This window comes from Streptomyces sp. NPDC012510 (assembly GCF_042955065.1).
Lineage (GTDB): Bacteria > Actinomycetota > Actinomycetes > Streptomycetales > Streptomycetaceae > Streptomyces.
The window spans coordinates 443,711-501,381 of sequence record NZ_JBIBEN010000005.1 but is presented as its reverse complement, the minus strand read 5'-3'; the positions used below and the strand labels follow the sequence as shown (position 1 = coordinate 501,381).

Below are 57,671 nucleotides of genomic sequence, written 5' to 3'. Positions count from 1 at the left end.
ACGGAAGCGTCCACTCCACTACGGGCGTGCTCCGGCCCACCACGCTCAGTCACATCACGAGCAGCCCCGATGCTCCACGGAAGCACCTCGCGCAGCAGTTGCCCTCGCGGCCGGCGAGGCCGACGGCGGCGCAGGCGATGGTCCGGTGCAGCAGGAACATCATCTTGCCGAGGACGCCTCCGCGGTTGTGACGGCGGTGCGCAGTTCGAGCGACGGGCCAGGACTCGCGGGGCCGCGCTGGGCAAGGGCCAGGACGGAGGTCACGGTGAGGAGTGCGAACGGCAGTTCGTGGACCGTGGCCTGCCGCTCCCTGACGGCCACGCGCGCGTGGGCCCCCAGCACGACGGACGTGTAAGCCCCATGAACAGCACCAGGGTGCCTCCGGTGGGCACGAGCGGCCAGGCGAAGACGTTGCCGCTGACGGGCCCCGTCCGGGACGGCGACATGCGGGAAGGCCAGTCGTACAGGGCCAGTCGTACAGGGCCAGTCGTACAGGGCCAGTCGTACGTGCTCGTTTGCTCGTCGAGGTCCTCGCCGCTGATACCGGTGAGGACGGCGGTGCGTACGGGTTCGGCGGCGGGCTGACGGGCGTGGGGGCTGGGCGCCGCCGGTGGGTGTGGGGCATCGGCCGCCGAGTTGCGCGGAGACGTGGTCGGAGGCGGTGAACCGGCCCATGGTGCAGGCGGGTCCGCAGACCAGGGCGGGTGCTTTGGTCTCGCGCAAGCCTTGTCGTCCGTCGACGAGGACGACGAGGGCGAGCGGCACGACCGGGGCGAGCAGCGGTGTCTGTCGGCCGACCACGGACGCGACGGTGTCCAGGGGCAGTTCGGTCCGGTTCGACGCCGAGCGACAAGGCGCTGACGACGATCCGCACGATCGGGAAGAGACCGAACGCGGCCTCCAGGGCGGCGCTGGAAGCCTCTGACCGAGTGGCATCGGGTAGGCGTGCCAAGTGGACTGAACGGCCGCCAGAAGGCCGAGCAGCCCTGCGAGATGAGCTTTCAGGCACAGGCCGCCGAGCGAACCGGAGCAGATGGAACGACCCGAACGACCCGAACGAGCCGGAGCGGCCGCGGGAACGCGAGAAGGAAGCCGGTGGGAAAGGGGGTGGTCCGGCACCTTGGGCGCATGACAACGCCCGTGCGCGGGGTGTCAGTTGTCGGGTGAGCGCAGTACGCGGAGGTGGCCCCGGCGGGCGACCTCCATCGGGTCCACCGAGCGGGCACCGCCACCGGCCTCGGCGGCGCGCTGCTGCGGGCGGGCCGCCTCTCGCACGGCGTTGGCAAGCGCTTCCAGGTCGTCACCGCTGGGGCGTGCGGGGGCCGAGCCGTCCAACAGGCGTACGACCTCCCAGCCGCGCGGGGCGGTGAGGCGCTCCGAGTGCTCGGCGCACAGGTCGTAGCAGTGGGGTTCGGCGTAAGTGGCGAGGGGGCCGAGGACCGCGGTCGAGTCGGCGTAGACGTACGTCAGCGTCGCGACGGCGGGGCGGCCGCAAGCGGTGCGCGAACAGCGACGTACAGGGCTCACGACGTTGGACGGTACCGCACTCTTGAGCGGGCCGCGACGACTCTCCATCAGGTCACTCCACCGTGTCGTGCTGTGAAACGCCCCACACTCCCCTCCGAACCCACCGTGTTGACCTGCGAGTAACCCGCCGTCCGGGATGCCGAACACTCCTGAATTCGATCAATTATCGGCATAAACCATGGCAATTGGCATGAGTTCGCCGCTCCCGGAGAGACACAGAAACGAGCCCAACCTTGGCCGGAATGCTCATCCCGCGCCACACCGTAAATCGCGCCGGAGCGACGCCCTACGGCGCGCCGGTTGGACGTACCAGGTCAGCGGCGTCAGCCCGGTGGGTGCGGCCGGGGGTGTGGAGCCGGGCGCGCGGACCTGGCGAGGACTACGCTTCACAGGTGATGGACAACCTCGTACCGCCCCGTGCCGCCTCCGCACCCGGGCCCCGCCGTCGAGATCGGCACGGCAGGGGGATGCGCGGGCCGATCGCGCCGCCGCAGGTGCCGCTCGCGGCGAGTCGTGCCGATGTGTTCGCGGATCTTGTGCAGGACGCCGTGGAGCGGTTGGAGCGGCGGTGGCCGCAGCTGGCGGACGTCGACTTCCTCGTGCTGGAGGTGCCGCGGCTCGACGGCCCGAGGGACGGCGCCTGGAACGACGAGGCCGTGCCGCTCGGGGGGAGCGTGCCCGCGCGGGAGGGGCGGCCGGCTCGGGTGGTCGTCTACCGGCGGCCGGTGGAGATCCGGACCAAGGGGCGGGACGAGCGGGCCGCGCTGGTGCACGAGGTCGTGGTGGAGCAGGTGGCCGAGTTGTTGGGGCTGAATCCGGAGACCGTCGATCCTCGGTACGGGGAGGACTGACGGTCGGGGCGCGGGTGACGGCCGGGGCGGACTGATCAGAAAGTTTCGCCTCCGCCGCCCCTAGCCGTCCCATCCGCGTTTCCATCCCCAGGGGCTGCGCCCCTTCGACCCCGGGTCCGGCCGATCCGGGTGTGTTGGTCGGATGCGTTGTCCGGGTGCGTTCGTCGGGCGCGGGTGAGTGGGGGTTTGTCACGCAGTTCCCCGCGCCCCTGAAGAGCGGGGCTGCGCCCCATGCTCTTCCCCTCAGCGTTGACGCTGGAGTACCGACAGGTCCTGTTCCGCTTCCGGAACGGCGACCGTGCCACGGTCGTCCGGGAGGGTCTGGATGGTGAAGGCGGGGACGGTGTCGATCTTGGACTCAAGGGTGCGGGAGGCATAGACGGGGCCGCCTGAGGCCGGTTCCACGGTGAGGGCGTAGGTGCCCTTGAGACCGGCCGGGGCGGGCATGTCGACGTTCTGGGTGGTGCCGGCCTTGATGGTGAAGGTCTTGGTCGTGGCTTCACCACCCCCCGTGCCGGCGGAGGCGGTGATCTTCACCTCGGCGGTGCGGGTGGGGGCGGTCAGGGCGAGGGTCGTGCCCTTGGCGCGGTTGTCGGTGACGGTGGCGCGCGCGCCGACCGGGCGGGCGGCCGGGATGAAGGCCGTCTCCTGGTTGGCGCCCTTGCCCCGGACCACGCGGAGGGCGGCGACCACCGGGACCGACTCTCCGGTGGGGGTCAGCAGCAGGGAACCGGCCTCGCCCCGGGTGATGTCGCCCAGGTCGGCGGATGCGGTCATGCCCGCCTTGACGTGCAGCGTCTCGTTGCCGGCTGGGGTGATCGGGCCGCCCGGCGAGGCGAGCCGGAGCTTGAGGTCGGCGTCGGTCTCGCCGGGGGCGAAGGCGACGAGGCGCACCGAGGTGGCGTCCTTCGGGATGCCGGGGAGGACCAGGCTGCCCGCCGGGTCGGTCGCGGCGGGCAGCCAGTCGCCGCCGAGCTTGTCGTCGAGGGCCTGGACCGTGGCGGCGACCCGGCCGCTGCGGACGCTGACGTGGACCGTCAGGTCGGCCTCCTTGGCCGTGGCGAGCGTCGACAGCAGGACCGGTTCGTCGGCGCGGGGCTGGACCGTGATGCCCTCCCCCACCGTCGACTTCAGGGCACCGTCCTTGCCGTAGAGCTCGATGTCGACCACGGCCGCCGAGTCGTCCGGATTGGTGAGGTGGACGTAGTCGGTGCGGCCCGCGGCCGTGCTGACGCCCGGGAACCAGAACTCCGTGTCCGGCGCGGTGCAGTTGACGCCGAGCAGCCCCCGGCCGGTGCCGGCGGCGACCTCGGTGGTCTCCTGGACGGTCCAGCCGGGCGCGAACTTCCCCTCGGCCGCGCCGATCAGCGCGGGCGCATCACCACCGTCGGTGCTCCCGGCGACGGGTTTGCCGGGAGCCTTGGGCTCCACGACGGGCTTGCCGGCCGGGTCCTTGTCGCCCTTGTCCTTGTCGCCCTTGTCCGTCGACTCATCGGCCGCTGCCACGAGTTCGGCGCTGCCTTCGCCTCCGGTGCCCTCCGTGACGGGCGTGAACGACGTGTACGCCGTCTCCGCGACGTCCGAGCTGCTCGGCCGCGGGCAGAGCAAGCTGGTGCGCTGCACAGGCAGTTGGGCGGCCGCCTTCGCGGTTGTCTCGCCACCGGCGTCGCCTGGCGCGGTGAGCACGGCGAAGCCGGTGACGGCGGCGAGGGCGGTCGTGCCGGCGATCAGGGACAGGGTCGTGCGGTTCACTGCTGGCTCCCGTCGGGGCGCTCACTGTCGGCGCCGGTGCCGTGCGACGGGTCGTACGTCGCGTCGTAGCCCTGGGTGTACGTCTGGTCGTACGAGACCGTGTCGCCGCCGTAGGAGGCGTACGGGTCGTACTGGGCGCCCTGGTAGGGGTCGGCCTGGTAGTGCTGCTGGTCGTAGGCGACCGGCGGGTACTGCTGGGCGCCCTGGTACTGCTGCTCGTAGTGGCCGTACTCGGTGTTCGTGGCGTCCCTCCCCCAGGCTCGGACGTCCTCGCCCGGGGGGACCCCCACGCCATACGCCTGCTGCTGCGGGGCGGGGACCGCGACCTCTTCCGGGGGTACGGGCAGGTGGGGGTCCGCGGACTGCTCGGCCTCGGCCTCCGCCTGGGCGCGCAGGCGGCGGGCGCGGCGGCCGTCGCCGGTGATGTCCTGGGCGGGCACGGAGACGGGCTCGTCGGGGAGGTCGTCGTCGACGTCCCGGCGGCGGCCGGGCAGGGCGAGGACGACGAGGACCACGGCCAGCGAGCCTTGCGCCCACAGCCAGGCGGTGTGGGTCACGGGGGCGTCGAAGGTGACGTCCAGCCTGCCGCCGCCCACGGGCAGTTGGAAGCCCTGGGCCCAGCCGTCGACCGTGGTCGGGGTGAGCGGCCTGCCGTCGAGGGTGGCCGTCCAGGACTCGTCGGCGGTGTCGGCGAGGCGCAGGACACGGCCCGAGCCGCCGGCCGGGATGGTGGTGTGCACGTCGACGGGGCCGGCGGCGACGGCCTTCGGGTCGCCGGAGGATGCCTCGATGGTGACGCGGGCGACCTGGCGGTCCACCCGCCACAGGGCGCTGCCGTCCTGCTGGCTGAGCCGGCTCAGACCGGGTGTGGCGTCCAGGACGCGGCTGACCTCGCGGGGCGCGCCGGGGCGGACGAGGACGTAGCGCACGGCGAAGCCGCCGAGTTCGTCGCTCTGGTCGGCGCCGGAGCCCGCCACCAGGTTGGCCACGACCTCGTCGAGCTGCTTGTTCTCCCCGGCGGCGGCGGTGAGTTCGGCGTCGCCGAGGCGGACGCCGGAGCCGCGGACCAGGGTGTAGGAGACCTTGGCGGTGGAGTCGCTGTCGAGGACCAGGGTGCGGGCCTGGTCGCGGGTGCCGCTCTCCTCGGCGACGAACGCGGGAACCTGGACGGGGTCGCGGCGCTCCAGGGGCCCGTCGGCACCGCCGAGGATCCATCCGGCGGCGGCGAGCAGCGGGCCGACGGCGGCGGCGAGCGCGATGAGCACGGCCACCGGCTGGCGCCAGCCGAAGCTCTGCTCGGCCACCCGGAAGCGTGCTCCGTCGGCGCCCAGGGTGGCGGCGGCGAGGAGGGCGATGCCGTAGACGAGGGTCGCGGGGCCGGCCCAGGTCGAGCCGTTGGAGAGGACCGCGAGGACGAGGGCCACCAGGGCGGCCGTCCAGGCGGTCCGGATGCCCAACTGGCGTTCTGAGCGCAGCAGGGCGGCGAGCGCTGCCAGGACGATGCCGATGAGCGTCAGGCCGCCGACCGTTCCGGGCCCTCCTGGGCTGATGCCGAGCAGGTCCGTCGCCGAGGCCGTGCCGCCGCCGTACTCCAGACCGGCCTCCTGGAAGAAGCCGAACGGCAGCAGGGTGAGCGACCAGGGGGCGAGGATCAGCAGGGGGGTGCCCAGCTGGGCGAGGAAGCGCGGGCCGTAGGCGGTGATCTCGCGGCGGCGCACGGCGAGGAGCCCGAGGCCGAGGAGCAGCGCGATGGGCCACACGATGGGGGTGAACGCGGTGGTGATGCTCAGCAGCAGCGCGTACGCCCAGGTGGCGCGCCAGCTTCCGCGCGCCCCCGTGCTGTTCGTGAGCCCGGCGGCCGCGGCGCCCGCGCGGGCGATGAGGGGCAGCAGGATCGCGAGGACGGCGGTGCCGATGCGACCGGTCGCGAGCGCGCCGGTGACGGCCGGCAGGAAGGCGTAGACGACGGCCGCCCAGGCGCGCAGCAGCCGGGAGGCGACGAGGGGCCGTGAGGCGAAGTAGGCGGTGAAGCCGGCGAGTGGCACGGAGGCCACGAGGAGGACGGTGACCGCGAGTCCGGCGGAGCCGAACAGCAGGGAGGCGAGCATGGCCACGACGGCCAGATACGGCGGTGCGGCCTGGGCGCCGCCCGCGCCGACCGGGTGCCAGGCGTCCAGGTAGCGCGCCCACAGCTCGGCTGAGTCGGCAGGGGCGGGCAGCAGGGCGCCGCCCGCGAGCGCGCCGCCGCCGAGCAGTTCACGGCAGGCGACGAGCGAGGCGAGCAGCAGGAGGGCGAAGAGCACGGGTCCGGGCTTGCGCGCGATGCGCTTGAGCCGGGCGAACTGCTCGACCTGCAGGAAGTCGGCGTCGTCGTCACCAGGTCCCGACTCGACCGCGCCGCCGTGCCGTCCGGCGGGGACGGACTCGGCGTCGGAGCGGCCGAACAGATCGCCCGCGGCCTGTTCGACGGTGGCCCGGACGGTCGCGCCGGGCGGCGGGAACAGCGGGCGCAGCTCGCCCTTGTCCAGCTGTGAGCGGCCTCTTCTGCGTCGCCCGGCGATGATCCGCTCGGGCCGCAGCAGCACGCTCAGCAGACCGCGGATCTCGTCAACGGCCTGTCCGGGGACCTTGCCGACCAGGTACGCGACGGTCCGGAGCAGGGTGCCGAGGACGATGCGCACCAGTACCCACGGCAGCTGGGCCGTACGGGAGTTGACGAGGAGGGTGTAGACCGCGCCCGCCTTGTCGACCATGTGCGGGGAGGCGGCGCTGCGGCCCACGCAGTCGACGGTGCGGCGCTCGCGGGAGGACGCCTCGGCGTGTCGTACGACGGCCTCGGGGGCGACCAGGACGCGGTGCCCGGCGGCGGTGGCGCGCCAGCACAGGTCGACGTCGTCCCGCATCAGGGGCAGTCGGCGGTCGAAGCCGCCCAGTTCCTCGAAGACGTCGCGGCGGATCAGCATGCCGGCGGTGGACACGGCGAGGCTGGGCTTGACGTGGTCGTGCTGGCCCTGGTCCTGCTCGCGGCGGTCGAGGCCGGTCCAACGACGGCCGGAGTTGGCGATGGTGACGCCGACTTCCAGGAGCTGGCGGCGGTCGTACCAGCCACGCAGCTTGGGGCCGACGACGGCGACGTCGTCCCGGCCCAGCTCGTGTTCGTTCTCCACGACGCGCAGCAGTTGGGCGAGGGCGTCGGGCTCGGGGGCGCAGTCGTCGTGCAGCAGCCACAGCCACTGGACCGGCTCGCCGTGGGGGAGCTCCGGCATGTCGTACGCGTCGTCGCGCCAGGTACGGCTGACGGGGTCCCAGCCGCTGGGGCGCCGGAGGTACGCCAGGTCGTCCTGGGTGAGGACGCCCGCGCTGCGGTTGGCCTCCTCGACGGCCTGGCCGAAACCGGTCCGCCGGGCGAGGTGCAGGACGCGGTCGGCGCCGAGGGCGTCGGAGAGGAGCCGGGCGGAGTCGTCCGCGCTGCCGGTGTCGGCCGCCATGGCGCTCTGCACGGGGCGCTCCTGGCCGAGCAGCCCGGCGAGCGCGTCGGGCAGCCAGCGGGCGCCGTCGTGCGCGACGAGGACCGCGGTCACCACATGACGTGGGAACTCGGGAGTGGCAGCGTCTTGGTGGGCTGCGGTGTGGCTGTGCACGGACATCGAGGTACGGGCCCCGGTTCGATGGACTGCGGTGGACGTCTGTGTCCGGCGGGGACAGCGGGACGTCTCGGACGAGGGCCCACACTAACGGCTGGGCAACATAGCGGCCCGCCGCCTGTGGACAACCACGGGCGGCGGGCCGTACGTGTTCGGAAGTTCCTGTTCGAGTGTGGCGGGACGGGGGTCAGACCGCTGCCTTCTTGAGGCGGCGACGCTCGCGCTCCGACAGGCCGCCCCAGATACCGAACCGCTCGTCGTTGGCGAGGGCGTACTCGAGGCATTCGGAGCGGACCTCGCAGGCGAGGCAGACCTTCTTGGCCTCGCGGGTCGAGCCGCCCTTCTCGGGGAAGAAGGACTCGGGATCGGTCTGGGCGCACAGCGCGCGCTCCTGCCAGCCGAGTTCCTCGTCCGCGTCGTCGACCAGCAGTTGCTGCACGAGCTCGGTCATGTGCGCCCCTCGTCCGTCTTTCGCGTCCCCGTCGTGCGGCCGTTACCGATGCCGGCTGAACGACACGAGTGAAATTACAAGTGTGCTGCTACGGGCGAGTCAAGCCGAGATCTGCTATTGAGCCCCTTATTCACTCTGCGGAACCAAGGCTATGCGGAAAGTGTTCAAATCGGCATAAACCTGACAGCGGCCTGACAACAGGCGGCAGTTCCGGATGGGGTCTCCCTCCCTTACGGGAAAAGACGCCCAGGAGTTCGATCTCGTTCCGACTCGTTCGAGCCGACCCGTTCGAGCCGACCCGTTCGTTCCGACTCGTTCGTTCCGACTCGTTCGAGCCGACCCGCTCCGGGGGTGTCGGCGACGCTCCTCGCGCGCGTGCCGACGCCTGCCCGGATGGACCCCATGTCTCCCCGACACCGCCAGCACAAACCTTTCATCGCGCGGATGCACCGAAAGAGGTGAAGCGACATCCACATAGCGGACGTGAAGTTGACAGCTGAGGTGTGAACCGCTGTCCTTGTGGGCATGCTCGCGCACTTGGCACTCACCTCGACCCGCACCGCCGGGTCCCTCGGTGCTGCCCGCTGTCGCTGTAGCTGTTGCTGTCCCAGCCGTTGAGCAGTACACGCTCCGGCTGCCACTGAGCCCGTCCAGGCTCGGCTGCCGTTCCCTTCGCCCGCGAGCGGGCACCCGCCCCGCCCTCGACCCGGGCGGACGGCATGCGACACCCGCCATCCCCACGCACTCTCCGTCGAGGACCACTCACTTCATGAACAGCGACAGCGACCTCCAGATCGCCGGCGACCTCCTCGAAGTACCCCACCTCCTCCAGGCGCAGCGCCAACACCCGGTCACCGTGGCCGAGTTCGCCGGACTGGCCCGCTCCATCGCCGAGGACCGCTCCCGGTGGGAGCACCTCGTCGAGTACGACGCGACGACCCGCTGGTACCACCGGCTGCAGACCGGCCCGGGGTACGAGGTGTGGCTGCTGTCGTGGGTGCCGGGGCAGGGCACCGGGCTGCACGACCACGGGGGCTCCTCCGGCGTGCTCACGGTGCTCGACGGCACCCTGACCGAGCGCACCGACCGGGGCACGCGGACGCTCAGCGCGGGCGCGCAGCGGGTTTTCGCGCCGGGTTACGCGCACGAGGTCGTCAACGACACACTGGAACCGGCCACAAGCCTGCACGTCTACTACCCCGGGCTGACGGACATGCCGATGCACACGGAGGCCTGCGCGGCGGCGACGGCGACGGCCTCCGCCTGAACACCGGGCGGCACGGCCGCGAGACATGGAACCGGCCGTGGTCACCTGCCGGGCGGCCCGCTGTCGTACCCGCCTGCGAGACTGTTTCCATGCGCATTGTGGTTCTGGCAGGCGGCATCGGTGGTGCCCGGTTCCTGCGCGGTCTGAAGCTGGCCGTGCCGGACGCGGACATCACGGTCATCGGCAACACCGGGGACGACATCCACCTCTTCGGGCTGAAGGTCTGCCCCGACCTCGACACGGTGATGTACACCCTCGGCGACGGCATCAACGAGCAGCAGGGCTGGGGCCGGGCCGACGAGACCTTCCACCTCAAGGAGGAGCTCGCGGCGTACGGCGTCGGGCCGGAGTGGTTCGGGCTCGGCGACCGGGACTTCGCCACCCACATCGTGCGGACACAGATGATCAGTGCCGGATATCCGCTGAGCGCGGTGACGGAGGCGCTGTGCGACCGGTGGAAGCCGGGCGTCCGGCTGATCCCCATGACGGACGACCGCGTCGAGACCCATGTGGCCGTCGAGGTGGACGGCGAGCGCAAGGCGATCCACTTCCAGGAGTACTGGGTGCGGCTGCGGGCCTCCGTGCAGGCCGAGGCCATCGTGCCGGTCGGCGCCGAGCAGGCGAAGCCGGCGCCCGGGGTGCTGGAGGCCATCGCGGAGGCGGACGTGATCCTCTTCCCGCCCTCCAACCCCGTCGTCTCCGTCGGCACCATCCTCGCCGTGCCCGGCATACGGGAGGCGATCGCCGAGGCCGGGGTGCCGGTCGTGGGCCTCTCCCCCATCGTCGGCGACGCGCCCGTGCGGGGCATGGCCGACAAGGTCCTCGCCGCCGTCGGCGTCGAGTCCACGGCCGCGGCCGTCGCCGAGCACTACGGCTCCGGGCTCCTCGACGGCTGGCTCGTCGACACCGTCGACGCGGGCACAGTCGAGCGCGTCGAGACCGCCGGGATCCGGTGCCGGGCCGTGCCGCTGATGATGACCGACCTGGACGCGACGGCGGCGATGGCGCGTGAGGCTCTGACGCTGGCGGAGGAGGTGCGGGGAGCTTGAACGGTCATCGCGGGACAAGCGTGACAGGGGAGAGCGCGGCGAGCGGGGAGAGCGTGGGAGAAGTGCCCCCCGGTGCCGGATACCGGATCTGGGCTCCGGGTGGGATTCCCGAGGTACGCAAGGGCGACGACCTCGCCGGGCTGATCACGGCCGCCGAGCCGGGGCTGGTCGACGGGGACGTGGTGCTCGTCACCTCGAAGATCGTGTCCAAGGCGGAGGGGCGGGTCGTCGAGGGAGCCGATCGCGAGGCCGCCATCGACGCCGAGACCGTGCGGGTGGTGGCCCGGCGGGGTGCGCTGCGGATCGTGGAGAACCGGCAGGGGCTCGTCATGGCCGCCGCCGGGGTCGACGCCTCCAACACGGCGCCCGGGACCGTGCTGTTGCTCCCCGAGGATCCGGACGCCTCCGCACGGACGATCCGGGACGGCATCAGGGACGCGCTCGGGGTCGAGGTCGGGGTCGTCATCACCGACACCTTCGGGAGGCCCTGGCGCAGTGGGCTGACGGACGTCGCCATCGGGGCGGCCGGCGTCCGGGTCCTCGACGACCTGCGGGGCGGCACCGACGCGCACGGCAATCCGCTCAGCGCGACCGTCGTCGCCACCGCCGACGAGCTGGCGTCCGCCGGTGACCTGGTGAAGGGCAAGTCCGCCGGGCTGCCGGTCGCCGTCGTACGAGGACTGGGGCACGTCGTGGCCGAGGACCACGGCGAGGGGACCAAGGCCCTGGTCCGAGGGGCACAGGACGACATGTTCCGGCTCGGCACCTCCGAGGCGGTACGACTGGCGGTGACCCAGCGGCGTACGGTCCGGGCGTTCACCGACGAGCCGGTCGATCCCGGGGCGGTACGGCGGGCCGTGGCCGCGGCCGTCACCGCACCGGCACCGCATCACACGACGCCGTGGCGGTTCGTGCTGCTGGAGTCCGAGGAGTCGCGGGTGCGGCTGCTCGACGCCATGCGGGACGCGTGGATCGCGGATCTGCGGCGGGACGGCAAGAGCGAGGAGTCCATCGCGAAGCGTGTGCGGCGCGGGGATGTGCTGCGCAACGCGCCGTACCTGGTCGTGCCGTGTCTGGTGATGGACGGGTCCCACACGTACGGGGACGCGCGGCGGGACGGCGCCGAGCGGGAGATGTTCGTCGTCGCGGCCGGGGCGGGGGTGCAGAACTTCCTCGTGGCGCTGGCCGGAGAGCGGTTGGGGTCGGCGTGGGTGTCGTCGACGATGTTCTGCCGGGATGTCGTGCGGGGGGTGCTGGGGCTGCCCAAGGGGTGGGATCCGATGGGGGCCGTGGCTGTGGGGCATGCGGCCGCGTCGCCTCCGGCTCGGGGTGAGCGTGACGCGGGGGCGTTCATCGAGGTTCGGTGACGTCGGGCGCGCCCTTGGAAGCCCGCAGGGCCCTACTAGGCTCATAAGGCACCGCTTCTCTCCTTAGGACCTCCTCGTGGCCGGACGTTTCCCTCAGCGGCCCACTCGTACGACTGTGCGAGGTGGGGATGTCGTCGTGCCTGGTGGAGTGCCTCGACAGGGGGCGGTGGCAGGGAAGCAGCGGATGTGGGTGCCGGAGGGTGCGCTCGATCTGGGGCTGGTGTTGGGGCCGCTGCGGCGGGGGCCCGGGGATCCGACCTTTCGGGCCATGCCGGACGGGTCCGTGTGGCGGGCCAGTCGTACGCCCGCGGGGGCGGGGACGCTGCGGGTCGCGCTACGGGGCGGGGTCGTCGACGCGGAGGCCTGGGGACCGGGGGCCGAGTGGCTGCTCGATCAACTGCCGACGATGCTCGGTGCCTCGGACGAGCCCGAGGTGTTCGTGCCTCGGCATCGGGTCGTGGCGATGACCTGGCGGCGGCGGCCCGGACTGCGGCTGACGCGGACCGGGCTGGTGCTGGAGTCGTTGATCCCGTCGGTGCTGGAGCAGAAGGTCACGGCGGACGAGGCGTATCGGGCGTGGCGGTTGCTCGTACGGAAGTTCGGGGAGCCGGCGCCGGGGCCCGCACCCGGGCGGATGTGTGTGATGCCGGGGGCGCGGGAGTGGGCGTTGATTCCGTCCTGGGAGTGGCATCGGGCCGGGGTGGACAACAAGCGGGCCTCGACGATTCTGCGGGCGGTTCGGGTGGCGGGGCGGCTGGAGGAGGCGGTGGGGATGTCACCGGTCGATGCGCGGGCTCGGCTGGAGCTGGTGCCGGGGATCGGGCCGTGGACGTCGGCGGAGACGGTGCAGCGGAGTCATGGGGCGGCGGACGCGGTGACCGTGGGGGACCTGCATCTGCCGGGGATCGTGGGGTTCGCGTTGGCCGGGGACCGGGATGCGGACGACTCCGTGATGTTGTCGTTGTTGGAGCCGTATGAGGGGCAGCGGCATCGGGCGGCTCGGTTGATCTTGTTGTCGGGGCGGGTACCGGCCCGGAGGGTGCCGCGGATGCCTCGCGGGGACATCGGAAAGTTGTAGCGCCCCCGCCGCCCCTACCCGTCCCATCGTTCGCCCTATCGTCAAGGGGCTGTGCCCCTTTGCCCCCATCCGCGGGTCCGGTGGGGGTTCTCGCGCGGTTCCCCGCGTCCCTTGAGGGCCTACGGCCACTCAGGGGCGAAAAGCACGGGGCGCAGCCCCTGCTCTTCGAGGGGCGCGGGGAACTGCGCGACCAGCCCCACTCAGCCGCAGACGACGAACTCGCCCGGCAGCTATTGGTCCGACGAGAAGCGGAGCGCACCCGTGGGGATCTGGGCGTCGCACCAGACTCGGACGCCGGTGCGGAGTTCGTTGTCGGCGCCGATGATCGCGCCGTCGCCGACGACGGTGCCGGTGAGGACGGAGCGTTCGCCGATGCGGGCGCGGACGCCGATGAGGGAGTCGGTGATGACGGCGCCGGGCTCGACGACCGCGCCGGCGAGGACCGTGCTGCCGGAGACCCTCGCGCCCTCGCCCACGAAAGCACCCTCGCCGACCACCGTGCCGTCGGTGAGCTTGGCGTCGCCCGCGACTCGGGCGGTGGGGAGGACGAGACGGTCGCCGCAGCGGCCGGGGACGGCGGGGGACGGGGCCCGGCCGAGGACGAGGTCGGCGGAGCCCCGGACGAAGGCCGCCGGGGTGCCGAGGTCAAGCCAGTACGTCGAGTCGACCATGCCCTGGAGGTGCGCGCCCGCGGCGAGCAGGTCCGGGAACGTCTCGCGTTCCACCGAGACGGGGCGGCCGACGGGGATCGTGTCGATGACCGAGCGGCGGAAGACGTACGCACCGGCGTTGATCTGGTCGGTGACGATCTCCTCGGGGGTCTGGGGCTTTTCGAGGAAGGCGAGGACCTTGCCGGTCTCGTCGGTGGGGACGAGACCGTAGGCGCGCGGGTCGGTCACCTGCGTCAGGTGGAGGGAGACGTCGGCGCCGGTCGTCTCGTGGGTGGCCACCAGACGGCGGATGTCCAGCCCGGTGAGGATGTCGCCGTTGAAGACGAGGACGGGGTCCTCGGGGCCGGAGTGGAGGTGCGAGGCGGCGTTGCGGATCGCGCCGCCGGTACCGAGGGGCTCCTCCTCCGTGACGTACTCGAGGTGGAGACCGAGGGCCGCGCCGTCGCCGAAGTGAGGTTCGAAGACCTCCGCGAGATAGGAGGTGGCGAGGACGATGTGGTCGACTCCCGCCGCCTTCGCCCGCGCCAACTGGTGTGTGAGGAAAGGGACTCCGGCCGCCGGGACCATGGGCTTGGGAGTGTGCACCGTGAGCGGGCGCAGCCGGGTGCCTCTGCCGCCGACCAGGAGGATCGCTTCTGTCACCTGTCGTCTCTGCTTCCTGCCGGGACCGGCCGAACTGTCATTCGACCGGCCAGTGTATGCAGACCGTTCCATGGCGCCTTCGTGGCCGTGCGTACGGCCGTCGACGTGCGGCGAGGCACATCGACGGTGTCATTCGTCGAGTCCACGGCGGGCGTTGTCCCGACGGGTGTCGCGTTCTGGCGGTGACTCAGGCCGGTCACCGGTTTGCCGGCCGGGCGCTCGGACCCGGTTCCCCCCATCGACTCGTCGCCCCGCTACCGGCCTTGGTAGCCGGCGGCCGCCGTGCGTGTCGCGCCGAGCTTTCCGTACAGGCGCCCCCCCGGGCAGTCGGTCGCGAACCCGTCCCGGTGGCCGGAGATCACGTGCAGTCGCACCTTCTTACCTTTTGGGTAGAGATTGCCGCCACCCGAAGTGAGGTATGTCTTGCCCTTCGGGTTCACCCCGTAAAGACCGAGTTTCCAGGCGGTCAGTTGCGCGATCGACTTGACCGACGAGGCCGGCGGCTTGGTGGAGCCGAAACTGCCGATGACCGCGATGCCCATGCTGTTGGTGTTGAACCCGAGGGTGTGGGCACCCATGACCGCCTTCGCGACACCACCCGCGCGGCCTTCGTAGATGTTTCCGCACTTGTCGACGAGGAAGTTGTAGCCGATGTCGCGCCAGCCACTGCTCACCACGTGGTAGCGGTAGATACTGCGGATGACGGAAGGCGCCTGTGCGCAGGTGTAGTTGTTGCCCGACGCCGTGTGGTGCACGAAGGCCGCGTCGACCCGGTTGGTGTAGCGGAAGTCTCGTTCGCGCAGCTTCTCGTCGGCACCCCAGCCGACCCGTGTGACGATCCGCGGACGCGGGCCGATGTACGGCTTCGCCCCCGGCACCACGTTCGCCAGCCGCTCCACCGTCTCCTTGCGCGACAACGCGGGGATCGTGGTGGAGCCGAGCGGCGCGAGGTCGGCGTTGACGGCGGAGGCGGCGGCAGACTCGGCAGTCAGCGCGCCCAGGAGTGGGGCGTCCACGGGGGTCCCGACGGGTGGCGGTTCGGTACCCTGCGCGGCTCCCGTCCCGGCCGACGGTCCGGCCGTGCCCTCCAGGACGCCGGAGCCGGGGTCGACCAGCTCCAGACGTAGGCCGTCCGGGAGCATCTGGACACCCGGCGCGGCCGTACGGCCCTGGGCCTCCGCGCGCACGCGCACCTCGACACCGTCCGAGTCGCCGACCCACAGCGGGGCGGTGGAGCCGCGCACCCGGCTCGAGGACCGCTCGGCTGTGTCAGGGTCGGCGGCGTGCTCGTGGTTGTGCGTCTCGACGTCCTGCCAGCCCGTCCAGCGGGCGCTGCCCTTCACGCGCGTACGGACCTGGACGCGACCCTCGAGTTCGGCGTCCGGGTCGTCCCAGACGACACCGACCAGCGAGAACGACCGTACGTCCCGTCTCTCCAGGCCCTGTTCGGTGGTGGCCGAGCCGAAGCCGCGGCCCGTTCCGAGGGGGACGAGGGGCAGCGACTGGGTGCTGCCTGACGCGGACGCGGACGCGGGCGCGGACACGGAGGCGGGGGCAGGCGCCGGTAGGGGCGCGAGCGCGGATACCGACCCGGGCACGGGCACGGGCACGGGCGCGGGCGCGGGCGCGCCGGTGGGCGCGGGGGTCGACGTGGGAACCGCCACCGCCGGGAGGGACGGGCCCGCCGGGGTCGCCGCGGTGGCCGTCGTCATGAGCGCCGCCGGGAGGGCGATCACCGCCGCGCAGGTGACGCCGATCGAGGCGGCTGGGAATCGAGATCTACGCATGTGGCTGATCCTGGGCATAGTCATACATATCTGTCTATCCCGGAATTGACGGGTCGTCGGGCCCCACTCCGCCGAACCGGTGGCATCCGGCGGTCCGCCCCGGGGCCACGGGGGCCCGGTCCCGCGTACGCTTACGCGGGTGAACGCCACCGACCACACCCCTGCCGACCTGCTGCGATCCGCGCTCGCCGCGGATCCCGCGCGCCCCCTGGTGACCTTCTACGACGACGCCACGGGCGAGCGGGTCGAACTGTCCGTGGCCACCTTCGCCAATTGGGTGGCCAAGACCTCGAATCTGCTGCAGGGCGAGCTGTCCGCCGAGCCGGGCGACCGGGTCGCGCTGCTGCTGCCGGCGCACTGGCAGACGGCGGTGTGGCTGCTGGCGTGTTCGTCGGTGGGGGTGGTCGCCGATGTCGGCGGGGACCCGGGAGCGGCCGACATCGTGGTGAGCGGGCCGGATGCGCTGGAAGAGGCCCGTGCGTGCTCCGGGGAACGGGTCGCTCTCGCGCTGCGGCCGCTCGGGGGGCGGTTTCCGCAGCCACCGGACGGCTTCGCCGACTACGCCGTGGAGGTGCCGTCGCAGGGGGACCGTTTCGTGGCGTTCGCGCCGGTCGACCCCGAGGAGGCGGCGTTGATCGTGGCCGGGCGGGAGTTCAGCGGGGCCGAGGTCGTGGAGCGGGCCCGGGCGGAGGCGGGCGACCTCGGGCTGACGGGGCCCGGGTCCCGGCTGCTGTCGGGGTTGCCGTACGACACGTGGGAGGGGCTGGCCGCCGGGTTGTACGGGCCGCTCGCCACCGGGGGGTCCGTGGTGCTGTGCCGGCATCTGGAGCGGCTGGGTGAGGATGCGCTCGCCCAGCGGATCGAGAGCGAGCGGGTGACCGCGACGGCGCGGTGACGCTGCGCGGTGCGGGTGCGCCGTCACGCCGTTGAGGGTGCGCTTGTGGGGCGGCTGCGGGTTTGTCGTGGGTGCTCGCGCAGTTCCCCGCGCCCCTTCCGGGCGCGGCTGCACCTCGGCCAGTGCGACAGGTAGGCCTGCCTCAGCCTTGCGGTACCGCCTGGCCCCGTCCCCCGTTCGGACCAGCCCCGGCCGCCCCCGGCCGCCTCACGGGCCATCGTCGTAAGAGCAGCGACTCGCTCGTACGCCGTGAGGGGTGGCCGGAAGTGGACGACGTCGGAGGCAGGACGGATGGGCTGGGGCCCGGCGTGGGCGGCTCGCCCACCGGGCTGGGGCCCATACGCCGGCGCCGGCGGAGGTGGGGGCGGTGGGTGGCGGGCGGGGCGGTGCTGGTGGTCACCGGGGCCCTGGGCGTGGGGTGGGCGGCGTACCAGAAACTGGACGGGAACATCACGTCGGACCGGACGGCGGCGGACGAGCTGGCGCGGTTCGAGAAGGAGCGGCCGACGGCGCTGGTGCGGGGCGCGCAGAACATCCTCGTGATCGGGTCGGACTCGCGGTCGGGTGGCGGGAACGCCGAGTACGGGCGGGATTCGGGGACCGAGCGGTCGGACACGACGATCCTGTTGCATCTGGCGGCGAATAGGCGGAGCGCGACGGCGGTGTCCCTGCCGAGGGATCTGATGGTGGATGTGCCGAGTTGCCGACGGGCGGACGGCCGTCGCACGGAACCGGTGTTCACCATGCTCAACTACGCGTTCCAGAGCGGCGGTTCGGCATGCACCGTTCGGACGGTCGAGCGAATGACGGATATTCGGATCGACCATCACGTCGTCGTGGACTTCAGCGGGTTCAAGGCGATGGTCGACGCCGTGGACGGGGTCGAGGTGTGTCTGGCCGCACCCGTTCGCGACAAGCAGGCCGACCTGCGACTGCCCGCGGGAAAAGTGAAGCTCGACGGCGAGCAGGCGCTGGGGTACGTGCGGGCCCGTAAGTCGCTGGGAGACGGCAGTGACACCGAACGAATGGACCGGCAGCAGCGGTTCCTCGCGGCGCTGGCGAAGAAGGTGCGCAGCAATGGCGTCCTGCTGAATCCGGTGAAGCTGTATCCGGTGCTGGACGCGGCCACGTCGTCGCTCACCACGGACCCCGGACTGGCCAGCCTTCACGGGCTCTACGACCTTGTGCGCGGTTTGCGCACGGTCCCCATGGAAAAGGTGCAATTCCTGACCGTTCCCCGGAAATCGTATGCACGCGACGCCAATCGCGATGAGCTCGTGGAGCCTGCGGCGCGGAGGCTTTTCGCGCGGTTGCGTTCCGACGCACCGGTGGCGGTGGCACGGGAACTGCCGGAGGGGATGCGGGAAGGGCACGCGGAGGAGCTTCTCGGAGGCCTCTCCGGCACCCCCGATCCGATGCCGACTTTTCGCGGCAGTACGGCCGCGGAGGAGGCTTGCGAGTGACCCCGGAGGGGGTCCGCGGGTAAAGCGCACGTCAACACAAGGAACAAATGCTCTAGGAAATGGGCAGATTGCCCGGTTGTAGGGACGTGCAATTTGTCACCGCCGTCGCTGAACGCCTGATCGGGCGGCTAGTGTGAGCGATCCGGTGCGTCAGGCCTTTTCGGTCACGCACCACTTGCATCGAGACCCGAGCGTCTTTTGAGGGGGAAGACGCCGCGTGGCCCCGACGGAGGAATCAGACAACCGTGGACGCGCAAGGCCGTGGGCGGGCGGACGACATCGACCCCGCAGACCAGTGGGTACTCAACCCGAGCACCGGTGAATACGAACTGCGACTGACTCCTTCCGCACCGCAGTCGGGAGTGCCGAGGCCGCGCAGGGCGGCGCCCGCGGCGGCGGGGGCCAGGGCCTCCACACGTACCGCGACGGCCCCTCCGGACACCCGCGGGATCCCCGACACCGTGCCGGGCCCCAGACGTCGGCGGGGTGCGCCCAAGGAGGACCCTCTGCCGGGCCGGCGCGGCGGCCGGGGCAAGGGGAAGCCCAGGAAGTCCGCCGGCAAGCGGATACTCGTGTGGACGGGCGGCTCACTGGCCTTCCTGCTGGTCGGGGTGAGCGCTGCGGGCTACCTCTACTACCAGCACCTCAACAGCAACATCAAGAAGATCGCGGACGACGGCGCGAGCACCGGCGGCTTCAGCAAGGACCGGGCCATCAACCTGCTGGTGATCGGCACGGACAAGCGGACCGGCGCGGGCAACGAGAGCTACGGCGACAAGGAAAGCGTCGGCCACGCCGACACCACGATCCTGCTGCACGTCTCCAAGGACCGTACGAACGCGACCGCGATGAGTATCCCGCGCGACATGATCGTGGACGTCCCGGACTGTCCGACCACGCAGGAGGACGGCACCAAGAGGACCATCGCGGGCACGCCGGAGGTGCGGTTCAACACGAGCCTCGGCCAGGACGGCCGCACCCCCAGCTGCACGATGCGCACGGTCACCGAGCTCACCGGGATCAAGCCCGACCACTTCATGGTGGCGGACTTCAACGCGGTGAAGACGCTCTCCACGGCCATCGGCGGTGTCGAGGTCTGTCTGGAGAAGGACATCAAGGACTCCAAGTCCAAGCTGGACCTGACCGCCGGCAAGCACACCATCGAGGGCGAGCAGGCGCTGGCCTTCCTGCGCACCCGCTACAGCGTGGGCCTCGGCAGCGACCTGAGCCGCATCCAGTTGCAGCAGCAGTTCCTCAGCTCGATGATCCGCCAGATGAAGTCCGAGGACACGCTGACCGACCCGACGAAGGTGCTGAACCTCGCGGAGGCCGCCACCAGCGCGCTCTCCGTCGACTCCAAGATCACCGACATCAAGAAGCTGGCGTCGCTCGGCCAGGAGGTCGGCAAGGTGAAGACGAAGAACATCACCTTCACCACCGTGCCGGTCGTCGACAACACCGACGGCGCGACCGTGCTGCCCATGCCGCAGAAGGCGGAGCAGCTGTTCTCGACGATCAGGAACGACATCTCGCTCACCGAGGTGAAGAAGCAGGCCAAGCAGAAGGCGGCGGCGAAGCTCAAGGGCGCGCGCGCCGACGCCTCCGAGGTCCGGGTCAACATCTACAACGGCGGCGCCGAGGCCGGCAGCGCACAGGCCACTCTCAGCTGGATGCAGAACGATGTCGGTGTGACCAAGTCGAGCCAGCTCGGCAACGCCGACAAGACGCTGTCGAAGACGACCCTCGCGTACGACCCCGACCAGGCCGACCAGGCGCGCAAGCTGGCCGACCTCATGGGGCTGTCCGCGTCCGCGCTGAAGCCCGGCGAGGGCAACAGCGAGACCAACTCCCAGGGCCTGCCCGCGATGGTGCTGACCCTGGGCAAGGACTTCAGGGGTGCCGGGGTGTCGCTGAGCGCGACGTCGGCGGCGGACCTGGACGTCGAGAAGAACACCGCGGACAAGGAAAAGTGCGCCAGTTGATGACCTGACGGGGTCGAGGCGCGTCTTACCGGACGCGAGTGTCGCTGAGATCTGGTGAACACCGGGCGGGCGCGAGAACGCGCCCGCCCGGCGGTTCCGAATGTCGTCGGGCGGCCGAGTGCCGCCGCACCGATCCCCGTCCGCATGTCATCCGGTCGGAACGCATGACGCGTTCGACAGAACACGAGTACATCCGAGTCGGGGTCTCGAAGGTCCAACAGACGGCGGGGACGACCCCGCCACGGCAGGGTGGGGAGGGGCAGGGAGATGGTACGGAGCGACGTGCGCGGGGACGGGGGGCGACCGCGCGTCGAGGAACCCGGCGAGCGGGACGGGGGCCCGGAGCGGCCGGGCGACTCGTCCGAGACGGACACGGACGTCAAGGTCCCCGAGCAGCGGGGGCGCAAGAGCGGCGACGGCGGTGGCCGGGGGCGAGCGAAGGCCCCCTCCAGGCCCCGGCGCAGACGGGTGCTGCGCTGGTCGGCGACGGTCCTGGCGGTCGTGATACTCGGCACCGCGGGTGCCGGTTATCTCTACTACCAGCACCTCAACGGCAACATCAAGAGGGAGAAGCTGAACCTCGGCGAGACGAAGATCGCCGAGCCGACCCCGAACGCGGCCGGTCAGACCCCGCTGAACATCCTGCTCATCGGCTCGGACGCGCGGGACACCGAGGAGAACCAGAAGCTCGGCGGCGCCAGGGACACCTTCGACGGCCCCCCGCTCGCCGATGTCCAGATGCTGCTGCACCTGTCGGCCGACCGCACCAACATGTCGGTCGTGAGCATGCCCCGGGACACCCTGCTCGACATCCCCAAGTGCACCGACCCGGACAGCGGCGAGGTGTACGGGAAGCTCACCCACACGATGACCAACGAGTCGCTGCGGCGCGGCGGCCCGGGCTGCACGGTCGCCACCTGGCAGGAGCTGACCGGCATCCACATCGACCACTTCATGATGGTCGACTTCTCCGGTGTGGTGTCGATGGCAGACGCGATCGGCGGTGTGCCGGTGTGCGTGACCGACAACGTCTACTCCCACACCAGCGACGGCAAGGGCTCCGGGCTGAAGCTGGAGGAGGGCACCACCTACATCAAGGGCAAGCAGGCCCTGCAGTGGCTGCGCACCCGGTACGGCTTCGAGGACGGCAGCGACATCGCGCGTGCCAAGGCGCAGCACCAGTACATGAACGCGATGGTCCGCGAGCTGCGCGAGAACGCCACGATCACCAACCCGAACAAGCTCCGCAACCTCGCCGAGGAGGCCACGAAGGCGCTCACCGTCGACGAGGGCCTCGGCACGGTGACCGCGCTCTACGACCTCAGCACGGAGCTGCGCAAGGTCGAGCCCGCCCGCATCACGATGACGACGATGCCGTACACCTACGTCGGGCCGCGCGTGGTGCCCAAGGAGGGCGACGCGGAGAAGCTGTTCCGGCTGATCCGTGAGGACATCGCGCTGGACGGCAAGGACAAGAAGAAGACCACCACCGAGGACGCGACCTCCGACGACCCGGCGGCGGCGAAGGACGAGATCGGTGTGCTCGTGCTCAACGGCACCATGACCTCCACCCTCGCCCCTGTCGCCGGCCGCGCGCACACGGTCTCACGGCTGCTCGTCGAGGAGGGCTTCACCAAGTCCTCGTCGTCGACGACGACCGCGGTCGTCGAGGACAAGACGGTCGTGCGCTACCCGAGCGCCGAGTTGGAGGGCGACGCCCAGGCGGTCGCCAAGGCTCTCGGCATCCCGCTCGGCCAGGTGGAGAGGTCCACGGAAGTCAGCGGGGTCACCCTCGTCGTCGGCGCCGACTGGCGTGAGGGCACGGCGTACCAGGCGGGCCAGGAGGACGACACGACTCCGGAGTCGGCGGACGCCCTGAACGGCGCGGACAAGAAGGCCTGCATGGAGGTGAACCCGGCGTTCACCTGGTGACGCCCCGTACTCGCGGTACCTCGCCTGCCTCACCTGCCTCGCCGTGATGAGCAGGGCCCCTCTCGTGATCGAGAGGGGCCCTGCTCGTACGGTCCGTGCGCTCAGCTCTCGGTGAGCACCGCCGGCCGGCGGGACGCGATGACCTTCTTCGCCAGGGACCTGGGGCTGGTGAGGAAGCCGAAGCCCCAGGACATGTGCATGGTGGCGAGGGCGACGGGGATCTGCAGGCGTGCCTTGAGCGGCAGGCCCTTGCCCGCCGGGATCGAGCCCGCGACGATCGCCGCGAGATAGCCACCGGGGACGACGAGGCCCAGCGGGGTCAGCAGACCGCCCACCAGCACACCGGCCGCGATCGCGACCACGGCGGTCGGCGGGGCGAGGTAGCGCAGGTTGATGGAGCCCTCGTGGTAGCGGGCGACGACATGCCGCCAACGCCCGTAGTCCTTGTACTGCTTGGCGAGCGCCTTGACGCTGGGCCGGGGCCGGTACGACACCCGCAGCTCGGGCGAGAACCAGATGAGGCCGCCCGCCTCGCGGATCCGGAAGTTCAGCTCCCAGTCCTGGGCGCGGATGAACTCCACGTTGTAGCCGCCCTGCCGCTCCAGCGCCTCGCGCCGGAAGACCCCGAGGTAGACCGTCTCGGCCGGACCGGCCTGGCCGCCCGTGTGGAAGGCCGCGTTGCCGACGCCGATCTTCGAGGTCATCGCGGCGGCGACCGCGTGCTCCCAGTCGTTCTCGCCCTCGGCGTGCATGATGCCGCCGACGTTCTGCGCGCCGGTCTCCTCCAGGAGCCGTACGGCGGTGGTGATGTAGCCGGGCGAGAGCATGCCGTGGCCGTCGACGCGCACCACGATCGGATGCCGGGAGGCCTTGATCGCGGCGTTGAGCGCGGCGGGCGTACGACCGGTGGGGTTCGGGACGGTGTGCACACGCGGGTCTTCGGCCACGAGCTCGGCGGCGATCTCGTCCGTGCGGTCCGTGGACGGACCGAGGGCGATCACGACCTCCATCTCGCCGGCGTACTCCTGCGCGAGGATCGCTTGGACGGCTCCGCGCAGATGCCGCTCCTCGTTGAGGACGGGCATGATCACAGAAACGGCGGGGAGCTGCACGTCGGGCTTGGCGTTCATAGGGGGCTCACGTTACCGCGAACGGGGGACTCCGACGCGCGCCGCCCGGTCGCCGGGACCGGCCGTGGATCACCGGGGCCTACGGTGCTCACGGATCCCTGACTTCCCCTGACCGGTCTCGCGGAGGTGTCCCCCGTGCCCACACCGCCCAGCCGCCCAGCCCGCCCGCAGCAGCCGCGGCCCCCCGTTCCTCCCCGGCGGCGGAGTTGGGCCATGCGGGCGGTGACCACGCTCTCGGTGGTGGTGCTGGCCGCCGCCGGCATCGGCCACGCGGTGGTCACGCGCCTGGACGAGGAGATCACCCGGGTCGACGCCTTCAAGGACATGAAGAACCGCCCCGAGCCGGGCCACGGCATGAACGTCCTGCTGGTCGGCACCGACGGCCGCGACCGGATCGGCGCGAAGGAGCGGCGGCGGTACCGGCTGGGCGGCGACCCCTGCCACTGCACGGACACGATGATGATCGTGCACATCTCGGAGGACCGGGAGCGGGCGAGCATCGTGAGCCTGCCGCGCGACTCGTACGCCGAGACGCCCGAGCACACCGACCGCGTCACCGGGAAGACCCACCGGGCCCACCCCATCAAGCTGAACGCGGCCTACGCGGAAGGCGGCCCGCAGCTCACCGTGCGCACGGTCGAGCACATGACCAAGGTGAAGATCGACCACTACGTCGAGGTCGACTTCACCAGCTTCATGCGGACCGTCGACGTCCTGGGCGGCGTCAAGGTCTGCACCGCCCGCCGCCTGAAGGACGCGTACACCGGGCTCGATCTCTCCGCCGGCACCCATGAGCTGGACGGTGGCGAGGCCCTCCAGTACGTACGCTCCCGGCACGCCGACGGCTCCTCCGACATCGGCCGTATGAAGCGCCAGCAACGCTTCATGGCGTCCCTGATGTCCCAGGCCACCTCCTCCGGCGTGCTGCTCAACCCGATCAAGTTCCGCGACATCACCCAGGCCGTCCTCGGCTCCGTGCGCGCCGACAAGGAGTTCGGCACCGGCGAGCTGATCGACCTCGGCCGCGCCATGCGGAACCTGAGCCCCGCGTCCTCCGAGTTCACCACCGTCCCCATCGGACGCGTGGCGTACACCGTGAAGGGCCTCGGTTCGACCGTCAAGTGGGACGAGAAGAAGTCCGCCCGCCTCTTCCGGGCACTCCGTGACGACCGCCCCCTCGCCCCCTACAAGCCCCGCGGCAAGTACGCCCTCGTGGAGGTCGCCCCCCAGCAGATCCGCGTCCAGGTCGAGAACGGCACGGACGTCCCGGGCCTCGGCAAGAAGGTCGACCGCCAACTGGCCGCCACCGGCTTCCGCACCACCAAGGCCCCGGTGAACTCCCGGCAGCGCGACGTGCGGCGCACCGTCGTCACCTACGACCCCCGCTGGGACCGCTCCGCCAAGTCCCTCGCCACCGCCCTCCCGGGCTCCGCCCTGCGCCCGGTCCGCGCCCAGGGCCCGGTCCTGAAGGTGATCGCGGGCACGGACTTCACCAAGGTCCGCAAGGTGCGGGCGCAGGACCCCCAGCAGGGCGAGTTCGGCGTGGTGACGGGCGACGAGGTGTCGTGCCCGTAGGCGTGCCCGTAGTCGTGCCCGCAGGCGTGCCCGAGTCCGTGCCCACCGGGACGAGGCGCCGTGCCCGTGAGAGGGGCGGGGCCTCTCCTATCCGACTTGCGTGCGATTTGTGTCAGCTTGGCAACAGCACTGCCTTGGTTTTTCATCGACCCTTGTAAAGGACACATCCCTACCCGGCACACTGGGGCGCATGAACGATTGGCCCGAGGGATGGTCCGGCAACAACCGCGGCGGCGGGTACGGACAGGGAAGCGCGAGCGCACAGCCCGACGGGGCGCGTGTGATGCGCCAGGTCCGTCGCGGCCCGTCGGCACCCCCTCAGGGAGGTGTGCCCCAGCAGCCGTCGTACGGCGACGCGTACGGCTACGGTCACGGCAACGGACCCGACCAGTACGGCGGCGGGTACAACAGCGACTACAACACCGGCCAGGTCTACGGCGCCGGCGGCACGGGCGGCCCCGGAGGTCACGGCGGCCGCGGTGAGCGCCCCGCGCCGAACTGGCGGCGCCGTATCAAGGTCACGGCGATCACGGCCACCGTGGTGCTGCTCGCGACGACGATCGGCACGTACTTCTGGGCCGACTCCAAGCTGAACCGCGAGGTCGACCTGTCGAAGGTCATCGAGCGGCCGGAGGCGGGCGAGGGCACCAACTACCTGATCGTCGGCTCCGACAGCCGTGCCGGCCTCTCCGACGAGCAGAAGAAGGAACTCCACACCGGGTCCGCCGAGGGCAAGCGCACGGACTCGATGATGATCCTGCACACCGGCTCGGGCGGACCGACGCTGATATCACTGCCCCGTGACTCGAACGTCGAGATACCCACCTTCGTCGGCTCAGAGTCCGGCAAGACCTTCCCCGGCACCGGCCGCCAGGTGAAGCTGAACGCGGCGTACGCCGAGGACGGCCCCGAGCTGCTGGTGCGCACCGTCGAGGCCAACACGGGTCTGCACATCGACCACTACGTGGAGATCGGCTTCGCGGGTTTCGCGAACATCGTCGACGCGGTCGGCGGTGTGGAGATCGAGATCCCCAAGGGCGGCATGAAGGACACCAAGTCCGGTGCCGACTTCGAGGCGGGCCAGCAGACCCTCAACGGCGAGCAGGCCCTCGCCTTCGTCCGGACCCGCTACGCCCTCGCCGGCAGCGACCTGGACCGTACGAAGAACCAGCAGAAGTTCCTCGCGGCCCTCGCCAACCAGACGGCGACGCCGAGCACGGTGCTCAACCCGTTCAAGCTGTACCCGACGATGAGCGCGGGCCTGGACACCCTGATCGTCGACAAGGACATGGGCCTGTACGACCTGGCCGACATGTTCTGGGCGATGAAGGGCGTGACCGGCGGCGACGGCAAGTCGATGAACATCCCGATCTCGGGCAACTCCGCCAACGGCAACCTCCAGTGGGACACCGCGAAGGTGAAGCAACTGGTGGAGCAGTTGAAGAACGACGAGACGGTGACGGTGTCGAGCAACTGACCCGGTACACAGGGCCGAGGGGCGCCCGGTGCATGTGCACGGGTGCCCCTCAGCCGCGTCCGGCCGGTCGGGCCGCCGGTCAGGCCGCCGGTCAGGCCGCCGGTCAGGCCGCCGGTCAGGCCGCCGGTCAGGCCGCCGGTCAGGCCGCCGGTCAGGCCGCCGGTCAGGCCGTCGGTCGGGCCGCCGGTCAGGCCGTCATGCCCGCCATCGACCGGCACGTCTCGGAGCAGCGGCGACACGCCTCGGCGCAGCGCATCAACTGCTGATCGTCCGGAATGGACATACACGCCTCGGCGCACATGTCACAGGCGCGGGCGCACATCGCGCACATCTCGGCGGACAGCGGTGAGCGGCGCATCATCATGTCCGCGCACATACGGGTCATCTCGGCGCAGTCCATCAGCGCGCGCATGATCTGCATCTGGGCCTGGCCGCCGGCCTGCATGCAGGCGCTCATGGTCTCCTCGCACACGCTGTGGCAGTTCATGCAGGCGTTGACGCAGTCCTGCATCTCCTTGCTCATCGCGGTCATGCCACCGGTCTGCTGCTGAGTCATGGCTCCTCCTGGGGTGGTGGGAGGGGGTCCGGGGCGGGCCCCCGTGCCCTTCCGTCCTACGCCTCCCCGACCCGGCCCGCCATCGGGCGGACGGCAGCCATCCGCCCCGTCCGTCCCGTACGACAACAGCCCCCGGCGGGCGCCGAGGGCTGTACGCGCACTGTGCCGAACGGGTTACGGCAGGTTGCGCGCCATGACGATGCGCTGGACTTGGTTCGTGCCCTCGTATATCTGCGTGATCTTGGCGTCGCGCATCATGCGCTCGACCGGGTAGTCACGGGTGTAGCCGTAGCCGCCGAGGAGTTGGACGGCGTCCGTGGTGACCTCCATGGCGACATCGGAGGCGAAGCACTTGGCGGCGGCGCCCTGGAAGGTGAGGTCCTTGTCGCCGCGCTCGGACTTGGCCGCCGCCTGGTAGGTCAGGGCGCGGGCGGCCTCGATCTTCATGGCCATGTCGGCGAGCATGAACTGGATGCCCTGGAAGTCGGCGATCGGCTTGCCGAACTGCTTGCGCTCCTGGACGTAGCCCTTGGCGTAGTCCAGGGCGCCCTGGGCGACGCCGAGGGCCTGGGCGGCGATGGTGATGCGGGTGTGGTCCAGGGTCTTCATCGCCGTGGCGAAGCCGGTGCCCTCCTCGCCGATCATGCGGTCGGCGGGGATGCGGACGTTGTCCAGGTAGACCTCGCGGGTCGGGGAGCCCTTGATGCCGAGCTTCTTCTCAGGGGCGCCGAAGGAGACGCCCTCGTCGGCCTTCTCCACGACGAAGGCCGAGATGCCCTTGGAGCGCTTGGCCGGGTCGGTGACCGCCATGACCGTGTAGTAGTCGGAGACGCCCGCGTTGGTGATCCAGCGCTTGACGCCGTTGAGGATGAAGTGGTCGCCGTCGCGGACCGCGCGGGTCTTCATGCCGGCCGCGTCGGAGCCGGCGTCCGGCTCGGAGAGGCAGTACGAGAACATCGCGTCGCCCTTGGCGAGCGGGCCCAGGTACTTCTTCTTCAGCTCCTCGGAGCCGGAGAGTACGACGGGCAGCGAGCCGAGCTTGTTGACGGCCGGGATGAGGGAGGAGGAGACGCAGGCACGGGCCACCTCCTCGATCACGATGACCGTGGCGAGCGCGTCGGCGCCGGCGCCGCCGTACTCCTCGGGGACGTGCACGGCGTGCAGGTCGTTGGCGACGAGCGCGTCGAGCGCCTCCTGCGGGAAGCGCGCCTCCTCGTCCACGGCGGCGGCGTAGGGCGCGATCTTCGCCTCGGCGAGGGAACGGATCGCGTCACGGAGCATGTCGTGCTCCTCGGACGGGCGGTACAGGTCGAAATCAGCCGATCCGGCCAAGGTCTCTCACGCTCCTGACGCTAACTACCGTTAAGTAACTCAGATTTTAGAGGCCGGGCCGAGGGCTTGGTACGTGAGTTTGACGACAGGCCGTGACCTCGGGGGAATCTGCCCGGTGAAGGGCTCCGGCACGCCCCGACTATGCTCAGGCAGCGCACTTGTCGCGCACGCGCGGCGCACCCCCACGGCCGGACATCCCAGGAGCAACCATGGCCCTCAAGATCACCGTGATCGGCACCGGCTATCTCGGCGCGACACACGCCGCGGCCATGGCCGAGCTGGGGTTCGAGGTGCTGGGGCTCGATGTCGTCGAAGAGAAGATCGACATGCTGCGGCGGGGCGAGGTCCCGATGTACGAGCCGGGCCTGGACGAGCTGCTGCGCAAGCATGTCGACGGGATCGAGGGCTCGAGCGGGCGGCTTCGCTTCACGACCGACTACGCCGAGGTCGCGGCCTTCGGTGACGTGCACTTCGTCTGTGTGAACACCCCGCAGCGGCACGGCGAGTACGCCTGCGACATGTCGTACGTGGACGCGGCCTTCGCCTCGCTCGCCCCGCATCTGACGGGTCCGGCGCTCGTCGTCGGCAAGTCGACCGTGCCGGTGGGGTCGGCGGACCGGCTGGCCGCGTATCTCGCCGAGCACGCGCCCGCCGGCGAGGACGCCGAACTGGCCTGGAACCCGGAGTTCCTGCGCGAGGGCTTCGCCGTGAACGACACGCTGCACCCCGACCGGATCGTGGTGGGCGTGCGCAGCGAGGGGGCCGAGAAGCTGCTGCGAGAGGTGTACGCGACGCCGGTGACGGAGGGGTCCCCGTTCATCGTCACGGACTTCCCGACCGCCGAGTTGGTGAAGACCTCCGCGAACTCCTTCCTGGCCACCAAGATCTCCTTCATCAACGCCATGGCCGAGGTGTGCGAGGCCGCCGGGGGCGATGTCGCCAAGCTGGCGGAGGCCATCGGCCACGACGACCGGATCGGAAAGAAGTTCCTGCGAGCCGGCATCGGCTTCGGCGGCGGGTGTCTGCCCAAGGACATCCGGGCGTTCATGGCGCGCGCCGGCGAGTTGGGCGCCGACCAGGCCCTGACGTTCCTGCGCGAGATCGACTCCATCAACATGCGCCAGCGTGGGCAGATGGTGGAGCTGGCCCGGCAGGCGCTGGGCGGCGGGCCTTTCCTCGGCAAGCGCGTCGCCGTCCTCGGCGCCACCTTCAAGCCCGACTCCGACGACGTACGCGACTCCCCCGCCCTCAACGTGGCCGGGCAGATCCACCTCCAGGGCGGCCAGGTCACGGTCTACGACCCCAAGGGCATGGACAACGCCCGGCGCCTCTTCCCGACGCTCGGGTACGCCGACTCCGCGCTCGCCGCCGTGCGGGGCGCCGACTGCGTGCTGCATCTGACGGAGTGGCGTGAGTTCCGTGAGCTGGACCCGGCGGCGCTGGGCGAGGTGGCGTCGGCCCGGCTCGTGCTGGACGGGCGCAACGCGCTGGACCCGGATCTGTGGCGCCGGGCGGGCTGGACATACAGGGCGATGGGGCGGCCGACGGCCTGAGTCTCGTACGCCGACCGACGGCCCGAGTCTCGTACGCCGGTCGGCTGCCCGGGTACGCAGGGCCGTCACCCAGGTTTCACGAGAGTCCTCCGGGGGGTGACGCCGTTCCGGCCGAGGCTCAGTCGGCCGGAACGGCGTCTCCCCCATTCTCCACCGTTCAGGCGGCCGGGTGGGGGCGAAGCGCTTACTTCGCGCGGTAACGGCGCATCTTCGCGCGGGCGCCGCACACCCGCATCGAGCACCAGCGGCCGCGTCCGGCCGGGCTGCGGTCGTAGTACGCCCAGTGGCAGTCGGCGGCCTCGCAGGCCTTGAGGCGTTGCCAGGTGCCGGCCGTGAGCGCCTCGGCGACGGCCGCGGCCACGCGGGAGAGCAGGGGGGCCGGGTCGGCGGCGGGGCGCAGGGTCGCGGATCCGTCCTCGGCCCGGACCGCGACGACGAGCGGAGCGGCGGCGAGGAGGTCGCCGAGCGGGGTCACCGGGCGGGGCGGGGCGTGTCCGGCGTGGGCCAGCAGGGTCGCCCGCAGGGACTCCCGCAGTTCGCGTACGGCCGTGAGGTCCTCACCGGCCGCCAGGTCCAGGCGGGCCCGGGTCTCCGGGGTGTCCAGGACGTCGGCGCCCGTCTCCAGGTCCAGCGTGTTCACCAGGCTCTCGACGAGTGCCAGGCCGCCGGGGGCGGACGCTCTCTCGCTCATACCGGTGACGTTACCTCTTAGGAGGATGCATGAGGTAACCGTTACCGGTTACGCTCTCTTACAGGTAACCGATGCCGCATGAGGCAAGGAGAAGGCCATGGCCATCGCCAAGCTGGATGTCGTCGTTCTGGACTGTCCCGACCCGGCCGCGCTCGCCGGGTTCTACGCCGAGGTGATCGGCGGGAAGGTCGTCCCGGCGGAGGAGGACTGGGTGAACCTGGAGCTGCCGGGCGAGGGTGTGAAGCTGGCGTTCCAGAAGGCGCCGGGGTTCGTGGCGCCGGAGTGGCCCTCGCCAAAGCGGTCGCAGCAGTTCCATCTCGACCTGAACGTCGAGGACATGGACGCGGCGGAGAAGCAGGTGCTGGCGCTGGGGGCGACGGTGCTGGACGCGGAGGATCGTGAGCGGGGGTTCCGGGTGTACGCGGATCCGGCGGGGCATCCGTTCTGTCTGTGTGCGGTGTGAGGACGCCGTAGGAGAAGGGGCGTGGGGCCGGGGGGCCTGGTGGAGCGGCCGCGGGTCCGTCGTGGCTGTCGCGCGGTTCCCCGCGCCTCTGAAAGCATCCCGGCCCGCCCAGGTTCCAGAGGCATTCCCGCGCCCCAGGTCGAGGCAGGGGCGCGAGGTGTGTGGTGACGGTCAGCCGTCCAGCTCCGCGATCCTCGCCGTCGAGGGCTGTCGGCGGTCCTTCGCCGCACGGGCCGTGAAGTCGGCGGAGCGCAGGACCCGTTGGACGTTGCCCCAGGTGAGGAGGGCGAGGTCGGTGTCGGACCAGCCTCGGCGCATGAGTTCGGCGACCAGTCGGGGGTAGCAGGAGGCGTCGGTGAGGTCCTGGGGGTGGGCGACGCCGGAGTCGTAGGCGCCGGAGAGGCCGACGCATTCGGGGCCGGCGATCTTGCGGACGTGTTCGAGGTGGTCGGCGACGTCACGGACGGACGGGCCGGTCTGCTCGGCGGTGAGCGGCACCATGCACAGGCCGTGGGCCTCGCCCAGCGCGGACAGGAGGTCGTCGGGGAGGTTCGCGGGGTGGGAACGCAGGGCATCGGCCGCCGAGCGGGTGCACACGACCGGGGCGCGGGAGACCGCGATCACCCGACGGATCGTCGGCTCCGAGGCGCCGGAGAGGTCGGCGAGGACGCCGACGCGGTTCATCTCGCGGACCACCTCTTTGCCGAACCTGCTCAGCCCGGAGCCGCTCGCCCAGGAGGCGCCGGCGAGCGTGAGGGCCTTGAGGCCGAGCACGTGCAGGGCGCGCAGGATGCCCAGGGAGTCGCCCATCGCGGGGGCTCCGGCGGGCCCGAGCAGGACCGCGACCCGGCCGCGGTTGCGGGCGTCGGTGATCTCCCCCGCGCTGTGCACCAGCCGCAGGCCCTCGGGGTGGCCGTCGACGACCGTCCTGACCAGGTCCAGCTGCTCCAGGGTGGCGCCGACGGCCCACTCGCCGGTCAGGCCCTCCGGGAGGTGCAGCGACCAGAACAGCGCGCCGATGTGGCCCTTGCGCATCCGCGGTACGTCGGTGTCCACCCCGCCCTCGCCCAGCTCCAGGTCGAAGCGGGGCAGTTCGCGCAGCGCCCACGGCAGCCCGCTGTAACCGTCGGCGACGGGGTGCACGTCGAGGAAGGCGTGCGCCTCGGCCAGTTCGTCGGGAGGCTCGGAGACTTCGGAGAGTACGGAGACTTCGGAGAGTACGGAGGGTTCGGAGAGTACGGAGGGCCCGGAGGGTCCAGAAGGTCCAGAGGGCCCGGAGGGTCCGGAGGGCGGAGGCTCGCCGCTCCGTCGCGCGGCGGTGGGCGCCCCGGCCGTCCGGGCCTCGGTGTGCTTGTCCGTCCCGGCTGCGGCGGCCACGGCGCCCCCGGGCCGGACGGTCCCTGGTGCGACGATCCCCGGTGCGGCGGCCCCCGGTCCGGCCGTCCCGGTCGTACCGTCGGACCCGGCCATCGGCTCCGCCCCCGGCGGCAGGTGACCGGGCCCCGGCCCGCGTCGGGTGTCGGTGGTGGGCGGGGTGTCGAGCTCCCCCGCCTCCCCCGCTCGGAGTTCGTCCTGCAGATCTGCCATGGCGGACCTCCGTAGCCGTTGGGTGATCGCAGTACTGATCACCGTGACACGGGGGCCGCGCGCCTTCCTGGTGGGTGGGGCGTTCGGGTTGTACGGGCCGTCGTGAGGCCGCCGTACGCCACCCGGCTGACTCCCGGGCGGGCTCGGGCGTCACCCGTCCAGCTGCTCCCGCGTCGCGTTCGACGGGCCCGTACGGGACTGGAGGTCCCGGGCCACGTCCTCCGCCGCACCCAGCACGCGGACCGCGTTCTGCCAGGTCAGCTTGGCCAGGTCGGTCCGGGACCAGCCTCGGTCGAGGAGCTCGGCGATCAGGTTCGGGTAGCCGGAGACGTCGTCCAGGCCGTCCGGGGTGAAGGCCGTGCCGTCGTAGTCGCCGCCGATGCCGAGGTGGTCGATGCCGGCGACCTCGCGCATGTGGTCGAGGTGGTCCGCGACCGTGGACACCGTGGCGACCGGGCGGGGGTTGCGCTCCTCGAAGGCGCGGTGGACCGCCATCGCCTCGGGGGTGGTGTCGAGGTGGTGGAGTCCGTGGACGCGCATGTTCTCGTCGGCGGCGGCCGTCCAGTCGACGGCGGCCTGGAGCACGAACTTCGGCACGAACGTCACCATGGCCACGCCCCCGTTGGCCGGGAGGCGTTCCAGGACGTCGTCCGGGATGTTGCGGGGGTGGTCGCAGACGGCCCGCGACGAGGAGTGCGAGAAGATCACCGGGGCGACGGAGGTGTCGAGCGCGTCGCGCATCGTCGTCGCGGCCACGTGCGAGAGGTCGACCAGCATGCCCTCGCGGTTCATCTCCCGGACGACCGCCCGGCCGAAGGCCGACAGACCGCCGACCGCCGGGGCGTCGGTGGCGGAGTCCGCCCAGGCGATGTTGTCGTTGTGGGTGAGCGTCAGGTAGCGGACGCCGAGCGCGTACAGGGCTCGCAGGGTGGCGAGGGAGTTGTCGATGGAGTGCCCGCCCTCGGCGCCCATCAGGGAGGCGATACGGCCCTCGGCGCGGGCCGCCTCCATGTCGGCCGCAGTCAGCGCGGCCCGCAATTCGGCCGGGTAACGGCCGATCAACTGCCGTACACAGTCGATCTGTTCGAGGGTCGCGGGCACCGCCCCCGGCAGGAACGCGGCGTCCGAGGGCACATACACCGACCAGAACTGCGCCCCGACGCCGCCCGCGCGCAGTCGCCCCAGGTCGGTGTGCAGACAGGCGCTCTGGTCGGTGGCGATGTCCCGGGCGTCGAGGTCGTAGCGGACCTGCTGGCGCAGCGCCCAGGGCAGGTCGTTGTGCCCGTCCGCGACCGGGAACTCCCGCAGCAGTTCCCGGGCCGCCTCCAGTGCTGTCATACCCATGTCCCCCGTGTCCCCCGTGGTCCCGGTCATCGCGTCACGTCTACTTTCCGAAGCCGAATCCGTTGCCGGCTCCCTCGACCTTGGTGCGCAGGCGCTTGCCCTTCTCGGTGGCCTGGTCGTTCAGCTCCTGTTGGAACTCCCGCATACGGCCGAGAAGTTCCTCGTCCTGCGTGGCCAGGATCCGGGCGGCCAGCAGTCCGGCGTTGCGTGCCCCGGCGACGGAGACCGTGGCGACCGGCACACCGGCCGGCATCTGCACGATCGACAGCAGGGAGTCCATGCCGTCGAGGTACTTCAGCGGCACGGGGACGCCGATGACGGGCAGCGGGGTCACGGAGGCGAGCATGCCGGGCAGATGGGCGGCGCCGCCCGCGCCCGCGATGATCACCTTGATGCCCCGGCCCGCGGCCTCCTCGCCGTACGCGATCATCTCGCGCGGCATCCGGTGCGCCGAGACGACGTCGACCTCGTACGCGATCTCGAACTCGTCGAGGGCCTGCGCGGCGGCCTCCATGACGGGCCAGTCGGAGTCCGACCCCATGACAATGCCAACGACGGGGCTCATTCGGTGATCGTGCCTCTCAGGTAGCCGGCGGCGTGACGGGCGCGGTCCAGCACGTCGTCGAGGTCGTCGCCGTAGGTGTTGACGTGGCCGACCTTGCGGCCGGGCTTCACGTCCTTGCCGTACATGTGGATCTTGAGCTGGGGGTCGCGGGCCATGCAGTGCAGGTACGCGGAGTACATGTCCGGGTAGTCGCCGCCGAGGACGTTGACCATGACGGTCCATTTCGCGCGGGGGCGCGGGTCGCCGAGGGGCAGGTCCAGAACCGCGCGGACGTGGTTGGCGAACTGGCTGGTGACCGCCCCGTCCATCGACCAGTGGCCGGAGTTGTGGGGGCGCATGGCGAGCTCGTTGACCAGGATGCGGCCGTCGCGGGTCTGGAACAGCTCGACGGCCAGGTGGCCGATGACGTCCAGTTCCTTGGCGATGCGCAGCGCCATCTCCTCGGCGCGCAGGGCCAGCGCCTCGTCCAGGTCGGGGGCCGGCGCGATGACGGTGTCACAGACCCCGTTCACCTGCTGCGACTCCACCACCGGATAGGCGACGGCCTGGCCGTGCGGGGACCGTACGACGTTCGCGGCCAGCTCCCGTACGAAGTCGACCTTCTCCTCCGCGAGGACCGGGACCCCGGCGCGGAAGGGTTCGGCGGCCTCCTCCACCGACCGGACGACCCACACCCCCTTGCCGTCGTAGCCGCCCCGGACGGTCTTGAGAACGACCGGAAAACCCTCACCCTCGGCGGCGAACGCGGCCACGTCGTCGGGGTCCGCGACGATGCGGTGCCGGGGGCAGGGCACACCGATCGCGTCGAGCTTCGCGCGCATCACCCCCTTGTCCTGGGCGTGCTGGAGCGCGTCCGGCCCCGGGCGTACGGGGATGCCGTCCGCCTCCAGGGCACGTAGGTGCTCGGTGGGTACGTGTTCGTGATCGAAGGTGATCACATCGCAGCCCTGCGCGAACGCACGCAACGTCTCCAGATCGCGGTAGTCGCCTATGACGACATCACCGACGACCTGCGCCGCGGAATCCTGAGGGGTGTCACTGAGGAGCTTGAACCTGATGCCGAGCGGGATGCCCGCCTCGTGTGTCATACGAGCGAGCTGCCCCCCGCCGACCATGCCGACTACCGGGAACGTCACACCCCCAGACTATCCGCCACGGAATCGGCCACTCCAGGCCGTCCGTTTTCCCCGCCCGTTTCCCACAGGACCGCCTTTGGGCCAGGCCCGGACGCTCCCTGTGAGCTTCTGCACAGGCGTTGCCGAGGGCCGCTGGTTAGCATGTCTGAACCAGTGGATTTCGACCGAAGACCAGCTCATTTCGGACGGAACAGCAACCGGCTGACCACCGGCACGTCACCGACCGGACCGAACGACGGGGGCCGCACACGATGGGAAGTACCACCTCGGGGCCGACAAGGAAGCCCCGTGGCGGCCTGCGCGGCCGGATCGACATGTTCATGCGGGAGGTCGCCAAGTTCGGCGCGGTGGGCGGTGCGGGGCTGCTGGTGAACCTCGCCGTGTTCAACCTCGTACGGCACACCACCGATCTGCAGGTCGTACGGGCCAGCGTCATCGCCACGATCGTCGCCATCGCCTTCAACTACGTGGGCTTCCGCTACTTCACGTACCGGGACCGTGACAAGAGCGGGCGCACGCGGGAGATGACACTCTTCCTGCTGTTCAGCGCGGTCGGGCTCGTCATCGAGAACGGGATCCTCTACACCGCCACGTACGGCTTCGACTGGGACAGCCCGCTGCAGTCCAACATCTTCAAGTTCCTCGGCATCGGCGTCGCGACCCTCTTCCGGTTCTGGTCGTACCGCACCTGGGTGTTCCGGGCCCTCCCGGGCCGCGAGACGGTGGCCGGCGCCGAATCGTTCCTCGAAGCGGGGGCCGCCCACCCTCCGGCGGTCACCGGCAAACGCCGCTGAGGACGGGCGGGGAAGCCGAACCCCTGGCCCCCCTGGCCCCTGCCCCCTGCCCCCTGCCCCCCGATCCTTAACGAACCGGCCGGTCGTCGCTCGCCGGTGTCCTCACCGGCGTACGCGACAGGAACAACCCGAACACCGGCGGCTGGGCCTGGAGCATCTCCAGACGCCCCCCGTCCGCCTCGGCGAGGTCACGCGCCACGGCCAGCCCGATGCCCGTCGAGTTGCGCCCGCTGATCGCCCGCTCGAAGATCCGCGCCCCGAGGTCGGCGGGCACACCGGGCCCCTCGTCGGTGACCTCGATCACCGCCTGGTTCCCGGTGACGCGCGTACGCAGCGCCACCGTGCCGCCCCCGTGCATGAGCGAGTTCTCGATCAGCGCGGCCAGCACCTGGGCGACCGCGCCCGGCGTGCCCACGGCTTGAAGGTGCCGCTTGCCGGAGCTGACGACAGCGCGCCCCGCGCTGCGGTAGGCCGGACGCCACTCCTCGAGCTGCTGCTTGATGACCTCGTCCAGTTCGAAGGAGACGGCCGATCCGTTGCGAGGGTCGCGGGAGTTGGTGAGGAGCCGTTCCACGACGTCCGTGAGCCGCTCGACCTGTGTGAGCGCGATGTGCGCCTCCTCCTTCACCGTGGCGAGGTCGTCGGTGAGGGTGATCTCCTCCAGGCGCATGGACAGCGCGGTCAGCGGTGTACGCAGCTGATGGGAGGCGTCCGCCGCGAGGCGCCGCTCGGCGGTCAGCATGCGGCCGATGCGCTCGGCGGAGGCGTCCAGCACGTCCGCGACCCGGTCGAGCTCGTGGACGCCGTATCTCTTGTGGCGGGGGCGCGGGTCGCCGGAGCCGAGCCGTTCGGCGGTCTCGGCGAGGTCGGTGAGGGGGGAGGCGAGGCGGTTGGCCTGGCGTACGGCGAGGAGGACGGCGGCGATGACGGCGAGCAGGGCGACCGCCGCGATGATCAGCAGCGTACGGCCGACCTCGCGGCTGACCGCGGAGCGGGACTCCTCGACCGTGACGATCTCGTTCTTCTCGCCCTCGGCCTTGTGACGGATGACGTCGCCGACGGGCTTCTCGCCGATCTCGATCGCGGGCTGGCCCGGGACCTCGATACGGGCATAGCGCTCGTCGCCGACCTGGTCTCTGAGGACCTCGGCGGTGATGCGTTCGTCGCCGATGATGCGGCTGTCCACGATGCTCGTGAGCTGGACCGCCTCCGACTCCACGCGTTCCTCGGCACTGTTGCTGATCGTGCGGGTCTCGACGATGACGAGGGAGACGCCGAAGACCGCGATGACTACGAGGACCACGGCGAGGGTGGACTGGATGAGGCGGCGGCGCACGTTGCCCTCCGGGCCGGCGGGGTGTTCTATGTGGACAAGTGTGCCTCTGCCCGGTGCGGCACCCGGCGTCGGGGGCCGCAGCCCGTGAGGGGCGCGGGACTGTGACATGTGCGGCTCGGCCGCGCGGGCGCGAGCTGCCACGTGGGCGCGATCAGCCACGCGGGCGCGATCTGCCACGAACGACCCGCGCGGCCGCCGCGAAGGGGAGGACCTCCCGGGCTGTCAGGCGCCGGGCCCGGCCCCTCAGTTCTTCTCGAAGCGGAAGCCGACCCCTCGTACCGTCGCGATGTACCGCGGGTTCGCCGCGTCGTCGCCGAGCTTCTTGCGCAGCCAGGAGATGTGCATGTCCAGCGTCTTGGTCGAGGACCACCACGTCGTGTCCCAGACCTCGCGCATCAGCTGGTCGCGGGTGACGACCCGGCCCGCGTCGCGGACGAGCACCCGCAGCAGGTCGAACTCCTTCGCCGTGAGCTGCAGCTCCTCCTCACCCATCCACGCCCGGTGCGACTCGACGTCGATGCGGACGCCGTGCGTCGCGGGCGGCTGCTGGGGCTCGGCGGCGCCACGCCGGAGCAGGGCCCGGACACGGGCCAGCAACTCGGCGAGCCGGAAGGGCTTGGTGACGTAGTCGTCGGCGCCCGCGTCGAGGCCGACGACGGTGTCCACCTCGTCGGCGCGCGCGGTCAGGATGAGGATCGGGATGGCGTGGCCCTCGGCGCGCAGCCGACGGGCCACCTCCAGACCGTCCATGCCGGGCAGCCCCAGATCCAGGACGACCAGGTCGATGCCACCCTGTATTCCGGCGTCCAGCGCGGTGGGGCCGTCCTCGCGGACCTCCACCTCGTACCCTTCCCGGCGCAGTGCGCGAGCCAACGGCTCCGAGATGGACGCGTCGTCCTCGGCGAGCAGTACACGGGTCATGGAGTGATGGTAGTCCGCCGAGAACCGCAGGTGGAGGGTGATCGGCAAGCGTGATTCACACCTTTGTCCAACCGCTCTCTCACCTCGACCGGGCATGATCGACTTCGGTGGGCGTTTCGTCCCGGCCCCGACGAGGGCGTGCGGGGGTGCGTGGAGGTGGCGTCCGGATGCGGTGCGGATCGCGCGGTGATCCTGTGAGCGTGGCACTCCACACCACGAGCACCGTCGCCGTACCCTGCATCCATGCGGGACGACCCCATGATTTACCTTCGAATGCGCGAGAACAGAACCCTTCTTACCTGTAATTCACCTATCAAGCCCTTCCTTTTGCCGCAGCTTTCTGACGTATGGTGACGGAACGCCTTCAGTAGCACGCGGGGGCCTTTGGCGACATATCCCCACTGAAGGTCTCCTTTGTGTGCGAACCGACTCGCGGCCTGGCCCCGAGCGCGCGACGCACCACACCCCGGCGCACGACGCGCACGGCGGGACACATCTCCCGGCCGCCCCCTCCACAGGGCGCGCACCCCCACGTGCAGCGTCCCGACCTGCAAGGAACGACCATGGCGTCCAGCCTGACGAAGGACTCGGCCGGCCGGGGAACCCCCGACGCCGGCACCTTCTTCGGCCACCCCCGCGGACTGGCCACGCTCTTCATGACCGAGATGTGGGAGCGGTTCTCCTACTACGGCATGAAGGCCCTTCTCACCGTCTACCTGCTCTCCGGCGGCCCCGACGCCGGCAAGGGGAGCATGGGCGGCGGTCTGGCCATGGACCTGGCCACCACCACCACGATCGTCGCCGTGTACTCCGCGATGGTGTACCTGCTCGCGATGCCCGGCGGCTGGCTCGGCGACCGCGTCTGGGGCCCCCGGAAGACGGTGGCGATCGCCGCCGTCACGATCATGTGCGGGCACCTCGTGCTCGCCCTGCCGGGCGGTCAGGCCCCGTTCTTCGCCGGTCTGGCGCTGGTCGCGGCAGGCTCCGGTCTGCTGAAGGCCAACATCTCCACGATGGTGGGCCATCTCTACGACGGCCCCGAGGACCCCCGGCGCGACGGCGGCTTCACGATCTTCTACATGGGCATCAACGCGGGTGCCTTCTTCGCACCGTTGGCCATCGGCACCGTCGGCCAGGAGGTCAACTGGCACCTGGGCTTCGGTCTCGCCGCCGTCGGCATGGCCATCGGTCTGGCGGCCTTCCTCCTGGGCAGCCGGACCCTCAGCCCGACGAGCGATATCGTCCCCAAGCCGTTGGCGGCCGAGGAGCGCACCGCCTGGCTGCGCAAGGGACTGCTCTGGCTCGCCGTCGCGGCCGTCTTCTACGGCGCGGTGGGCCTCAGCGGCCACTTCACCTTGAACTGGGCGATGATCCCGCTCACCGTCATCGGTCTGATCGTCCCGGCCGGTGTGCTGCTGCGCATCAAGCGGGACAAGGCACTGTCGGCCGCCGAGCAGTCGAAGATGACCGGCTACATCTGGTTCTTCGTCGCCGCCGCCGTGTTCTGGATGATCTACGACCAGGGCGCGTCAACGGTGCAGGCGTTCGGCTCGAACGACGAGAAGGTGGCGGGCTCGCTGCTCGGCTTCGGCTTCCCGACCTCCTGGTACCAGTCGCTGAACCCGCTGTTCATCATGGCGCTGGCCCCGGTCTTCGCCTGGCTCTGGCTGTGGTTGAACCGGCAGGGCAGGGAACCCGGCACCGCCGTGAAGTTCGCGATGGCCCTGGTGCTCATCGGCGTCTCGTTCTTCTTCTTTCTGATCCCGCTGGGGATGGCGGCGGAAGGCACCCTGGCCAGCCCTGTGTGGCTGGTGGGCATCTACTTCATCCAGACCGTCGGTGAACTGTGCCTCTCCCCGGTCGGTCTGTCGGTGACGACGAAGATGGCCCCGGCCAAGTACGCCAGCCAGATGATGGGCGTGTGGTTCCTCGCGGTCACGGCCGGGGACTCCATCACCGGGCTGCTCTCCAACCCGGCCGTCGGCGGCTTCGACCTCAGCGGCACCGGCATCGTCGCCGTCGAGGCCACGCTCGCAGCCCTCGCCGGCCTGGCGATCTACATGTACCGCAAGAAGGTCAGGGCCCTCACGGGCGACGTCAACTGAGTCCCGTACCGAACGACGCGGCCGAAGGGCCACGGCGCACCGGCTGCGAGGGCCCTTCGTCGCGCCTCCCGCGCGGGCGCCCTTCCACCGCTCATGTAGGGGTGTCCTCCCGCCGCACGGACAGACGCCCGGCCCGGGGCGCGTCCGCGTCCCTGTCCGGGGTGAACCACGGCAGTGTCGAGGCCGAGGTCGCACGGGACCGGGAACCCGCACGGGAACGGGAAGGTGCGTGTGCGGGGGTCGAGGGGCTCGGTTCGGGGGTCCGGGCGGGAGGTTCGGGCGTTCCGTGGCCTCGTCGCCCGGCTGAAGGGTGCTCCGGCCGTGCCCGGTCCACCACCGCCATCCCCAGCCGGAAGAGTGCGGCCGGTACGACGAGGCAGAGCATCAGCCAGAAGAGGGTCACGCCCCAGGGACGGCCCACGGACCACGGTTGTTCGGCGAGGACCTTGCCGCCGTACTTGAGGGAGACGGTGTAGTCGCCGTGGGCGCCGGCGGCGAGGTCGACCGGGAGGGTGATGCGGGCCTCGCGCCCCGGCCGGATCGTGCCGTGCCACCGCTGTTCCTCCCACCGGGGCGCGAACACGCCGTGGGAGGTGCCGACCTGGAAGACGGGGTTCTCCACCGGAGAGGTACCGACGTTGCCCACGGTGACGGCCAACTCGCGGGCGGGCGGCGCCCCGAACCAGGTCAACAGCCCGCTGGAGCCCGTCAGCCGACCGTCCGCCAGGAGCGAGAGCCGTCCGCCGGTCGCCTCCCGGGGCAACGGCTCGACCGAGTGCCCGGCCACCTGGAAGGCCGTGTCGGCGTCGGCCTTCGGACCCGTGATCGTGCGGACGTGCACGACGCACGGACACGGCACCGGCGGCTCGGCCACCGCCAACTCCCGGCGGAAGCCGCCCTTGTCGTCGGCGGTCACGGCCCGCCCGTCGGCGTTGGCACAGGAGTCGGTGCCACCGGGCACTCCTCGTGACGGCTCGGACTGCCCGCAGATCAGGACCATCAGGATCGCCTCGGGCCGCCAGCCGCTGCCGGTCACCGTCACCGAACCACCGGTTCCCGCCTGCGCCTTGGACACCTTCACCGTCGGCTTCTCGGCGGCCTGGGCGACCCCACCGGCGAACAGCGACACCAGTGCCACGACGAGCGCGAGCCCGCACGTGACCGCGCGTGTGGTCGCGGGCGTGACCGCGTGGACGGCCACGCGTGCCGGCATGCGTCTGAACGCGCGTGCGGGCGCACAGATGGACGCACAGGGGGACGCCTCGGTGCACGCACCGGTGGACGCACAAGGGGACGCCTCGGTGCACGCACCGGTGGACGCACAAGGGGACGCCTCGGTGCACGCACCGGTGGACGCACAGGGGGACGCCCCGCCCGTGAACACCGCCGACGCCGACGCCGCCCTGGAAACCCGCCGTTCTTCGGTCACGTCACCGCTCCCGTCAGCGGCGTGCGGCCTGGTTCCTGCGTGTCACCCACAGCACCCCCGCCGCCCCGGTGAGCAGCACCGTGCCGCCGAGCGTGCCGAGCGCGACCGCCGAGTCCAGAGGGCCGGTCCGCGGGAGCTCTCCTCCCGATCCACCGGTTCCACCGGAGCCCGAGCCACCACCCGTCCCCGTCCCACCCGAGGTACCGCCCGACGCGCTTCCACCGGCGGCGGTGACGTCGAGCGTCAGCGACGGACCGGGGTCGTTCCCCGGCGTACAGGTCGTCACCGTGCCCAGGGCCTTGATCGTGAGCACGCCCGCGGTGAAGTCGACCTTCCCGGTCTCCTTCGGCGTGTACGTGCCGCTCAAGTCGTTGATCTTGATCGGGGTGTTGGCCGGGAGCGCCTCCTGGTTGGCGGGGCCCGTCACCGTGAGCGTCCCGCTGTCGGCACCGCTCAGCTCGATCGTGGCGCTCGGTGTCATCGCCCCCTTGCCCAGCTCGACCGGGCTGGAGGACACACCCTTCTGCCACGACATGGTGATCTTGTAGCCGTCGCCGCTCTCCACGCTCTTGATGTCGATCGGCGACACCGCGGACTTGTCCCCGATGGGCGTCTTGCAGTTGTACTCGACGTCCACGACCTCGGCGTGGGCCACCGGGGCGGCCCACAGCACCGCCGAGCCGGCCAGGGCCACGAGGGACGCGAGCGCGGCGGTTCGTTTCTGGTACGTCCGGTACGACACCTCGGCACCCCACATTTCTGACGGAACATCAGATCGGCCGCTCAAGGTACGCCTGGAGCCTTGGAGAAGGAAGACACACGCAAGTGTCGGATGTGTGTCGATGAGCCGGGCTCGGCTCTCACGGGTGGGCCGCCGCCGGCAACCGAAGGAGTGCGGGAGCCGCGACGGGTCAACGACGCCTACATCGAGGCGGAACCGCGCAGGGAACTACGCGGGAAACGACCCAGGAACTACGCGGGAAACGACGCAGGGAGCCACGCAGGAACCGCGCGATCAACCGCGGCGATCCCTTGGCCGCCGACGCGCGACATCCCCCACGGTCCTCACCCAGGGGCTCCCAACTCGGCCCAGACGGTCTTCCCGGTGGACCCGGGAGTCCGTACGACCCCCCAGTCCAGACAGAGCCGTTGGACGATGAACATCCCGTGCCCACCCGGCCGCCCCGCCCGGTGCGGCGTCCGCGGCGCCGGATCCCCCGCGCCCCGGTCGGACACCTCGATCCGCAGCACCTTGTTGTCGCACCCGATCCTCAACTCGGCCGGGCCCTCCGCATGGAGACACGCGTTGGTGACCAGCTCGGACACCACCAACAGCACATCCTCGGCCGCGGCCCGCTGATCCGCGGTCGCGGCCGGCAACCACCCCCACGCGTACAGCACCTGCCGGGTGAAGTCACGGGCGAGCGGCACCACGCCGCTCTCGCCCTCGAAGGTCAACCGGCGGGACCGACGGCTCGCCCCGGATGCCACGGGCGGGTCCTCGCCTGGCGCCCCGGAAGCGCCGCCGGCACCCGGTTCCGGGCCGCGGTCGCCCGGCGAGAAAGGCCGGGTGGTGCTCATCAGCGCTTCACCTCACCGATTCACCATTTTCACGATTCAGGACTTGTCAAGGGTGCGGGACGAAGACCCGCGGCACATGCCGTTTTCTGATGTCATCCGTTGCGCCATCCGTGCTTCTGTCGCATTTCCGTCGTACCGCCCAGCCTCTGCCCATCACTCTGCCGAGCCGCTGTCGGGCCGCTGTCGGCCCCCCGCCGCTCCGCCGCCGCCCTTGCCGAGCCGTCGGCGTCGTGTCGTTCCGGGTCACCGCCGACACGTTCAGGATGTCTCCTGCCCGAGCGAACCGTGAGAACACCCACGTTTTCGGCACAGAACCTGTGACGCGGACAACCCGCCGGTCCGGGTGGGACACCTGCGGAGCGACCCCGAAGGCGGGCGACCGGTCCAAGGGCTCCGGCACGGGGCCGCGGCACCGGCTGACGGCCCCCGTGCCGGAGGCCGCGGCCGATCGCCCAGGACCTAGTCGCCCAGGGCCGTCTCAAGGGTGTCGTGCACGGTGAACACCGCGTCCGCCCCGGTGATCTCGAAGACCCGCGCCACCGCCGGGAGCATGCCCGCCAGATGGACCCCGCCGCCCGCGGCCTCCGCCCTGAGCCGGACACCCAACAGGACGTTCAGCCCGGTGGAGTCACAGAACTCCAGTCGCGAGCAGTCCACCACCAGCCGGGCGAATCCCTTCCCCAGGCAGCTCTCCAGTGGCTCACGCAACAGATCGGCGGTGTGGTGATCGAGCTCACCCGCCGGGGTCACGACGGCACTGGGGCCCTCTTCCCGCACCTCGACCCGTAGTCGGCCCGACTGTGCGCTGCCGACCGTCCCACGGTCCATGCCGTCTCTCTCCCGACCGTCGTGACTGCTGACTCGCCCCCGAACACTACGCCTTCTCCACACTCCCCGACACCCGAACAATCGCCCACAAAGGGGCATTTCGCCACAGGATGCACTTGCGACGGCGTCCTGAAACCGGGTAGGGCTAGTAGAGACACGAATCGACACGGCCGGCTTTGGAGGCGCCGCACACCGCAGTACACGTAGTGGCATCGGCGGCCATATGCCGAGAACGATGGAGGACATCATGTCACCCCGGCTCGACGCATCGCATACCCAGAGGGCGACGTCGGCATCCGCCCCGGAAGAGAACCAGGACGACCTCGCCCACGATCCCGTCGACGCGCTCGCCGACCTTCCGGAGATCCCCCCGTACGACGAGGTGGGGCCGGTGGACGCGCGAGCCCTGTCCAAGACCCTCTTCGAGCGGCTGGAGTCCCTCGAGGAAGGCACGTACGAGTACTCGTACGTCCGCAACACCCTGGTCGAACTCAACCTGGCCCTGGTGAAGTTCGCCGCGTCCCGCTTCCGCTCGCGCAGCGAGCCGATGGAGGACATCATCCAGGTCGGCACGATCGGCCTGATCAAGGCGATCGACCGCTTCGAACTGAGCCGTGGGGTCGAGTTCCCCACTTTCGCCATGCCGACCATCGTCGGCGAGATCAAGCGTTTCTTCCGCGACACGAGCTGGTCCGTGCGGGTGCCGCGCAGACTTCAGGAACTCCGGCTCGACCTGGCCAAGGCCGGTGACGAGCTCGCTCAGAAGCTCGATCGCGCTCCGACGGTGGGAGAGCTGGCGGAGCGCCTCGGGCTGTCGAACGACGAGGTCGTCGAAGGCATGGCGGCGTCGAACGCGTACACCGCCTCCTCGCTGGACGCCCAGCCCGAGGAGGACGACTCCGAGGGTGCCCTGGCAGACCGGATCGGCTACGAGGACCACGGTCTCGAAGGCATCGAGTACGTCGAGTCCTTGAAGCCGCTGATCGCCGAACTTCCGCCGCGCGACCGGAAGATCCTTTCCCTTCGGTTCGTGGCCAACATGACGCAGTCCGAGATCGGGGACGAGCTGGGCATCTCCCAGATGCACGTCTCCCGGCTGTTGTCCCGCACGCTGGTACGGCTGCGCAGGGGGCTGACGCTTGAGGAGTGAGCGCGAGGAGTGAGCGCGTCGGCGTCGGTGACGACGGTGACGAGGTGACGACGGTGATGCAAGGCGGCCGGGTGCGGCAGGAGTTGCGACACTCCTCCCGTCACCCGGCCGAACTGTTTCCGGCCTGACCCCTATCTCGCCCCCTTACCGCAAGAAACACCTTCCCCGCGGTTCTCCTTCCGCCACTATGGTCACGCGTCAGAGTTTGGTATGCCAGAAGTCGGCTGACGGCGGACACGGGGGTGCGAGGAGGCGAGGATGGCTCGGGCTCGGGACGAACGTTCCGGCGACGACGGCCACAAGGACCACGAGGACCACGAGGACCTCAAGGACTTCGGCGACTCCAGGGACTTCAGCGACTTCAGCGACCACCGGGACACCGGTGCGTCGGGCCCAGGCCCTGACGACGTGTCCGAGTACTCGCACAGAGGTGCGTCCGACGCGCGCCTCACGGCGCTGTTACGCACCGACTCGCCCACCGCGTACACGGCCCTGCGCGAACTGCGCGAACGCCACCATCCGTCGGTCCTCGCCTACGCGCGGCTGTGCGCCGCGAGCGAGTCCTCGGCACGGCAGTTGGCGACCCGGGCATTCACTGCCGCGACCCGGGAGACGGCACGCGGCAGCGAGCCGTCCGTCCCGTGGCGTCACCAACTGCTGTTGCTGACCGCGCGAATGGCGTCGGGCTGGGCCACCGACGACCACGCGTCCGGCCTCGACCCCGCCCTGCTCGTGACGCTGCGCACGGCGGGCCCGGAGGGCCTCGTCCCGCCCCTGCTCACGGCGTTCGAATCCCTCCCGCCTCGTGCCCAGGGCCTCATCTGGTACAGCGTCGTGGAGCGCGAGCCGGAGGAGCGTACGGCCGTGCTTCTCGGCCTCACCGCCGACGACGTGGCGTACCGGTGGCAGTCCGCGCTCCACGCGCTGCACCAGGCCTGCCTCAGCGTCCGTCTCGCCGCCTCCGAGGATCCGCGCTGCCAGGACTTCCGGCGCCTGATCGAGGAGTGCGTACGGCCGGACTCCCGCCGCCACAGCACGGACCTGCACAGCCACATGGCCCACTGCGCGCACTGCACCGGCGCGTACGAGGAGTTGTGCGCCCTGCGGGACAACCCGCGCGCGACGCTCGCGGAGGGGCTGCTGCCGTGGGGTGGCATGGCGTATGCGGGTGGTGGGGCTGGGGCGCGTGATGGTTCGGGCGGTCGTGGTGGATCGGGCGGTCGTGACGGGGGCCGTCCGGAGGCTGGGGCGGCGGATGTGGCCGGCGCGGAGGATTTTTCCGAGCCGGGGACCGGGACCGGAGCGCGGGCCTGGTGGGGGTCACAGTCGCAGTCGCAGTCGGGAGTTGCGGGAGCAGCCGGTGCGGGGGCGGCGGCAGGGGCATGGGCTGGGGCAGACCTTGGGACCGAGGACGGTACCGGTGCCGACAGCGGGAGCAGCGCGGGGGCCGACAGCGGGACCGGTGTCGGCCCCGGGGTTGTAATCGGGGCAGAGGCGTGGGACGAGTCCAGGGCCGGGACAGAGGCGTGGGCCGAGTCCAGGATCGGGCCCGGGTCCGGGCTTAGGGACGAGGCCCGTGTCGGGGTCGCCGGGGCGGCCGGAGTCCGTTCTGAGGAGGGCGGGGCCGGTGGTGTAGTCAGAACGTCAGGGGGCGCGTGGTCGCCGTCGCGGCGGTTCGTTCTGTCCTCGGTGGCGTTGAGCGTGGCCGTGGCGCCGTTGCTGACGTTCCTGGTGTTCTCGGGCTCGGGAGACTCGTCGTCCCCGGACGCGGCGAGTCCCGGTGGTACGCCGACCAGCCCGCCCCCGGGGCCGACGACTCCGGCGGCACCCACGAGCCCGACACCGTCACCGACCGCCTCGGACACCGAACGCCCGTCGCGGCCTTCGAAGTCCCCCGAGCCGACGAAGAGCCCGGGCCCGAGCCCGTCGAAACCCGACCGTCGGACGCCCTCGCTGCCGTACGGGCCGCCGCTGAGCGGTGCCTACGCCCAGGTGGTGAACGTCGGCTCGGGACTGTGCCTGGACATCCGGGGTGAGCTGGAGGAGGGGACGGACGTGGTGACGGCCACCTGCTCCTCGCGTGCCACCCAGCGCTGGCGTCTCGACTCCCACCTGGACGCCCTGCAGTCCTACGCGGACCCGGGCCTGTGCCTCGACAGCCGCGGCGCCACCGACGAAGGGGTGAGCGTCCGGGAATGCGACTCGCTGGACGGGAAGAACGGCGAGAACCTGAGGTTCACGGTCGACTCCCGGGGACAGATCCGCCCGGCGATCGCGCAGGGGCACGCCGTGACACCGGACTCGCTCGGCTCCGTCGCCTTCGCCGAGGCGACGGGGCGGAACGGACAGCGGTGGCGGGCGGGCGCCGGACCCGTCCACACCTGAGACCCGGCCCGTCGACACCTGAGACCCGGCCCGTCCACACCTGCGACCCGGTCAGAGTACGCGTGCGCCCTTGCGCCACACGCCTGTGACCAGGGGGACGCCCGGGCGGTAGGCGAGGTGGACGTGGCTGGGCGCGTCCAGGAGCGCGAGGTCGGCGTACGCGCCCGGCGTGAGACGTCCGACGTCATCGCGGCGGAGCGCCCGCGCGCCCCCCGCCGTGGCCGACCAGACGGCCTCGTCCGGGGTCATCCCCATGTCGCGCACGGCGAGCGCCACGCAGAAGGGGACGGACGAGGTGAAGGACGACCCCGGGTTGCAGTCCGTCGAGAGGGCCACCGTCACGCCGGCGTCGAGCAGGCGGCGGGCGTTCGGCCACTCGGCGCGGGTTGAGAACTCGGCGCCGGGGAGGAGGGTGGCGACCGTCCGGCTGCCGGCGAGGGCGTCCACGTCGGCGTCCGTGAGGTGGGTGCAGTGGTCGGCGCTGGCCGCGTCCAGCTCGACGGCCAGTTGGACGCCGGGGCCGTACGAGAGCTGGTTGGCGTGGACGCGCGGGTGCAGGCCCTTCGCCTTGCCGGCCGTGAGGATCGCGCGGGCCTGGCCGCCGTCGAAGGCGCCCTTCTCGCAGAAGACGTCGATCCAACGGGCGTACGGGGCGCAGGCGTCGAGCATCTCCCCGGTGACCAGTGCCACGTACGCGGCGGGGTCCTCGGCGTGGCCGGGGGAGACGATGTGGGCGCCGAGGTACGTCACCTCGTCCGTGTGCCGGGCGGCGACGCGCAGGGACCGTGCCTCGTCCTCGACGGTCAGGCCGTAGCCGGACTTCGTCTCCAGGGTGGTCGTGCCCTGCCGGAGGGCCTCGCGGAGGTAACGGGTGAGGTTGGCCTCCAGTTCCTCGTCGGTGGCGGCGCGGGTGGCGGCGACGGTCGTACGGATGCCGCCCGCGCTGTAGGGCCTGCCGGACATCCGGGCGTTGAACTCGGCGGTCCGGTCGCCCGCGAAAACGAGGTGGGAGTGGGAGTCCACGAAGCCCGGGATCACCGCCCGCCCACCGGCGTCGACCCGATTGTCAGTGGCGGGTGCTTTGCTTTGATCACCGGTCCACGCGATGCGTTCACCGTCGATGACGACGGCCGCGTCCTGGATCAGTCCAAGGGGGGATCCGTCGCCGAGGGAGGGGTCATTGGTGACCAGGGCAGCGATGTTGGTGATGAGTGTGCTGGCGGTGCTCGCCGAGCTGGCGGGGCTGTCGGTCGTCGGGCTGCTCATGGCGTCCTTGGTTGCCTGGTCGGCGGTCGGGTCGGGTTCGGGAGCGGAGTCGGGTTCGGGAGCGGGCCGCTCGATCGTGCGACCGGGGGTCATCCGCGCAGTGCGGCGACGGCTTCCGCGAGGGCTCTCGGCACATCCGGTACGAGCGCGTGCGCCCCGTCCCGTACGACGTGCCGACCTCCCACCACCGTGTGCGACACGTCTGCTGCCGACGCGGCGAATACAGCAGTCTCCGCACCGAGCCGTGGAAGCGGCCCCGCTGTCCTGACGGAGTCGAGCGCGATCGTCGTGAAGTCGGCGAGGGCGCCCGTCTCCATGGCACCGGCGTCTTCCCAGCCGATCGCCGCGTGGCCGTCGGCCGAGGCCGCCCGCAACAGGGCCGCCGCCGTCCAGTGTCCGCGCGTACGGGTGCGCAGCCGCTCGTTCAGCTCCATCGAGCGCGCCTCTTCGAGCAGGTCGACGACGGCGTGGCTGTCGGAGCCGAGGGAGAGCGGGGAGCCCGCCCGTTGCAGGGCGACGGCGGGTCCGATGCCGTCCGCGAGGTCCCGCTCGGTGGTCGGGCACATACAGGTGCCGGTGCCGCTGTCGCCGATCAGGGCGATGTCCTCGTCGGTGAGGTGGGTGTTGTGGACGCCGGTGGTGCGGGGGCCCAGCACGCCGTGGTCGGCGAGGAGTCGGGTGGGGGTGCAGCCGTGTGCCGCGTGGCAGGCGTCGTTCTCCGCCGTCTGCTCCGACAGATGCACATGGAGCGGGGCCCGCCGTTCCTCGGCCCATCGCGCCACCGTCTCCAACTGCCCGGCCGGCACGGCCCGTACGGAGTGCACCGCCGCACCGATCCGCGCGTGATCCCGGTCCTTGAGAACTGAACAGCGTTCGGCCCATGCCTCGGCCGTGCCGTCGGAGAAGCGGAGCTGGTGGTGGTCGGGCGCCTTGCCGAAGCCGGCGGAGAGGTAGGCCGTGTCGAGGAGGGTGATCCGGATGCCCGCCTCGGCGGCGGCCTCGATCAGCGCCTCGCCCATGGCGTTCGGGTCGGCGTACGGGGCGCCGCCGGGGGCGTGGTGCACGTAGTGGAACTCGCCGACGGCGGTGATCCCCGCCAGTGCCATCTCCGCGTACACGGCGCGGGCGAGGGAGTGGTAGGTGTCCGGGGTCAACCGGTCCGCCACCCGGTACATGACCTCGCGCCAGGTCCAGAAGGTGCCCGAGCCGACCTGGACCGTGCCGCGCAGGGCCCGGTGGAAGGCGTGGCTGTGGGCGTTGGCGAGGCCGGGCAGGGTCAGGCCGCGCAGGACGACCGCGCCCGGGGGCGGGGTGGGCGTCCCGGTGCGCACGGCGGTGATGCGGCCGTCGGTTCCGGCGGTCCCGGCAGTGCCAGCGGTTCCGGCGGTCCCGGCGGTTCCGGCGGTTCCGGGGGTTCCGGCGGTTCCGGCGGTTCCGGCGGTGGTCACCGTGAGGGTCACGCCGGGCTCGACGTTCGTGCCGAGCCAGGCGTGTTCGAGCCAGTAGGTCGTCTCCGTCACCTGCGGGCCAGCCCTTCCAGTACGTCGGCGAGCGCGGTCACCCCGGCCAGGCAGTCGTCCTCGGCGGCGTGCTCGGCCGGGGAGTGCGAGACGCCCGTCGGGTTGCGTACGAACAGCATGGCGGTCGGGACGGTCCCGGAGAGGATCCCGGCGTCGTGTCCGGCGCCGGTCCCGAGCACCGGCACCTTCAGGTCGGCCGTGTCCCGGCCCAGGATGCGGGCGATCTCGTCCCGTAGGGCGTGTTGGAACTCGACGACGGGGGTGAAGGACTCCCGGACGACGTCCAGCTCGATGCCGTGCTCGCGGGCGTAGTCACGGGCGGCCTCCTCGATCGCGCCGACGACCGTGTCCAGCGTCGTCTGGTCCTCGGCGCGGGAGTCGAGCCAGCCGCGTACGAGGGAGGGGATGGCGTTGACGCCGTTCGGCTCGACGGAGATCTTGCCGAAGGTGGCGACGGCACCGGCGAGCCGTGCCTCCCGGCGGGCGGCGAGCACGGTCTCCGCGTACGACAGCATGGGGTCGCGGCGGTCCACGAGTCGTGTGGTGCCCGCGTGGTTGGCCTCGCCGCGGAAGTCGAACCGCCACCGCCCGTGCGGCCAGATGGAGCTGGCGATGCCGACGGCGTCGCCGGAGAGGTCCAGGGACCGACCCTGCTCGACGTGCAGTTCGACGAAGGCCCCGATTCGCGCGAGGCGTTCCGGATCGGGTCCGATGCCCTCCGGGTCGTATCCGGCGGCTTCCATCGCCCGCGGCAGCGTGACCCCGTCGCCGTCGGTCAGCCGCACCGCCTGTTCGACGGTCAGCCGCCCGGCGGCCAGTCGTGACCCCACGCAGGCCAGCCCGAACCGGGCGCCCTCCTCGTCGCCGAAGTTGACGATGGCGAGGGGCTTGTCGAACCGGGCGCCCCGCGAGCGGAGTTCGTCGAGCGCGGCGAAGGACGACACGACGCCGAGGGGGCCGTCGAAGGCGCCGCCGTCGGGCACGGAGTCGAGATGGGACCCGGTGACGACAGCGTCCCCGGCGGCGGGATCGCCGAGCCAGGCCCACTGGTTCCCATTGCGGTCGACCTCGTAGTGCAGCCCGCGGTCGCGGGCCTGCTCCTCGAACCAGGCCCGGCACTCGGCATCGGCCCCGGTCCACGCGAACCGGCGATAGCCACCGGACTCGGGGTGCCGCCCGATGGGCCTGAGATCCCGCCACATCTCATGGAAGGAGGCACCACCGCGCATGACGGGCGCTCGCCGAGGCTCCTGCGCGGCCCTCTCCCCAGGCTGTGGATCGTCGGCACGACCGCTCCCCACCCCGGACTGGTCGGCACGACCGCTCCCCGCACCAGGCTGTGGGCAGTCGTTCCGCGGGGCGGAACGGGTGGGAACAGCCGGGCCCGTGGGCGGTGACGAGGCGTCGGCCCCCGCCGAAGCGCTGCCGCCAGGCTCCCCTTCTCGCCGGGTCACGCGTCCTCGCCCTCCCCCTCGCGCATCGGCACCCGTACGCCCCGCTCGTCGGCGACGGACTCCGCGATGTCGTAGCCGGCGTCGACGTGCCGGATCACGCCCATCCCGGGGTCGTTGGTCAGCACTCGGCGGATCTTCTCCCCGGCCAGCTTCGTGCCGTCGGCGACGGTCACCTGACCTGCGTGGATGGACCGGCCCATGCCGACGCCGCCGCCGTGGTGCAAGGACACCCAGGAGGCGCCCGAGGCCACGTTCACCATGGCGTTCAGCAGTGGCCAGTCAGCGATCGCGTCGGAGCCGTCGAGCATGGCCTCGGTCTCGCGGTAGGGGGAGGCGACCGAGCCGCAGTCGAGGTGGTCGCGGCCGATGGCCAGCGGCGCGGCCAGCTCGCCGGAGGCCACCATGTCGTTGAACCGCTCACCGGCCCGGTCCCGCTCGCCGTAGCCGAGCCAGCAGATCCGTGCCGGGAGGCCCTGGAAGTGGACGCGCTCACCGGCCATCTTGATCCAGCGGTGGAGGGAGGCGTTGTGCGTCGACTCGGCCTCGGGGAAGAGGTCGAGGATCGCCTTGTCGGTCTTGGCGATGTCGGCGAGGTCGCCGGAGAGGGCCGCCCACCGGAAGGGGCCCTTGCCCTCGCAGAACAGCGGCCGGATGTAGGCGGGGACGAAACCGGGGAAGGCGAACGCCCGGTCATATCCGGCGAGTCGGGCCTCGCCACGGATGGAGTTGCCGTAGTCGAACACCTCCGCTCCGGCATCCTGGAAGCCGACCATGGCCTCGACGTGCCGGGCCATGGACTCGCGGGCGCGTGTGGTGAAGCCGGCCGGGTCCTTCACCGCGTACGACGCCATGTCGTCGAAGTCGACGCCCACAGGCAGATACGCCAGCGGGTCATGGGCCGAGGTCTGGTCGGTGACGATGTCGATGGGGGCGCCCATCGCGAGGAGCTGGGGGACGAGTTCGGCGGCGTTGCCGAGGACGCCGATGGAGAGCGGGCGGCGGGCGTCACGGGCCTCCACCGCCAGCTGGAGGGCGTGGTCGAGGGAGTCGGCCTGCACGTCGAGGTAGCGGTGCTCGATGCGGCGTTCGATGGCGCGGGGGTCGCAGTCGACGCAGATCGCGACGCCGTCGTTCATGGTGACGGCGAGGGGCTGGGCGCCGCCCATGCCGCCGAGGCCGGCGGTGAGGGTGATGGTCCCGGCGAGGGTGCCGTCGAACTTCTTGGCGGCGACGGCGGCGAAGGTCTCGTAGGTGCCCTGGAGGATGCCCTGGGTGCCGATGTAGATCCAGGAGCCGGCGGTCATCTGGCCGTACATGGTGAGGCCGAGCTGTTCCAGGCGGCGGAACTCCTCCCAGTTGGCCCAGTCGCCGACGAGGTTGGAGTTGGCGATGAGGACGCGCGGGGCCCACTCGTGGGTCTGCATGACGCCGACGGGTCGGCCGGACTGGACGAGCATGGTCTCGTCCTGCTTGAGGGTCCTGAGGGTGCGGACCATGGCGTCGAAGGAGCGCCAGTCGCGGGCGGCCTTGCCCGTGCCGCCGTAGACGACGAGCTTGTCGGGGTGCTCGGCGACCTCGGGGTCGAGGTTGTTCTGGAGCATGCGCAGAGCCGCTTCCTGCTGCCAGCCCAGGGTGCTGAGTTCCGTACCGCGCGGCGCTCGAACGGGGCGGGGTCCTGACACGTCTGCCTCCTCGCTATACAGCAACTATTCACATCCTTACTTGATGAATAGAGCTAGTCAATACGGCCGTACGGACAGCGGCGGCACGCCGCGGGTGTTTGGCTGGACACAGTGACCGCATGGGTGCGGACATCGACGGGAACAACGGGGGAAGAGATGGGAGACGTGACGAACGGGACTGGTGCGCAGGAGGCGGCGGAGGGCCGCGCCCACCCGCGGGACGAGGGGGACGGCGAGCGCACGCTGCGGCTGTTCGACACGGACGGCGAGCGGGCGGCCCGGCGGGACGAGGCCGTGCGGGCGGCGGTGGAGCAGGGGCTGCTCGGCCCCGGCACGCCGGTGGTCGGGCTGCTCGACGTCACCGGAATCCGGGCCTCCGCGGGGGCGCTGCGAAGGGCGTTCGACGCGGTGACGGCACCCGGTACGCCCGTGCTGCACGCCTTCGCGGTGAAGGCGACACCGCTGGTACCCGTGTTGCGGCTGCTCCGCGAGGCGGGTATCGGTGCGGAGGTGGCGAGCGCCGGTGAGCTGGCCCTGGCGCGGGCGGCCGGTGTGTCGCCCGGCCGGACCGTGCTGGACTCCCCCGCCAAGACCCAGGCCGAGCTGCGGGAGGCGCTGGCGCTGGGCATCGCGGTGAACGCGGACAATCCGCAGGAGCTGGACCGCATCGACGCGCTCGTCCGGTCGGCCACCACTCGCTCGCCGATCGGCATCCGGGTGAACGCGCAGGTCGGCGGCGGTTCGATCGGCGCGCTGTCCACGGCGACTGCCACCTCGAAGTTCGGCGTGGCGCTGCGGGACGAGGGTGCGCGGGAGTGGGTCGTACGGGCGTATCTGGACCGGCCCTGGCTGAGCCGGCTGCACGCGCACAGCGGCTCGCAGGGGATGCCGCTGTCGCTGATGACACGGGGGATCACCGAGACGTACGAGCTGGCGGAGGAGATCAACCGGCGGATCGGGCGGCAGCAGATCGACACGATCGACATCGGCGGCGGGCTGCCGGTGAACTTCGCGTCGGACGCGGCGACACCGACCTACGAGCAGTACGCACGGCTGCTGGCGGAGGCGGTGCCGGGGCTGTTCGACGGGCGGTACGGGCTGGTCACCGAGTTCGGCAGGTCGCTGCTCGCGAAGCACGGGACGGTCGTTGCGCGGGTGGAGTACACCAAGAGCGCGGGCGGGCGGGCCATCGCGGTCACCCATGCCGGGGTGCAGGTGGCGACCCGGACGGTGTACGCGCCGGGGGCGTGGCCGTTGCGGATCGCGGGGTACGACGGGAAGGGCCGGGTGAAGGAGGGGCCGGCGGTGGTGCAGGACGTGGCCGGGCCCGCGTGCTTCGCGGGTGACCTGCTGGCGGAGGGACGTTCGCTGCCGGGGTTCGAGCCGGGGGATTACGCGGCCGCGCTGGACACCGGCGCGTACTACTTCGCGCACCACTACGCGTACAACTCTCTGCCCCGTCCCGCGATCTACGGGTACGCGCCCGGGGAGGGCGAGATGCGGTTCGCGGTGGTGCGCAGGGCGCAGACCGTGGAGGAGATCGTGGCGGAGGCGGGGGGAGGAGAGCGGTCGGGGCTGCTGGGCCTTTGACGGCCGCCTCACGGCCGGACGGGCACCGCGGCGGTGTGGCCGCTGCGGATTCGTCCGCCTCACGGCCGGACGGGCACCGCGGCGGTGTGGCCGCTGCGGATTCGTCCGCCTCACGGCCGGACGGGCACCGCGGCGGTGTGGCGGCTGCGGATTCGTCCGCCTCACGGCCGGACGGGCACTGCGGTGTGGCGGCTGCGGGTTTGTCTGGCTGATCGCGCAGTCCCCCACGCCCCTGGCGGAGCCCGGGGCGCCCGGAAGGTCTACCCGCTGCGCCTGATGCGCCCCTCAAGCCCCCCAGAATGATGGACTCCCGGCGCCCGGTCCGCGTCCGGTATGGCGGGGCGGCCGCATATGCCCACCTCAGCGCGCAGTCGCGCCCACTCGGCCACAACAGCGGTGGAAAACAGGCAAGTTGACCCACCTTAGTCACCTGTCCGCATGTTCCGCTGGAAAATGCCAGATCCCTCACCCCTCGCGCACACGTTGCGTAGCGTCTGCGTCACTCAGCCGAACCGCAGGCAGGAGGGGGAGCCACGGTGCCCGGAATCGACGAGTGTCTGGTGGAAGCCATGAGGCTGCCCGGTGCCCTGGGCGCCGCGGTGGTCGACTGGACCAGCGGGCTGGCACTGGGCACGGTCGGGGAGGCGCCCGGCGGTGACCACGAGACGACCGCGGCGGAGGCGGCGGAACTGGCGCGGCTGGCGGCGGAGCACCGGGCCTTCGCACCGGAGGAGGGTTCGGACTGGTCGGGGGCGGATCTTCCCGTCGAGGACCTGATCGTCAGCAACCGGGACACGTACCACGTGCTGCGGTTCGTGCGGACGACCTTCGACAGCAGTGTGTTCCTGCATCTGTGGCTGGCCCGTACGGACGGCAACCTGGCGCTGGCCCGGATCCGGCTCGGCGAGATGGCGGGACGGCTGGTGCTGGCATGAGCGTGATCACCACACCGGCACCCCCGCTGCCCGTACGCGGCGAGCACGCACGGCACGCCGTCGCACCCCTGCTGAACCGGCTCGCCGCCGAGCGGGCCACCGGCGTGCTACTGCGCGAGACGGGTTCGCTGTACCTGTCCGAGGGTGAGGTCGTACACGCCGAGAGCCCCCGGTCCCCGGGTCTCGACGTGTTGCTCACCACCGGGGGCATCCTGGACCGTGACGGCTGGCGGGAGGCGGTCGACACGGCCGGGGCCGGGCTGCGGGTCGGGCGGTTCCTCGTGGACAGCGGCCGGGTCGCCCGGGGCGCGCTGGAGCTGTGCCACACGGGGGCGCTCTTCGACGCGGCGTACTTCGTCCTCGGCCCGAGCAGGGCGCCGGCCAGTTTCCGGCACGGGGCCGTGCACTGGCTGGGACCGATCCGCCCGGTGCCGGTGGCCACCGTGGAACGGGAGGCGCTGCGCCGCCGGGCCCTGCTCCACCGCATCTGGCCCGACCCGACGACGGACGACGCCCCGCTGATCAGAGCGGCCGACCTCGACGTCCCCCCGGTCCCGGCCCGCCAGGGAGCCGTGCTCGGCCAGGTCGACGGCTTCCGCACGGCCGCCGAGATCTCCCTCGTCCTGGGCCGCCCCACGTTCCACACCCTGGTCGACGTCCGCCGACTCGCGGCGGCGGGCCTCATATCCACCAACGGCTTCGACCCCACCCGCACCCCCTACGTGGCTGGCAACACCAGCGCGAGCGGCACCACCAGTACAGACGGCCGCACCGGCACGGACGGCACCACCCACGCGGACGGCACCACCCGCACCGACGGCAGCGCAAGCACCGAAACGGTTGCCGTCGGCGGCACCGCGGGAACGCCCGGCGCTCCCGGCCTCGCCCCCTCGGGGGGCGCTCCCCACCTCGCCCCCTCGCGGGGCGC

Annotated in this window: 46 protein-coding genes (1 of these 46 cut by a window edge); 21 read left to right on the top strand and 25 right to left on the bottom strand. The window is 71.4% G+C overall.

The window, feature by feature from the left end:
* Positions 1-159 precede the first annotated feature (159 nt).
* Both ACFY9I_RS12535 and ACFY9I_RS12530 read right to left on the bottom strand, forming a co-directional pair.
* Positions 160-342, bottom strand: coding sequence for a hypothetical protein (locus ACFY9I_RS12535; RefSeq protein ID WP_391000325.1), 183 nt, complete (start codon positions 340-342; stop codon positions 160-162).
* Between the two features lie 810 nt (positions 343-1,152).
* A complete protein-coding gene (locus ACFY9I_RS12530) occupies positions 1,153-1,575 on the bottom strand; it encodes a DUF3499 family protein (RefSeq protein ID WP_391000323.1) in 423 nt (140 codons plus the stop codon).
* A gap of 347 nt (positions 1,576-1,922) precedes the next feature.
* Here ACFY9I_RS12530 and ACFY9I_RS12525 point away from each other — a divergent pair, with 347 nt between their 5' ends.
* Positions 1,923-2,378 (top strand): metallopeptidase family protein, encoded by a 456-nt coding sequence (locus tag ACFY9I_RS12525; RefSeq protein WP_391000408.1) that lies wholly within the window; start codon positions 1,923-1,925, stop codon positions 2,376-2,378.
* A 243-nt stretch (positions 2,379-2,621) separates the two neighbouring features.
* Here the strand turns inward: ACFY9I_RS12525 and ACFY9I_RS12520 are convergent, their stop codons facing one another.
* The 3 genes from ACFY9I_RS12520 to ACFY9I_RS12510 form a co-directional block, all read right to left on the bottom strand.
* Positions 2,622-4,130: a DUF5719 family protein gene (locus ACFY9I_RS12520; RefSeq protein ID WP_391000320.1), complete on the bottom strand. Its 1,509-nt coding sequence runs from the start codon at positions 4,128-4,130 to the stop codon at positions 2,622-2,624.
* Positions 4,127-7,777, bottom strand: a complete 3,651-nt coding sequence (locus ACFY9I_RS12515; protein ID WP_391000317.1) for a glycosyltransferase — start codon at positions 7,775-7,777, stop codon at positions 4,127-4,129. Before ACFY9I_RS12515 ends, ACFY9I_RS12520 begins: the two co-directional genes overlap by 4 nt.
* A 184-nt stretch (positions 7,778-7,961) precedes the next feature.
* The gene (locus ACFY9I_RS12510) at positions 7,962-8,225 is read right to left on the bottom strand and encodes a WhiB family transcriptional regulator (RefSeq protein ID WP_003975777.1); all 264 of its coding nucleotides are present in this window, start codon (positions 8,223-8,225) and stop codon (positions 7,962-7,964) included.
* Positions 8,226-8,994: 769 nt separating this feature from the next.
* Between ACFY9I_RS12510 and ACFY9I_RS12505 the strand changes: the two genes are divergently transcribed.
* The 4 genes from ACFY9I_RS12505 (at position 8,995) to ACFY9I_RS12490 (ending at position 12,986) form a co-directional block, all read left to right on the top strand.
* Complete coding sequence (locus ACFY9I_RS12505; protein ID WP_391000312.1) at positions 8,995-9,492, top strand: cupin domain-containing protein; 498 nt, start codon at positions 8,995-8,997, stop codon at positions 9,490-9,492.
* A gap of 89 nt (positions 9,493-9,581) precedes the next feature.
* The gene (gene cofD / locus ACFY9I_RS12500; RefSeq protein WP_391000309.1) at positions 9,582-10,541 is read left to right on the top strand and encodes a 2-phospho-L-lactate transferase; all 960 of its coding nucleotides are present in this window, start codon (positions 9,582-9,584) and stop codon (positions 10,539-10,541) included.
* A gap of 53 nt (positions 10,542-10,594) precedes the next feature.
* Entirely contained in the window at positions 10,595-11,908 is a 1,314-nt protein-coding gene (locus ACFY9I_RS12495) for a coenzyme F420-0:L-glutamate ligase (protein WP_391000306.1), read from the top strand.
* 76 nt (positions 11,909-11,984) lie between these two features.
* Positions 11,985-12,986 carry a DNA-3-methyladenine glycosylase family protein gene (locus ACFY9I_RS12490; protein ID WP_391000303.1) on the top strand — a complete coding sequence of 334 codons (1,002 nt, stop codon included), beginning with the start codon at positions 11,985-11,987 and terminating at the stop codon, positions 12,984-12,986.
* Positions 12,987-13,216: 230 nt separating this feature from the next.
* On the opposite strand, the gene ACFY9I_RS12485 is transcribed toward ACFY9I_RS12490, so the two are convergent.
* Together ACFY9I_RS12485 and ACFY9I_RS12480 are read right to left on the bottom strand one after the other, a co-directional pair.
* Positions 13,217-14,299, bottom strand: coding sequence for a sugar phosphate nucleotidyltransferase (locus ACFY9I_RS12485; RefSeq protein ID WP_391000301.1), 1,083 nt, complete (start codon positions 14,297-14,299; stop codon positions 13,217-13,219).
* Positions 14,300-14,553: 254 nt separating this feature from the next.
* Positions 14,554-16,104 carry an N-acetylmuramoyl-L-alanine amidase gene (locus ACFY9I_RS12480; RefSeq protein WP_391000405.1) on the bottom strand — a complete coding sequence of 517 codons (1,551 nt, stop codon included), beginning with the start codon at positions 16,102-16,104 and terminating at the stop codon, positions 14,554-14,556.
* A 121-nt stretch (positions 16,105-16,225) separates the two neighbouring features.
* Here ACFY9I_RS12480 and ACFY9I_RS12475 point away from each other — a divergent pair, with 121 nt between their 5' ends.
* The 4 genes from ACFY9I_RS12475 (at position 16,226) to ACFY9I_RS12460 (ending at position 22,358) form a co-directional block, all read left to right on the top strand.
* Positions 16,226-16,981 (top strand): TIGR03089 family protein, encoded by a 756-nt coding sequence (locus ACFY9I_RS12475; protein ID WP_391000298.1) that lies wholly within the window; start codon positions 16,226-16,228, stop codon positions 16,979-16,981.
* A 266-nt stretch (positions 16,982-17,247) separates the two neighbouring features.
* Complete coding sequence (locus ACFY9I_RS12470) at positions 17,248-18,444, top strand: LCP family protein (RefSeq protein WP_391000295.1); 1,197 nt, start codon at positions 17,248-17,250, stop codon at positions 18,442-18,444.
* Between the two features lie 245 nt (positions 18,445-18,689).
* On the top strand, positions 18,690-20,426 hold the full coding sequence (locus ACFY9I_RS12465; RefSeq protein WP_391000292.1) for an LCP family protein: 1,737 nt from the start codon (positions 18,690-18,692) through the stop codon (positions 20,424-20,426).
* A 267-nt stretch (positions 20,427-20,693) separates the two neighbouring features.
* Positions 20,694-22,358, top strand: a complete 1,665-nt coding sequence (locus ACFY9I_RS12460) for an LCP family protein (RefSeq protein WP_391000289.1) — start codon at positions 20,694-20,696, stop codon at positions 22,356-22,358.
* Between the two features lie 101 nt (positions 22,359-22,459).
* Here the strand turns inward: ACFY9I_RS12460 and ACFY9I_RS12455 are convergent, their stop codons facing one another.
* Positions 22,460-23,488 (bottom strand): glycosyltransferase, encoded by a 1,029-nt coding sequence (locus ACFY9I_RS12455; protein WP_391000286.1) that lies wholly within the window; start codon positions 23,486-23,488, stop codon positions 22,460-22,462.
* 213 nt (positions 23,489-23,701) lie between these two features.
* Between ACFY9I_RS12455 and ACFY9I_RS12450 the strand changes: the two genes are divergently transcribed.
* On the top strand, positions 23,702-25,063 hold the full coding sequence (locus ACFY9I_RS12450) for an LCP family protein (protein WP_391000283.1): 1,362 nt from the start codon (positions 23,702-23,704) through the stop codon (positions 25,061-25,063).
* 190 nt (positions 25,064-25,253) lie between these two features.
* Positions 25,254-26,540, top strand: coding sequence for an LCP family protein (locus ACFY9I_RS12445; RefSeq protein WP_391000280.1), 1,287 nt, complete (start codon positions 25,254-25,256; stop codon positions 26,538-26,540).
* Positions 26,541-26,727: 187 nt separating this feature from the next.
* On the opposite strand, the gene ACFY9I_RS12440 is transcribed toward ACFY9I_RS12445, so the two are convergent.
* Complete coding sequence (locus ACFY9I_RS12440) at positions 26,728-27,096, bottom strand: four-helix bundle copper-binding protein (protein ID WP_391000277.1); 369 nt, start codon at positions 27,094-27,096, stop codon at positions 26,728-26,730.
* Between the two features lie 174 nt (positions 27,097-27,270).
* On the bottom strand, positions 27,271-28,428 hold the full coding sequence (locus tag ACFY9I_RS12435) for an acyl-CoA dehydrogenase family protein (RefSeq protein ID WP_391000274.1): 1,158 nt from the start codon (positions 28,426-28,428) through the stop codon (positions 27,271-27,273).
* Positions 28,429-28,637: 209 nt separating this feature from the next.
* On the opposite strand from ACFY9I_RS12435, the gene ACFY9I_RS12430 reads away from it, so the two are divergent.
* A complete protein-coding gene (locus ACFY9I_RS12430) occupies positions 28,638-29,981 on the top strand; it encodes a nucleotide sugar dehydrogenase (protein ID WP_391000271.1) in 1,344 nt (447 codons plus the stop codon).
* Positions 29,982-30,165: 184 nt separating this feature from the next.
* Here the strand turns inward: ACFY9I_RS12430 and ACFY9I_RS12425 are convergent, their stop codons facing one another.
* On the bottom strand, positions 30,166-30,672 hold the full coding sequence (locus ACFY9I_RS12425; protein ID WP_391000269.1) for a CGNR zinc finger domain-containing protein: 507 nt from the start codon (positions 30,670-30,672) through the stop codon (positions 30,166-30,168).
* A 97-nt stretch (positions 30,673-30,769) separates the two neighbouring features.
* On the opposite strand from ACFY9I_RS12425, the gene ACFY9I_RS12420 reads away from it, so the two are divergent.
* The gene (locus ACFY9I_RS12420) at positions 30,770-31,135 is read left to right on the top strand and encodes a VOC family protein (protein WP_391000267.1); all 366 of its coding nucleotides are present in this window, start codon (positions 30,770-30,772) and stop codon (positions 31,133-31,135) included.
* A 171-nt stretch (positions 31,136-31,306) separates the two neighbouring features.
* Here ACFY9I_RS12420 and ACFY9I_RS12415 read toward each other — a convergent pair whose 3' ends face one another.
* The 4 genes from ACFY9I_RS12415 to ACFY9I_RS12400 all read right to left on the bottom strand — a co-directional run bounded on the left by ACFY9I_RS12415 (position 31,307) and on the right by ACFY9I_RS12400 (position 35,767).
* Positions 31,307-32,722, bottom strand: coding sequence for a membrane dipeptidase (locus tag ACFY9I_RS12415; protein ID WP_391000265.1), 1,416 nt, complete (start codon positions 32,720-32,722; stop codon positions 31,307-31,309).
* Between the two features lie 150 nt (positions 32,723-32,872).
* The gene (locus tag ACFY9I_RS12410) at positions 32,873-34,060 is read right to left on the bottom strand and encodes a membrane dipeptidase (protein WP_391000403.1); all 1,188 of its coding nucleotides are present in this window, start codon (positions 34,058-34,060) and stop codon (positions 32,873-32,875) included.
* A 46-nt stretch (positions 34,061-34,106) separates the two neighbouring features.
* Positions 34,107-34,631, bottom strand: a complete 525-nt coding sequence (gene purE / locus ACFY9I_RS12405; RefSeq protein WP_391000262.1) for a 5-(carboxyamino)imidazole ribonucleotide mutase — start codon at positions 34,629-34,631, stop codon at positions 34,107-34,109.
* On the bottom strand, positions 34,628-35,767 hold the full coding sequence (locus ACFY9I_RS12400; protein WP_391000260.1) for a 5-(carboxyamino)imidazole ribonucleotide synthase: 1,140 nt from the start codon (positions 35,765-35,767) through the stop codon (positions 34,628-34,630). Before ACFY9I_RS12400 ends, purE begins: the two co-directional genes overlap by 4 nt.
* A 251-nt stretch (positions 35,768-36,018) precedes the next feature.
* On the opposite strand from ACFY9I_RS12400, the gene ACFY9I_RS12395 reads away from it, so the two are divergent.
* Complete coding sequence (locus tag ACFY9I_RS12395; RefSeq protein ID WP_391000258.1) at positions 36,019-36,561, top strand: GtrA family protein; 543 nt, start codon at positions 36,019-36,021, stop codon at positions 36,559-36,561.
* A 67-nt stretch (positions 36,562-36,628) separates the two neighbouring features.
* On the opposite strand, the gene ACFY9I_RS12390 is transcribed toward ACFY9I_RS12395, so the two are convergent.
* Together ACFY9I_RS12390 and ACFY9I_RS12385 are read right to left on the bottom strand one after the other, a co-directional pair.
* Entirely contained in the window at positions 36,629-37,897 is a 1,269-nt protein-coding gene (locus ACFY9I_RS12390; protein WP_391000256.1) for an ATP-binding protein, read from the bottom strand.
* A 243-nt stretch (positions 37,898-38,140) separates the two neighbouring features.
* Positions 38,141-38,818, bottom strand: a complete 678-nt coding sequence (locus ACFY9I_RS12385) for a winged helix-turn-helix domain-containing protein (protein ID WP_391000254.1) — start codon at positions 38,816-38,818, stop codon at positions 38,141-38,143.
* A 563-nt stretch (positions 38,819-39,381) separates the two neighbouring features.
* Between ACFY9I_RS12385 and ACFY9I_RS12380 the strand changes: the two genes are divergently transcribed.
* Positions 39,382-40,923 carry an oligopeptide:H+ symporter gene (locus ACFY9I_RS12380; RefSeq protein WP_391000252.1) on the top strand — a complete coding sequence of 514 codons (1,542 nt, stop codon included), beginning with the start codon at positions 39,382-39,384 and terminating at the stop codon, positions 40,921-40,923.
* 91 nt (positions 40,924-41,014) lie between these two features.
* Here the strand turns inward: ACFY9I_RS12380 and ACFY9I_RS12375 are convergent, their stop codons facing one another.
* The 4 genes from ACFY9I_RS12375 to ACFY9I_RS12360 form a co-directional block, all read right to left on the bottom strand.
* Positions 41,015-42,136 carry a hypothetical protein gene (locus ACFY9I_RS12375; RefSeq protein WP_391000250.1) on the bottom strand — a complete coding sequence of 374 codons (1,122 nt, stop codon included), beginning with the start codon at positions 42,134-42,136 and terminating at the stop codon, positions 41,015-41,017.
* 229 nt (positions 42,137-42,365) lie between these two features.
* A complete protein-coding gene (locus ACFY9I_RS12370; RefSeq protein ID WP_391000248.1) occupies positions 42,366-43,109 on the bottom strand; it encodes a peptidase in 744 nt (247 codons plus the stop codon).
* 308 nt (positions 43,110-43,417) lie between these two features.
* Complete coding sequence (locus ACFY9I_RS12365; protein WP_391000245.1) at positions 43,418-43,933, bottom strand: ATP-binding protein; 516 nt, start codon at positions 43,931-43,933, stop codon at positions 43,418-43,420.
* Between the two features lie 459 nt (positions 43,934-44,392).
* Positions 44,393-44,761 (bottom strand): anti-sigma factor antagonist, encoded by a 369-nt coding sequence (locus tag ACFY9I_RS12360; RefSeq protein WP_391000242.1) that lies wholly within the window; start codon positions 44,759-44,761, stop codon positions 44,393-44,395.
* 235 nt (positions 44,762-44,996) lie between these two features.
* Between ACFY9I_RS12360 and ACFY9I_RS12355 the strand changes: the two genes are divergently transcribed.
* From ACFY9I_RS12355 to ACFY9I_RS12345, 3 genes are all read left to right on the top strand, one after another.
* Positions 44,997-45,911, top strand: coding sequence for a SigB/SigF/SigG family RNA polymerase sigma factor (locus ACFY9I_RS12355; RefSeq protein WP_391000239.1), 915 nt, complete (start codon positions 44,997-44,999; stop codon positions 45,909-45,911).
* Entirely contained in the window at positions 45,908-46,039 is a 132-nt protein-coding gene (locus ACFY9I_RS12350; RefSeq protein WP_391000236.1) for a hypothetical protein, read from the top strand. Before ACFY9I_RS12355 ends, ACFY9I_RS12350 begins: the two co-directional genes overlap by 4 nt.
* Before the next feature lie 130 nt (positions 46,040-46,169).
* Positions 46,170-48,296 carry a ricin-type beta-trefoil lectin domain protein gene (locus ACFY9I_RS12345; RefSeq protein ID WP_391000234.1) on the top strand — a complete coding sequence of 709 codons (2,127 nt, stop codon included), beginning with the start codon at positions 46,170-46,172 and terminating at the stop codon, positions 48,294-48,296.
* Positions 48,297-48,347: 51 nt separating this feature from the next.
* Here the strand turns inward: ACFY9I_RS12345 and hutI are convergent, their stop codons facing one another.
* From hutI to hutU, 4 genes are all read right to left on the bottom strand, one after another.
* Positions 48,348-49,655: an imidazolonepropionase gene (gene hutI / locus ACFY9I_RS12340; protein ID WP_391000233.1), complete on the bottom strand. Its 1,308-nt coding sequence runs from the start codon at positions 49,653-49,655 to the stop codon at positions 48,348-48,350.
* A complete protein-coding gene (locus ACFY9I_RS12335) occupies positions 49,652-51,082 on the bottom strand; it encodes a formimidoylglutamate deiminase (protein WP_391000232.1) in 1,431 nt (476 codons plus the stop codon). The genes hutI and ACFY9I_RS12335 overlap by 4 nt, the downstream gene beginning before the upstream one ends.
* Positions 51,079-52,383, bottom strand: a complete 1,305-nt coding sequence (locus tag ACFY9I_RS12330) for an allantoate amidohydrolase (RefSeq protein WP_391000230.1) — start codon at positions 52,381-52,383, stop codon at positions 51,079-51,081. The genes ACFY9I_RS12335 and ACFY9I_RS12330 overlap by 4 nt, the downstream gene beginning before the upstream one ends.
* Before the next feature lie 149 nt (positions 52,384-52,532).
* Entirely contained in the window at positions 52,533-54,218 is a 1,686-nt protein-coding gene (gene hutU, locus ACFY9I_RS12325; protein WP_391000228.1) for a urocanate hydratase, read from the bottom strand.
* Between the two features lie 156 nt (positions 54,219-54,374).
* Here hutU and ACFY9I_RS12320 point away from each other — a divergent pair, with 156 nt between their 5' ends.
* The 3 genes from ACFY9I_RS12320 to ACFY9I_RS12310 form a co-directional block, all read left to right on the top strand.
* A complete protein-coding gene (locus ACFY9I_RS12320; protein ID WP_391000227.1) occupies positions 54,375-55,808 on the top strand; it encodes a diaminopimelate decarboxylase in 1,434 nt (477 codons plus the stop codon).
* 536 nt (positions 55,809-56,344) lie between these two features.
* On the top strand, positions 56,345-56,743 hold the full coding sequence (locus ACFY9I_RS12315; protein WP_009327980.1) for a hypothetical protein: 399 nt from the start codon (positions 56,345-56,347) through the stop codon (positions 56,741-56,743).
* Positions 56,740-57,671 carry the 5' portion of a hypothetical protein gene (locus ACFY9I_RS12310; RefSeq protein WP_391000225.1) on the top strand. It continues 118 nt past the right edge of the window, so the window shows 932 of its 1,050 coding nt (coding positions 1-932); its start codon is at positions 56,740-56,742; the stop codon falls past the right edge of the window. The genes ACFY9I_RS12315 and ACFY9I_RS12310 overlap by 4 nt, the downstream gene beginning before the upstream one ends.

Coding starts and splice junctions, on each gene's coding strand:
- ACFY9I_RS12525 (WP_391000408.1), top strand. CDS start 1,923: ATGGACAACCTCGTACCGCCCCGTGCCGCCTCCGCACCCGGGCCCCGC.
- purE (WP_391000262.1), bottom strand. CDS start 34,631: ATGAGCCCCGTCGTTGGCATTGTCATGGGGTCGGACTCCGACTGGCCC.
- ACFY9I_RS12320 (WP_391000227.1), top strand. CDS start 54,375: ATGGGAGACGTGACGAACGGGACTGGTGCGCAGGAGGCGGCGGAGGGC.
- ACFY9I_RS12530 (WP_391000323.1), bottom strand. CDS start 1,575: ATGGAGAGTCGTCGCGGCCCGCTCAAGAGTGCGGTACCGTCCAACGTC.
- ACFY9I_RS12480 (WP_391000405.1), bottom strand. CDS start 16,104: ATGCCCAGGATCAGCCACATGCGTAGATCTCGATTCCCAGCCGCCTCG.
- ACFY9I_RS12420 (WP_391000267.1), top strand. CDS start 30,770: ATGGCCATCGCCAAGCTGGATGTCGTCGTTCTGGACTGTCCCGACCCG.
- ACFY9I_RS12455 (WP_391000286.1), bottom strand. CDS start 23,488: ATGAACGCCAAGCCCGACGTGCAGCTCCCCGCCGTTTCTGTGATCATG.
- ACFY9I_RS12460 (WP_391000289.1), top strand. CDS start 20,694: ATGGTACGGAGCGACGTGCGCGGGGACGGGGGGCGACCGCGCGTCGAG.
- ACFY9I_RS12440 (WP_391000277.1), bottom strand. CDS start 27,096: ATGACTCAGCAGCAGACCGGTGGCATGACCGCGATGAGCAAGGAGATG.
- hutI (WP_391000233.1), bottom strand. CDS start 49,655: ATGACCCCCGGTCGCACGATCGAGCGGCCCGCTCCCGAACCCGACTCC.
- ACFY9I_RS12430 (WP_391000271.1), top strand. CDS start 28,638: ATGGCCCTCAAGATCACCGTGATCGGCACCGGCTATCTCGGCGCGACA.
- ACFY9I_RS12360 (WP_391000242.1), bottom strand. CDS start 44,761: ATGGACCGTGGGACGGTCGGCAGCGCACAGTCGGGCCGACTACGGGTC.
- cofD (WP_391000309.1), top strand. CDS start 9,582: ATGCGCATTGTGGTTCTGGCAGGCGGCATCGGTGGTGCCCGGTTCCTG.
- ACFY9I_RS12395 (WP_391000258.1), top strand. CDS start 36,019: ATGGGAAGTACCACCTCGGGGCCGACAAGGAAGCCCCGTGGCGGCCTG.
- ACFY9I_RS12510 (WP_003975777.1), bottom strand. CDS start 8,225: ATGACCGAGCTCGTGCAGCAACTGCTGGTCGACGACGCGGACGAGGAA.
- ACFY9I_RS12370 (WP_391000248.1), bottom strand. CDS start 43,109: ATGTGGGGTGCCGAGGTGTCGTACCGGACGTACCAGAAACGAACCGCC.
- ACFY9I_RS12425 (WP_391000269.1), bottom strand. CDS start 30,672: ATGAGCGAGAGAGCGTCCGCCCCCGGCGGCCTGGCACTCGTCGAGAGC.
- ACFY9I_RS12380 (WP_391000252.1), top strand. CDS start 39,382: ATGGCGTCCAGCCTGACGAAGGACTCGGCCGGCCGGGGAACCCCCGAC.
- ACFY9I_RS12375 (WP_391000250.1), bottom strand. CDS start 42,136: ATGCCGGCACGCGTGGCCGTCCACGCGGTCACGCCCGCGACCACACGC.
- ACFY9I_RS12415 (WP_391000265.1), bottom strand. CDS start 32,722: ATGGCAGATCTGCAGGACGAACTCCGAGCGGGGGAGGCGGGGGAGCTC.
- ACFY9I_RS12355 (WP_391000239.1), top strand. CDS start 44,997: ATGGAGGACATCATGTCACCCCGGCTCGACGCATCGCATACCCAGAGG.
- ACFY9I_RS12385 (WP_391000254.1), bottom strand. CDS start 38,818: ATGACCCGTGTACTGCTCGCCGAGGACGACGCGTCCATCTCGGAGCCG.
- ACFY9I_RS12345 (WP_391000234.1), top strand. CDS start 46,170: ATGGCTCGGGCTCGGGACGAACGTTCCGGCGACGACGGCCACAAGGAC.
- ACFY9I_RS12450 (WP_391000283.1), top strand. CDS start 23,702: ATGCGGGCGGTGACCACGCTCTCGGTGGTGGTGCTGGCCGCCGCCGGC.
- ACFY9I_RS12445 (WP_391000280.1), top strand. CDS start 25,254: ATGAACGATTGGCCCGAGGGATGGTCCGGCAACAACCGCGGCGGCGGG.
- ACFY9I_RS12515 (WP_391000317.1), bottom strand. CDS start 7,777: ATGTCCGTGCACAGCCACACCGCAGCCCACCAAGACGCTGCCACTCCC.
- ACFY9I_RS12505 (WP_391000312.1), top strand. CDS start 8,995: ATGAACAGCGACAGCGACCTCCAGATCGCCGGCGACCTCCTCGAAGTA.
- ACFY9I_RS12410 (WP_391000403.1), bottom strand. CDS start 34,060: ATGACAGCACTGGAGGCGGCCCGGGAACTGCTGCGGGAGTTCCCGGTC.
- ACFY9I_RS12365 (WP_391000245.1), bottom strand. CDS start 43,933: ATGAGCACCACCCGGCCTTTCTCGCCGGGCGACCGCGGCCCGGAACCG.